The organism is Aquimarina litoralis (genome assembly GCF_019295435.1).
Taxonomy (GTDB): Bacteria; Bacteroidota; Bacteroidia; order Flavobacteriales; family Flavobacteriaceae; genus Aquimarina; species Aquimarina litoralis_A.
The window spans coordinates 1-57,671 of record NZ_WEKL01000025.1 but is presented as its reverse complement, the minus strand read 5'-3'; the positions used below and the strand labels follow the sequence as shown (position 1 = coordinate 57,671).

The window sequence follows — 57,671 nt, the reverse complement described above, 5'->3', positions numbered from 1 at the left end:
TTATGTTTGGGTAAAAAAATTCAGATGTAATACAAAATCCAAAAGAAACCAGGTAAAAAAACAAAGAGGAAAAGCAATTAGTTCTATTAAGAAATACATCAAAAGAAAAAAAGGATGTAGCTGTACTGGTCAATCTAAAAGATGGGGAGTTTAATTTGAAACTTAATCTCAAATAATTTATCTAAATATCGACTCTTTAATCTATAGTAATAAAGGTTCTCTCGATCGAGAGAACCTTTTGATTGTTAAAACAATATATCACAACTTAGATTTAACTCTTAAACATTGTACACATACTGCAAAAAACCATAGACAAATTAAAGGCGCCAAAAAGTAAGGAATTCCTATTTCTTGTGGAGTCAATGGAAATGCATAACACTTTATAATTATTAGTACTACCCCAATCAATATGCCAGTTATTCCATAAACCTTTCCAAAATATTTATGATTAAACATTGCTATTGAAAATAAAATCATAGCAATCCCAGTAAAAAAATCATTTGAAATTTGTAATCCTAAGTGGACTGGATCCACAGTTTTACGAATCCAATCTAATAGAATTTGATCTTGTTCATTATTTGTGTTATTTATAAAACTATTTAAGTATCCTCTAAAGGTTTGTTGTATCATCAACATAAGATTAAAAATTATTCCAGCTATTAGGATAAAAATTGCTCCTAACTGGGTAATTATAGTCTCCTTTTCGTATTTCATTGTATGATGAATAGCTATTCCTATTAAAGAAAATAATATCCCAAATATACCTGCCAGAAATATTTCTATATATGTCGGAAATGGTATGAACAATAGTATTGGAAATATGAGAATCGACATTATTCCTGAAACCGCTCCAAAGAGTATCCATTGCTTTGATAATTTTAGTTTTGCTTCCATAGTGTTTCCTTTTTTAAATTATTCTTAGGCTCCTTTTCCAAACATAATCAATATGACTTCTACGGCTTCATCTTTTTCATTCCACCATTTATGGTTCACATTAGCAGGAATAAATACCGTATTGCCTTCAGATACTGTAATTCTTTTACCATCAACTTCACCTTCAATAGTTCCTTTAATAGTGACTCCAAGCATTGGAAAAGGAGCTGCCTGTTCTCTGGCGTCATCACGAACACGCTCGCCAGGTAAAATTCTATACCAAGCTGTTCTTAAGCCTTTTTCATAATAGAAAATCGTAAAGTTTGAACCATGTGCTTTTCTCGTAGTACTTTCTTTAAAAGGAATAATCTCGGGAAAACCTTTTGTCCAGAAATGAAATGAAAATGCATTCAGATTACTATCATCAATTTCTGATGGAGTAAATCCGTCCATTTCTCTTACACTCATTGGTGTGTAATCACCTGCAAATGCTTTTCCTTGAGCTGTTAATGCATTGATAGTTCCTTCATAAATAGCTTTTAAAGTTTCAAATTCTATGGTGTATACGTACGTTGGAAGTTTAGGTAATCCTTTTTGCAGTATAACTTCCCACTTTTCTGCATTCTTTTTTCCAGTAATCTCTACATTCCAAGAACCGTAATTAGGTACTTCAATTCCAACAATTCTTGAATCTGAAGCATATCGATCTTTCGTATAATCATCCACAAAAGAGCGAAGCATCAATTCAGCTTCGTTATATGAAGTATTTGAAAATTGTAAAGACGCTACTGTAGAGAAAGATTTTTCTGCAGCTAATAAATAATTGATAATTCCGAAGCATAAAGCTAATGACAAATAGATTTTTAATGTTTTCATTTGATTAATGATTTTAAAATTTCACATAACAAATGAAAACAAAAACCACTCTGAATAAGAGTGTTTATAGGGGATTGTGGAGAAACTACAATATTTAGGGGTTAATCTGCAATAGATTTACAATAATCGTATAATACTTTTCTGAAACTGGAATTTCATCTTCAAAATCTTTAAGCTTAATGATCGTATTTCTGCGTTTATCATTTTTTATAGTAAAGGAATTTATATTCACTAAATACCTTCGATGACATCGATACATAGGTGATATAGGATTTACTATTTGATCTTCTATATTTTTCAGACTAGACCTAAATACCACTTTTTTACGCTTCCCATTTTCTACTTTATGAATATCCACATAATTATCATCACTTACGATATATAAAATCTCATTAAGGTTTATATCCAAAGGTTTTGAATTAGCAGAAGTAATGCGATATAATTCTTTTGACGATATAGAAGCAATACTTTGTCTATTGAAATAACTAAAAATCCCTACCACAAAAAAAGAAACAATAACACCAATACCCAAAACTCTTCCTATCACCATAATGTACTCATTAAATGTAAAATCTCTAAAACCTCCTAAGAAACTTTTATACAAAAACATGGCTGCTCCTACAAAAAGTATCACTAGGGAATACCATAATAAAGCCTTCCCTATATTCCATTTTTTGAAAAATTTTCTAAATAGTTTCGGTATCAAAAATTCCATAAAAAAAATAGAAAATGAAAACACAACTCCCATACTCATTGCGATCAAATTAAAGTACCAAACACCAGTCTGGTTTGTTATATTAAAAGGCTTAAAAAGGATTACAAAAACACTTCCTAAAAAACCAGTTAAAAACACCCATATCACATTTTTTATAGTCATTTTGGGTTTTGGAAAAGGAGTATATAATAGTTTGAACATTAGCAATACTTTGTCTTATTTAGTTTTTACAAAACCGATAGCTTATTTTCTTGTTAAAGATGGAAGATAAGTAAGAAAATAACAATCTTCAAATTATGTTTCTTCGAAAGAAAATCAATAATTATAATTCATCATACACTAGGACTTAGTATAATGTACTTCATGACAGGATATAATATCATAAAAAAAACCTGTAGAAAATTCTACAGGTCTTTTTTCACTATTTTCAATCTAAAACTTAATTGATCGTCGAAAATTGAATGGTTTCCGTATTTTCTGAAGTATCACCTTTTAATACTAAAATATAATTAGTCATTGGTTGAATATTAGCCTGCGAAGCCATATCTACTGTTAAGGTATTACAACCAGGATCTAAACTTTCAGTAACCATTGGCGCTACTGGATTACCCTCCATAGTAAAGATTTCACAAGAAACAGATTGTGCTCTATTCACTTTGATATCTATATTCATTTGTCCTGATCTACTTACTGGTATTGGGAAAGCAGTTGCCTCAAAAGCACTACTTAAACATGGATCTGTTTCCACAGAAACGATTACAGTATCTTCTGCCACACAACCATTTTTGGTAACAACAACACTGTAAGTAGTTGTAATACTTGGTGAAACAAGTATAGAAGCTGTTGTTGCTCCTGTTGACCATAAGATAGAATCCACATCTGCTGAAGTTGTAGCTGTTAAAGAAGCTCCTAAACTTCCTGGAACTATTGTAACATCAGGTCCAGCATCCACAGATACATTGGTAACAAATACTGCTATTTCATCTGATGCTTCACATCCGTTTTGATTTACAGTTACTGAGTACACAGTATCTGCAGAAGGTGCCACTGTAATAAACTGAGTAGTTTCTCCAGTAGACCATAGATATGAATCTGCATTTCCAGCATCAAGTTGTACGGACTCTTCTGTACAGATATACTGATCAGCTCCTAAATCTACATTTGCCTCATTAACAAATACAGTTACCTCATCAGTATTTACACAATCAGCACAGTTTGACACTGTAACTGTATAGGTAGTATCTTCCATTGGCGAAACTGAGATACTTGGAGTAGTTTCTCCAGTAGACCATAAATATTCTACGCCATTCGTTTGGATATCTACACATTCTCCAATATTGATGTTAAAATCTCCAAAAGAAGTTGGATCTCCTTCGATATTAAACCATCCAGAACCTCCATAAACTGCTGGAGTATATTCAAATACATTCGCTCCATTTCCTAATTGGAATGCTTCTCCTCTTCTGGAAATATCGTAACTTAATGATCCATTAATCTGAGTTACCGTACCGCTTAATTCTGTATAATATACCCAACCTGTTGGATCTTCTGTCTGACAAGAACTAGCTTTTGGACTACCAACTGGCGGTACTGTTGTATATCCTGTAAACGTAGCATCTACCATAAAGGAAGTATTTGTAGAATTATATTCAAACACTTCTCCTTTTAAGGTTGCTGTGCCATCGGTATTCTCGCTCCATACTAGGTCTACATTTCTAAACCATAATCTGGTTCCTTGATCATTTATAAATACTACAAACTGGTGATGTCTTCCTCTACAATAATCTGTATCCTTAATATCATATCCTACGCATTCTTCACATTCTCCTTCTCCTGTTACTTCTGCAGTTAAAGTAATCTCATCTCCTTTGCAAATAAACTCATCAGGTCCTACTTCTACAAGTAATACTTCAACTTCTTCAATTGTAAAAGTACCAAGATCCACAGGACAATCTTCATTACCCCAACGAACCCATAGGTTATAGTCTCCTACTTCTAAATCATTAAAGCTAAAAGAACCTGAATCATCTGGAACCTCTGTATATGTTACACCTCCATCAATTGAAAATTCAATATGCGTGCGATCTTCAGTATCTTCAAATACTAATTGGATATCTCCTGTTGGATTTGTACAATCTGCGTTTGTAAGAATTACTTCTGCAACAGGCGCTTGTCTTACATGTAAATCTATACTATTAGAATATACATACTCTCCACACTCCTCGCTTTTTGCAGCTCTTCTATACCATAATGATCCTGACTCGATTCTTGGAGGCAAATAATTTATTCCATTCGCTCCGTCAATATCTTCCCAAGCTTGTCCTTGCGCTCTCTTCACCTGCCATTGATATACAACAGTTAAACCTGTTTCTTCTGCTAAATCAGTACCTGTTAATTTTTCCGGATCAAAAGCTTCACAATTGATTTGTGTTGCTTCAATTTCTCCGCCATCTTCAAGTTCGGTCTTATATGTTACTTCTACAACGTCTGTTGCTTCACAGTCATTACAATTTTTAACTGTAACAGAATATTCTCCAGCTTCGGTAACGGTTATGCTTGGCGTTGTTTCTCCAGTGGACCATAAGTATGTCAAATCATTAGCATCTGTAGCTATACAATCACCAAAGTTTATATTAAAATCTCCTCTATCATATGTTTGATCTGTAGTATCAAACCATCCACAAGCACCAAATTTACCATTTTCGGCTTCTGTTTGATTTGCCCCATTACCCATTTGGAACGCAGGTCCTCTTCTTGATAAATTAACAGACCATGTACCATCCGTGCTTTTTACCGTACCTACTAATCCAGTATAGTAAATCCAGTCTGAACTATCTTCATCGTTACAGATATGATCTTTTGGACTATCGGCAGGTGTATTAACAACTTTACCTGTAAATAATGCATCTACTTCGTACGTTTTTTGTTCTAAAGTATGGTCAAATACTGTCCCTGAAAGTCTTGCGGTACCATCTGCAAATTCCTCCCATTGAAGATCTACGTTAGAAAACCATCTTGGATTAGAACCATCTGATAACCACATCACATAATTTTCATTTCTATTACAGTGATCTGTATTTAAAATTGTATACCCAACACAATCACTACAGTTTTGATTTCCTTCTACAGTGGCTGTTAGCGTTACTTCTTCTCCTTCACAAATTTCTACATCTTCACCTGCATCCACAGTAATAGTTTCATCCTCAATAGTTACTACTCCTAAGTCTACAGGACATTGATTATTACCCCAACGTACCCAAAGATCGTATGTTCCTGCACCTAAATCATTGAAAGTAAAAATTGCAGAATCGTCAGGCACTGTTGTATAAGTTGCACCTCCATCTTTGGAAAATTCGATATGAGTTCTTCCATTGGTATCTCCAAAAGTAAATGTAATTGCTCCATCATTCTTTTCACAATTCGCATTTTTTACACTCACATCTACATTAGGTATTTCTTTTACATGAATATCTACAACATTAGAATACTTATAATTATTACATCCTTCTATTTTTACAGCTCTTCTATACCAAACTGAACCAGATGCTCTGAAAGGAGGCTGATAATTTTTAGAATTCGCTCCTTGAATATTTTGCCATTGTCCTCCTCTGTTTTCTTTTATTTGCCATTGGTATTTTACATCTCTATGATCTCCACTGTTTACTGTAGTTCCAATAAATTCTTGAGGCGTAAAACCACCACAATTCCATTGTGTCTTTTCAATTTTACCAGCATTTAGTTCACAATTATTATAGTGAAGAACTTTTACTTTAAACTTTTCCCAAGAACCAATTCGTGATCTGTTACAGATCATTGCTTTTTTACCATTCTCTGAAGAAACATACTTTCCATTACTCCCTTTCAAGGCAATTCTACCATTTCCAAGACTAACTACTTTGAATTTTTGCCAAGCTCCTAAATGCTGTACATTACAGTACATTCTCTTTTTTCCATTTTCTGAAGAAAGATACTTTCCATTGTTTCCTTTTAAAGCGATTCTACCATTTCCGGCATTTACTACTTTAAACTTTTCCCAAGAACCAATTCTCGTTCTGTTAGCATTGATAGGTTTCTTTCCATTTTCTGAAGAAACATATTTACCATTATTGGCAATCAACACTATCGTAGCTCCAACAGGAACTTCAGTGTAGCTTTCAAAATCCTCAAAGGACTTTTCTTCATTTTTTGCTTGCGTCGTTAGTGACACAAAGCATAATAAAGCAATCAATATACTTGTGATATTRCGCTTTTTTGGTTTGTACTTTTCTAAAGTAATTTTCATCATACAGTTGGTTTTGTTGTTAATGATTTATGTTAGTTTGTATGTAAATAAATGACACTCCGCTCTTCAAAAAGAAAAAAGCAAAAAATCAAAAATGAAAACTGGAAATAAAAATGAAAATCTAAAAAACTATGAACTAGTCAGATGTACGTTAAAACATTAACGTATTGATAATTTACCCCTATTCCCCGCACAAATATTATAAATTATGACTGCCTAAAGAAGAAAAAAAAACGAAAAACGTTGAAGAACATATTCTACCTACGAAATGTTAAAATCTCTTAATATATGTTAAAATGTAGTACAAAACTTACTTTTCCTAAAAAAAGTACATTTCATCGAAAAATACAATTCAAACGTCTAATTGAATGCTTGTTACCATAAAAACTGTAAGAAAATTACTTGTGAAAGTAGGCCAAAAAAACGTAAAAAAAGGAAAAAGGTGATTTGGAAAAACCAAATCACCTTTTCATGTAATAATGATCAACTATTATTTTTTTAATAACTTAAAACTACGTGTTTCAATACCACTAGATAATTTTAGGAAATAAATTCCTGTTTCGTTTTTACTCATATCAACTTCCACTTTGGAATCCATAGCATCAATTATTTTGTCCTTGACTACCTTTCCTGAAATATCTATTAATTCATATTTCCAATATTTGTGTCCTTTATCTAATAACACTTGAACATGATCTAATATAGGATTAGGATATATGATGACATCTTCTAAGGTATCCTGAATTTCAGAAACCCTATTTTGTTCGCAAGCTCCTACAATAAAATCATGTCTGTTAGAGGCGGTATTATTTTCTCCTCCTGTAGGTAAACTATATGTATAATAAAAAAAGATCTCTTCACCAGTACTTGCATTGATCTCAAATGGCACGTTAGGAGTCACCAAATATCCAGGATATGGTCCAGTTGTATTTACACTATAATATAGGATACATACGTTATCGCCAACACCAGTAACCTCTGGAATAAATGTAATTGTAGAGTTTGCAGTGTCTGATGAAATTTCATAACTATATTGATTATTAGCAGCTAATCCAGAGCAATTATCAATAGTATCTACTTCTGACTCTTTAAATTCTAGGTAATTAATATTCAAACCATTAGCATCAAAAACTATTCTCAGCTCATGATTTCCCTCGGTAATTGAAATATTGTTTACAGAAATGGTTTCATACTGTTGCCAACTTCCGGTATTAGGTACAGATATTACATCGGTTATGGTAACTCCATCAAGTTCTAAATGAAATTTACCATTTCCATTTGGAGAAGCTACACGAAAGTCTATATCGTAATTAGATGAGGAAGCCAAAGCATTAATGTCATATGCTAACCACTCGCTAGCGCGTATCCAACCCACATTGTAAAACCCTCCTAAAACATCTCCGGTATTTTCTATATCTACATCTTCTTGTCGATATGCACCTCCTGTATTCCCAGCTGTCAGATCATGATATCCTACGCCTTCTCCTCCTTCTTTATAATCTTCAGCTTCTATTATTCCAGGAATTGTATAAAATGAAGTTGTATTTTCTTTTACAGTAATACTTGAAGTACCAGAAACAGCTCCACTAGACGCTGAAATCGTATAGGTACCAATATCTGAACCGGTATATAAACCATTAGCATTTATAGATCCTCCAGTTACCATCCAATCAAAATTAGTCTGGAAAGATGCTCCGTTTTGATCGAATCCTTGTGCTTGAAACTGTACAGTCTCTCCTTGATTAATTTCTGTAATATCAGAAGAAACTATTATAGAAGACAAAACAGGAAGTTGTACCGTATCTTCTTTTTGTAAAGATCTTAAATTGTCTATATAAAAGGTATGATTACTCTGATTATTCGGATCAAAAAGTAAAACTACATTATCAATTTGTGCATCATTTATCACTAAATCAGGGGTTGCAGTAAGTATAAATTCTAATGTATGCCAAGCATTTTGTTCTTTAACAGTAGCCTGATAAACACTATGCCTTCCTATTGGATAATTTGAAGATGTAGCAGCACTACTAGCTTCCAATTGCCAACTAATTACAGTTCCAACGGGTGCATCTGTGTAGAGATCCATAGCAAATCGCTTATCTTCTGACGCATATAGACTTGCATCATTGATAAAATTCGTTTCAAAAAATAACACATCATACAACTCAGCGTCATTTCTAACATATCTTCCTACTTGCGTCGAGGAATTAATCTCATTTTCTTGCGGATTACCTGCTGGCGCCTGATAAACTCCCGTAGATCTGGCATCAAAAGCTAAATGATCATTACCATTATAATCCTGAATCATTTCTGAAAATACGTATGATACAGGTAAAGAAGTAATCCCATATTTAAAATTATCAAAATAATAAGTATCAGATGCGTTAGAATTTGGATCAAATAGTATAGAAATCTCGTCTATTGATAAGTTAGATGTCCCGCTATCAGGAGAAGAGGCATGTGTAAATGCAATAGTATGCCAAGTATTTTGTTGTGAAACTACTCCAATGTATTGACTATTTCGCCCTAATGGAAAATCATTTTCGGATGCTATTTGATTTTCTAAGCTGATAGTTATCTCGGTTCCAACTGCTGCAGCAGTATATACATCCATAAAGAAAATTTGATCTCCTTCTTTAAAAGGATTACTATCTGTTATGACCGATGTAGAAAAACTTACCACATCGTATTGGGAAGAAGCATCTCTTATATACCTACCCACGCTCGAACTACTATTAACATCATTTACAGCAGGATTCGATACGTTAGCGGTATATACTCCATTTTGAAAAATAGGTGTTAGTTGATTAATTCCGTCATAATCTGTAATAATAACTTCATCTATAACAGCAACTTCTGCTGCGATCATACTTCTTACATTATCGAAATAAGCTATATGATTTGTATTGCTATTAGCATCGATGAGTAATGCAAATTGATTTACTTCTAAAGCTCCAACATTAGTATCTGGTCTATCTAGTAATTCAAATTCCAGAGTTTCCCATTGATTTTGAGTTGTTGTTTTTGCTACATATCTACTATGCCTTCCCATTGGCCAATCTCCTGAAGACAAGTTTCCATTTTCCAATTGTAGAATGAATTCGGTACCAATTGGAGCATCTGTATAAACATCTATCCATACAGATTTCTTTCCTGATACAAAGTCTAAAGCATTTCCAATATTAGAAGATTCCATAAATAAAACATCATATTGGGATCCAGCATCTCTTTGATATCTTCCGACTAATGATGAATTATTCGTATTATTTATTGCTGGATTATTAATTGCTTCCGTTAATACTCCTGAAGTAGTGTTGCCATATACCAGGTTTCTATTTGTTTCAAAATCTTCAAAAAGAAAATCTAAAGTTCTTGGTGGTTCAACAGTTACTGTCATTTTATAATCACTAATTCCGCAATCCGGAACATTTACAGAAACAGCAACATCTCCTCCACTAGTTCCCCAGTTTACCTCTATCGAATTTGTACCTTGTCCTGATATGATTGTAGCGCTAGTAGGAACAGACCAAACATAAGATGCCCCATCGATAGGAGATATGGAATATATTTTATTTTCGTCTCCTACGTAAACCGTATTATCTCCTATGAGTTGCGTATTAAACGTTCCGCTATACACTCTAACATAATCTACTTCCATTTGTGTAGGATAATCTGACGGTGTTGGTGGAATAAAACCCGTATATGGAGTTCCAGGTCCTCCAACGGCTACGTTGAGAATCAAATACCAATCTCCTTGATCAAACGGCCAAGGATCTACCGTATTAGATGGCGTTACCGTATGATAGAGTTGATTATCAACATACCATCTTATTTCTGTTGGCTCCCACTCTACAGCATATTCATGAAACCCTTCAGAAAGATCTAAACCAGCATCATATTCTCTTCCGTTAAACTGATGTCCTCCATTATTATAATGAACTGTCCCACCAATTGATTCTGGATTGCTATGTTGCGCTTCCATAATATCAATTTCACCAGTAAAAGGCCAATTGTTACTTTCTGGTAGCATCCAGAAAGCTGGCCATATTCCACCTGCGGATGGTAATTTAATTCTTGCTTCGTACCTACCATATCTAGCATTGAATTTACCGGAAGTAATAAGTTTGGAAGAAGTATATTGTTTTCCTCCAAAAGATTCATTTCTTGTGGTAATTATCAAGTTTCCATTTTGTACAGTGGTATTTTCTGGTCTATACCATTGTTCTTCGACATTACCCCAACCACATAAAGTTGGGCATCCATCGCCGTTATCAAAACTCCATTTAGTGAGATCTACAGAGGAACCGTTAAACTCGTCATTAAATATTAATTCAGAGCATTGTGCGTACGTAATTTCCTGAAAAAAAATAATGGCAATACAGGTAGTTACAAAGGTTTTTAAGAATAGGTTTGTTTTCATTGTAAGTATGATTTGTGTGATTAAGTTATTAAAGTCGAGTACGTTTTTCTAAACTCCATACTTTATCAATTAAGCATAGACTACACTTGATTTGTTTTATAAGATTCAGATTACTTTACCGAGAAGTAAATTTTGAAGTAAATGAATATAAGAAGTCAGTTAATGATGAGGTATAGGTTTTAAGTTTCTGGTTATTTTTTTGGTTATTCGTCTAAATTACTCAATGTTCTTTGGTCAATAGTTAATTGACACCACAACAAAAAACATACAACATTTAGATATTCTCAATAATTTCACATAAAAACCTTTAAAAACCCTATAAAAAGTATTTGTTTTAGAGATTTTAAAAACAAAAAAAGAAAAACTCTCTCGTTCTACAAAGACAAAGAAAATAAGCTTTTGTATAGGTAATGTTGAGGTAGTTATTTGATTTAATGATTAAATTTTCATCAAAACCTGAAATATTTTTTGAATAAAAGAATGAAATGATGGTACTTGATAATGAATCTGCTGTCTTCCTTTTGAAAGAGTAGCAATCCATGTATAATTTTCTATTCCGGATATCCTTTTACTGCAAAGAGAAATATTGTTTTTCTTACACTTATATTAGAATTCTACTCTTTTCTAACTTCGTTTTTTACTTTTTATAAATACGTAAAATGGTTTTCACTAAATAAAACAAAATCCGCTGAGCTTTATAAAACTCAACGGATACAATAATAAATATTCACAAAGTGAAATACTCAATTAAATCTTTGTAAAAATTAATGTTTTGGATCTATTCTATCTGAAATAAATGTAAGTGGATATCACAATTAAACAAATAATTGCACCGACAATCTTAGTATACTTCCAAGGTGTTATATCTACTTCTTTAGTATATTCTTGCTCATAAGGTATTTCTCTAGGATATAACTTACCAATAATCAACATAATAATAATATTTACGACAAATAATATTGCCATCACATGTAAGAAATGAGGATAGGCCGCTGATTCTATCTTATCTAATTGAGCAATATCTGTAATACCATTGGCTTTTGCTGCTTCTACTGCATTATTTTGAAGCATTGGTTTAATAATAAACTGACTAATTATATACAATATAGATCCCGATATAATACCGATTTTACCAGCTATAGCAGGTACCTTCTTAGTCAAATACCCAACTACAATAATGGTTAGAATTGGAATACTATAAATTCCATTTACCTCTTGTAAATAATCAAAAAGGCTTCCTGCATTCGCAATAAATGGAGCTACAATCATTGCTAATATTGCTAATAAAACACCGAAACTCTTTCCTGCTTTTACTACTTGTTTTTCATTAGCTTCCTTATTGATATATTCTTTATAAATATCCAATCCAAATAAAGTTACCGAGCTATTAAGAGCACTATTAAAAGAACTAAGAATAGCTCCAAATAATACTGCTGCAAAGAAACCAACTAAAGAAACCGGAAGCACCTTACTTACTAATGTTGGATAAGCTTCATCGGCAACGTCCAATTCGCCATTAAAAAGATGAAAAGCAATGATTCCAGGCAACACCACTATAATAGGTCCTAAAATTTTTAAAAACGATCCTAATAACAATCCTTTTTGTCCTTCTTTAAGGTTTTTAGCTCCAAGTGCTCTCTGAATAATTGCTTGGTTAGTTCCCCAATAAAATAATTGAACTAACATCATTCCTGTAAATATAGTAGCAAAAGGTATAGAGGAATCATTGTCCCCGATTACTTTAAATTTTTCAGGGTTTGAATTCATCAAAGTACTAATACCATTAGTAATGCTTCCATCTCCAATTTCCAAAAGTCCAAAAACAGGAATCATTATTCCTCCTATTAATAAACCAACTGCATTAATCGTATCTGAAACAGCAACCGCTTTTAGCCCACCAAAAATTGCATAGATAGAACCTATAACTCCAATTCCGATAACGCAGATCCATATAGAAGCATTTTTTGACACTCCCAATAATTCAGGAACATCAAACATAGTACTTATTGCCAATGATCCTGAATACAGAACTATAGGTAAAAAAACCACTACATATCCCGTTAAGAATAGCCCTGAAGTAATCGCCTTTGTAGTAGTATCATATCGTTTTTCTAAAAATTGAGGTACTGTCGTAATTCCTCCCTTTAGATATCTTGGTAGTAAGAAAATTGCTGTAATCACCATAGCTATGGCTGCTAAAGTTTCCCATGCCATTACTAAAATACCTTCTGAATATGAAGATCCATTTAATCCAACAATTTGCTCTGTAGATAAATTGGTAAGTAATAAAGAACCTGCAATGACTACCGCAGTAAGACTACGACCACCTAGAAAATAACCATCTGAAGAAGTTTCATCTGTTTTTCTAGTGGCTAGATAAGATATGATTGCTACTAATAGTGTAAATCCTACAAAAGAAATGATCCCCATTTTATAATTTTAATGATTTGTTAAAACCATAAAAATATTAGTTATCATTCAATACTGTTAAGGATTATCTTAAAAAAATATCAATGTATAGTTTATGTATAGATATTGTTAGCAATAACACAATGAAGCACAATTCTTTAGAATTATCTTTTCTTATAATGTACAGAATACCTCCAATAAGAAAAAGCACCCAATACTGCCCAAACAAAGAAGCTATAATACACAAAAGAAGGTGTTACCACTTGGTCTCCACTTGCATAAGAATGTAATCCTTTTAGATAAAAATTAACACCAAAATAGGTCATCAAAATAGAGCCTACTGCTAGAATCGAAATTAGGTTAAAAAACCATCTACCACGCAGACCAGGAACTAATCTCATATGTATTACAAAAGCATAAACCATAATACTAACTAGTGCCCAAGTTTCTTTTGGATCCCATCCCCAATAGCGTCCCCAGCTTTCATTTGCCCACATTCCTCCTAAGAAATTCCCAATGGTTAGCATTACTAAACCAATGGTTAATGCCATTTCATTAATGATGGTAATTTCTTTAATATTTAGATCCATTCTCTTTTTATTTGATTTTGTAGTCAAAACCATTAATAGTAGCGAAAGTATTCCTAAGATGGCTCCAACAAAGAAAGGTCCATAACTTGCCACTATTATAGAAACATGAATTAACACCCAATACGAATCTAGTACCGGTTGTAAGTTAGCTATCGCTGGATCGGTCCAGTTCTGGTGTGCAAAAAACAGAATAATTGCCGCAACAAAAGCAGTAGCAGCTACGGTAAGGTTACTTTTCTTACCAAATGCTAGTCCTAATGCCATTGTGGCCCAAGCAACATAAATCATAGATTCATAAGCGTCACTCCATGGGGCATGACCAGAAACATACCATCGTATAATTAATCCAGAAGTATGAACCATAAAAATAAGAACCGTAATTCCTGTAAAAATCTGGATTAATGCTTTGACAAACTTATTTTTATGATAAAATATTCCAAAAATAATGATGAAAATAAATAGGACACTAGTCAGTCCATAATACCTATATAACGTCCTGAATATATCATATTTATTCAATGCTATTTCCGCTTGTATTTTTTCATCAGTAGGCATTACTTCACTTCCAAATTTGGTCTGGAACGACTTAATGCTTTCAATATATTGTTCTGGTTTACTGTAATCCCCAGTTTTTCTAGCTTCCTGCAGTGATTGCAAATAAATAGGTATAATTTGGCGGGTATAAACAGAATCCATACCCGTAAATTTATATTCGTTTAGTTGTGGTACAGAAACCCATTTATTTCCTTCATCATTAGGTACAGGGAAAATTCTAAGAATTCCTCCTCCTAACGCTTGGTTCAATAAATAAAACTTTTCATGAGTTTTTAAGAAATCTTTTTCAAAACTACTTGGAGTACTAGTACTACTCGCTTCTTCTAAATAAGGATCTAATTTATAGGAACCATCTTGCTCTACAAGATCTATTAAGGAAACTCTCCTTTCAGATTTGGAAACGCCTAAAATCTTCCTGATACTATCATTTTCACGTTGTATTTCTATAATAGGTATACTATACCATATATATGGATTCTCAACCATAGAGACAAATACTTGATCTGCTGTTAATCCTTCATAAGTATCTTTTTTACTAAGTTTTCGTAGTAACTCAGATGAAAAAGTATTCACCGGCTTCATTCTCCCTCGCTCATCCTGAATCACTATATTTCCAAACTTAGCCGCGTGCTCCTTAGATACTGCATTTGCTTTTATAATAGAATCTAATTTGGACTTGCTAGGTAATGTTTGCAAATGATTTACATGATCTGTTTGTTGTTGAGCAAAAGAAAAGCTAGCCGTAAATAGAGCCAATAGTATGGTAAGATTTTTCTTTTTAGACTTTATTTTGTTCAGCATTTGTTCTAAATCTTTAAATCTCGATCCTCTTGTGAATAGAATAAGCATCAAACCTAGGTATAATAACATGTAACCCGCATATGTTACTTTAGTTCCCCAATAATCATGATTTACAGATAACACTGTTCCTTTTTCATCTGGATCAAAAGAAGCCTGAAAAAAACGATATCCTTTGTGATCTAATACATGATTCATATATATGTCATAAGGCTCTGGAACTGCATTATCTTCTACGATATCGACTTTACTCATAAATGATTTATACACTTTTTGCGTACCTGGCTGTTTCTCTGCAATAAAATCATTTAATTTTAGAGCGAAAGGAAGTTCCAATCGTTTTGAACCATAACTAAAATACATATCCAAGCCTCCAAGAGAAACTTTTTGCATATCATTTGCATACCCTTTTCCGCCTAGCAGTTTTACTTCTTTAGTTTCCCCTTTTGTAGTTACGTTGAAAATAAGCGCATCTTGTTGACCTTTATCTTTTACTTCTATAGGTATAATATCATAAATTCCAGTAATAACAGGATCTGGAATTACAAACTGCATTCCAGCAGTTTGATATAATGATCGTAACATTAGAGGTTGCACACTATCTTTTACAACTTGACCTTGTTTTTGATCCGCCATTCTTAAAAAAGAACCGTCAAAAGGAGATTCTATATAATACTCGTCATCCTCATAAGTGATATTAATTGCTCCTTTTGTAGGGATATTAAATGCAATTAAAATATTATGAATATTGGATACTTCTCCTTCTTTTAAATAGTGCTCATGTCTGGTGCCATCTCCTGCTTCTACAATTTTCAAATAATTATCACCTTCTTCCGTTTCCACCAAGCCCATTTCTGCACCCGTGATATAATCCTTATATGTTATGGTAACTGGCTGCTTATTGTAATCAGTTTCTATAACAAAGTTATTGTTTGTAGCTTCTGTAAGCTCCAACTCTTTTGAAATTGGTCTTCTACGAGGTTCACCATTAATTTCTCCATCAAGAAAAGCTGTTAAATAAGTACGTTCTGATAAAAATTCTGAAGTAGTTTCACCTTCTCTAATAGGCATAACTCCTTCATAACTTATATATCTGGTAATAAAAGCTCCTAAAAGAATCAAAATAAAAGAAAGGTGTAATATCAAGGTAGCCCATTTTTCTTTTTTATACAACTGATATCGTACGATATTTCCACAAAAGTTGATCATAAAAAAGGCCATAATAGCCTCAAACCACCATGTGTTATATATCCAAATTCTTGCTGCTGTTGTACCATAGCCATCTTCCAAAAATGTACCAACTGCCATGGCAATTGCGAAAATTATGAATAGAATTGCCATTAATCTTGTAGAAAATAATATACTTGCTAACCTCTTTTGCATTGTAACTTTTTTAGCTCGGCAAATTTAATGTTTTTGAAAGGATAATTGTACATGATCACATTCCAATTTTAATGCTTTTAACAGAACTATAAAACTTGTCTAATTTTTAAAGTATCTTCCTTATTTTAGCCAAATGATAACAATAGTTCTTCTTGGTGCCGGAAATGTTGCTAAGCATCTTTATGAAGCTTTTTTGCCCTTAAATTTAGTAAAAGTGATACAATGCTATAACCGAAAAGGGGTACAAATTCACGAAAACCAAGAAGGAGTTTTCGTAACCAACAATTTGAATGATTTAAAAGAAGCAGATGTTTATATCTTAGCGATAAGTGACGATGCTGTAGTAGAGGTATCTAATAAACTTCCTTTCCAAAATAGATTGGTGGTTCATACCTCAGGAAGTGTTCCTATGAAATCTATGAATTCTAAAAATACAAGAGGTGTTTTTTATCCTTTACAAACATTCAGTGCTACTAAAAAGGTAGATTTTACTACAATTCCATTTTGTATTGAAGCCGAGCAGGAAAAACATAGTGCCCTTTTAGAAACATTAGCTTCTCAACTAACAAAAAAGATTTACGCTATTAGTTCTGACCAGCGAAATACGTTACATGTAGCCGCAGTTTTTATCAATAATTTCACGAATCATTTATTTTCTATTGGTAGTGATATTTGCAAAGAACATAACATTCCCTTTGAAATTTTACATCCATTGATTTTAGAAACAGCTAAAAAGGCAATAGAGATGAATCCTGATAATGCACAAACCGGTCCAGCTATACGTAATGATGTGCAAACAATTAATAGACATTTAAAAATTTTAAAAGACGACTCACAAAAACAATTATACAACCTGCTTTCTCAAGCGATACAAACTAAATATGGAAAAAAGTTATAAAGAATATTTGCAACACATTACCACTTTTATTTTTGATGTTGACGGTGTTCTTACCGATGGAAATGTGATCATAAATACAGAAGGAGAATTACTAAGAACCATGAATGTTAAAGATGGATATGCTTTAAAAGCTGCGGTAAGACAAGGATTTAACCTATGTATTATTTCTGGCGGAAAAAATGAAGGAGTAAGAAAAAGATTGGAAGGTCTAGAAATTAAAGATATCTATTTGGGCGCTCATCACAAAATAGAACAGCTTCAGGAATATATGAATAAGAACAATATCAAGCTGGAAAATGTTCTATATATGGGTGATGACATCCCCGATTTACCGGTTATGGAAATGGTGGGATTACCTACTTGCCCTCAAGATGCAGTAGCAGAGGTAAAAGAAATTGCTAAATACGTTTCCTTTAAAAAAGGTGGAAAAGGATGCGTAAGGGATGTGATCGAACAAGTCCTAAAAGTACAAGGGAAATGGGTTCAAAATTATAATGCCAAAGCGTAACTATATGAAGTTAGTATTTGCGACCAATAATCTTAATAAGCTAAAAGAAGTACAAGCTTTATTACCGGATCATATTCAATTATTAGGGCTTTCAGAAATTGGATGTACCGAAGATATTCCCGAAACATCGGATACCATAGAAGGAAATGCTATTCAAAAAGCGGAATACGTTAAAAAACATTACGGGTATGATTGTTTTGCGGATGATACCGGTTTAGAAGTGAAGATCTTAAACGGTGATCCAGGTGTCTACTCGGCTAGATATGCCGGAGAAACTAAAGATGCTCAAGCTAACATGGATAAATTACTTGAGAACCTAAAAGATAAAAATAATAGAGAAGCACAGTTCAAAACAGTAATATCACTAAAAATAGGTGAAAAATTAGATACTTTCACTGGTATTTGTTCCGGAACAATTACTTCGGAGAAAAAAGGAAAGCAAGGTTTTGGATATGATCCTATTTTTTTACCTGATGGATATGAGAAAACATTTGCCGAACTTGCTTTAAGTGAAAAAAACCTCATCAGCCATAGAGCCAGAGCTATAAAAAAACTTATTGAATTTTTAAGTAGTTAATCCGCTCCTGGAAACGCTAACATATCTCCCATTCCTACAGTAAAAAGCCAATTTCCGTAGATAGCATGCTCAATTGATGCTAAAGTAGTTGACTTTGTTCTTTGATAGGTAAATGCAAATAGCAACCCACCAACAAATGTCAATAATTGAACAAGAAAGCTTCTTAAGAAAATATGGGCTAACGAAAAGAGAATAGCATTTATAAAAATAAATAACCATTTATTTTGAATTAGTTTTTCATATCTATCATAAAAAAAAGTGCGATAAATAATTTCCTGTGGCCATACAGATAAAAAGGTGTAAACAAATAAGATCACTAACCACAACATGGGTTTCTTTAATATTACTGAAAAGAGCTTATCAGGTGCTACCCAAAAAACATATAAACTCGTAACAACGATAATAATTGCTAGTTTAATAATAGTTTCTTTCCAAAAAGGTTTCCAATAAACCACATCTGGTTTTCTCAACTTTAAAAGACCTGATTTCCTAAGATGAAATAATATATAAACAAAACCTATTATTGTTATTCCAACTTTTATCAGAATGTGATAATTAAATAAAAAACTGATTGGTAGTAATACAAATAGGAAAAGTAGTTCTAATCCGCGATTTAAGGTAGATGACATTAGTTCAATTTTGTACTAATTTCTGCATAAAATTTGAAACTACTTATTTTTTAACAAATAAAAAGCCCCCGAGCAAGGGGCTTTTCATTTAAACAAATCAAATTCGGGGATGTATATGATTACAATATCTTAGTAATCAATTTAGTATTTCAATAATACCGTAACAACTAAATTTAATTTATATCAATCTTAAACAACACTCCAAATATACGAGATAACTCCATAAAACCCAGAAAATATTAGATGAAAAACAATAAAAATATCGACAAAATGCATTTTTAGCCGGTTAAACGGATATTTTTTACGTTAAACACGTAATTTTTCAACTACAATACGCTATTTCGAATTCATTTTTATCCAAAATGCGCATAAAAAAAGCCTCTTGGGGTCAGAGGCTTATTAGCTAACGGGGCGAAATAAATTTGGGGTAATCAAAAAAAGTTCGATAAGTTTTGGGCAATTATCTCTTATGGGGTAACATTAAAACTAACTAATCAAATAATTCTTTCTTTTCACACTTCAAAATTAATCCTTATTCAAGTTTTCTTCATTTTTTTAGTATTCATAAATCACAAAAATATCGACAAAATACATTTTTTATCGATTAAAAACACATTTATATATTCCATGGAAAACTATAAATCCTAAGAATGATATTTCTTCATAATAAGAAATGAAAAAAGCCTCATCTCTGAGGCTCATAATTTTCAAACTTAACGTTAGGGGGATTAAATTTGCGGGGGCAAAAAAACGTAAATAATCAATTCCAATTTTTCTCTTTCGGTATATTGTAGGTATTTCAACTTTCTCTTTTGATAGTTCAAAGGTATTTTAAAAGCTAAACTTTAGTAAAAAACCGTGTCAAATATACAATAAATTATCGATTAAAAACAAAATAAATCGACAAAATGCATTTTTTATTAAAAACATTAATCCTGAAAGTAATTTTTATTCTGAATAAAAAAGAATACGTTGCATAAAGTCTATTAATATCGTAACATTACATTCTTAAATTTTGAATACAATTTATGGAAAGTCAGCATAACAATCCTACCACTCCCAAAATGAAGAAATTATTGAAAACAAAGAATTGTCTATCTGGGAAGCATTGATCCCTATTTTAGCTTTGGTAGGAATGCTATTCTACAATGTATATTTTGCTTTTGGTGATGACGCTTTGAGTGGCAGTAATCAATTTATTTTACTTTTAGGAGCTGCTGTAGCCGCGATTGTAGGTTTCTTTAACAAAGTTTCCTATAAGCAAATGATGGAAGAAATTGCTAAAAACGTAAAATCTACGACTGGTGCCTTACTAATTTTATTAATGGTTGGATCTTTAGCAGGAACCTGGCTCATAAGTGGAATTATACCAACCATGATTTATTATGGCCTACAGATACTAAATCCCACCATCTTTTTGGCAGCTTGTGTTATCATTTGTGCTATTATTTCTATAGCTACTGGTAGTTCATGGACTACCTCTGCTACGGTAGGTATCGCCTTAATTGGTATTGGAGATACTTTAGGAATTTCTTTGGGAATGACCGCAGGTGCAGTGATCTCCGGAGCTTATTTTGGTGATAAAATGTCTCCTTTATCTGATACTACAAATTTAGCACCAGCAATGGCTGGTGGAGAATTATTTTCTCATATAAAGTATATGACATATACTACAGTTCCTACAGTTATTGTTACTTTAATCGTTTTTATAATTATAGGATTAACCATAGATACTTCTGGAACTCCTGAAATTGATCAGCAATTACAGGCTATAAACAGTGCTTTTACCATTTCGCCATGGTTATTCATTGTACCTATAATAGTGATCGGATTAATCATTAAAAAAACACCTCCTTTAATAGCCTTATTAGCAGGAACATTACTTGGAGGAATCGCAGCTATTATAGCACAACCAGAAATTGTTACAGCCATAGCAGGTAGTGATTCCTTAAATTTTAATTCTGCATATGTAGGTGTTATGAAAGCAATGACAGTTGATACTGCCGTAGAGACCTCTAGTAAAGAATTAAATGATTTATTCACTGCTGGTGGTATGTCTGGTATGTTAGGTACCATTTGGCTAATCGTATGTGCTATGGTATTTGGAGGTGTAATGGATGCAATTGGAGCATTAGCCAGAATAAGTAAAGCCTTGCTCAGTCTATTTGATTCGGTATTTGGATTATTCGCAAGTACGGTTGCTAGTTGTCTTGCATTAAACCTTACAGCATCCGATCAATACCTAGCTATCGTAGTACCTGGTAGAATGTATGCTAAAGCTTTTAAAGACAAAGGACTTGCTCCTGAAAACCTAAGTAGAACATTGGAAGACTCAGGAACCGTAACTTCTGTACTAGTACCTTGGAATACATGTGGAGCTTATCAAAGTGGTGTTTTAGGAGTGCCGGTTGTTGATTATTTCTTTTTTGCAATATTTAACTGGCTTAGTCCTTTTACAACCTTACTTTTTGCAGCTTTTAAAATTAAAATCAAACAATTAAAAGACTCTTAAAAAAACGATATATACACTTTATAATAGAATCGCATTGATTTAAAACCAATGCGATTCTTTTTTTGGTCTAATTTTTATCTATAATAGGAATTGGCTTTTTATCATTATCAATAGCAACAAACTTGAATAATCCCGATACCGCTATTTCTCTATCATAGCTATACATTTCCTCCTTATAAATATCAACTTTTACAGTACAACTCGTTCTTCCTACTTCTTCAATTTTAGCTACTAATTCGATAATAGTTCCTTCAGGAATTGGTTTTTCAAAATCTATTTTACCAGTAGAAATGGTAACTACTTTCTTTCTACTAAAACGAGTAGCACAAATAAAAGAAACTTCATCCATCAGCTGAAGTGCAGTACCTCCAAACAAAGTTTCATAATGATTGGTAGTATTAGGAAAAACAGCTTTAAAAATTCTGGTTTCAGATTTCTTGATCAATTCTTCAATAGTATTCATATAATAGTGATATAGTTTTTTCTTATTAATTTAATCTATAAAGATACTTCTTATAGGTGTATCTTTGTCCCATACTTTAAAAATCTAGGATGGAAATTATAGAAAGTCTACAATGGCGATATGCGACAAAAAAATTTGATAACACTCGAATATTACCGCAGGAAAAAATTGACGTACTCACGAAAGCATTTAATCTTACTGCTACCTCTTATGGTTTGCAACCTTTAAAGCTTGTTGTACTTAAGAATAAAGAATTACAAAAAGAACTAACTGAACATTCTTGGAACCAACAACAAGTTGCTGATGCCTCTCATTTGTTAGTTATTTGTACAGAAAAGATCGTTGGAGAAGAATATATTACTAAATATTTTGATAACGTAAAAGCTATTAGAAACACGCCAGACAATATATTAAAACCTTTTAGAGAACAATTGATAGATTCTTTTAAACATAAAGAAGCTGATGAAATTTCAACTTGGGCAGCTAAACAAGCATATTTGGCAATGGGAAATTTATTAACGGTATGTGCAACGGAAAAAATAGATGCATGTCCAATGGAGGGATTTATCCCAGCCAAATATGATGAAATTTTAAAGCTATCCGAACGAGGACTTACATCTGTATTGGTATTACCTGTAGGATATCGTGCAGAAGATGATATGTTTGCTGGTTTTAAAAAAGTAAGACGTACCATCGATGAAACTATTATTGTTTTATAATCAAATACATGGCAGGATATTTGGTATGTTCAAAATGATATTTTTTGTTAGTCTAAATTTGAAAAAATGAAAAAGATATTATTATTTTTATTTTTAGCATATGCTTCATCAATATTTAGTCAGGATGACTCGTTACATTGGTTAACAGATTTTGAAGATGCTAAACAAGTATCTATAGATGAGAAAAAGCCAATTTTAATGTATTTTACAGGTAGCGATTGGTGTGCTCCTTGTATCATGTTAGATGAAGACTTCTTTTCTACTGAAAAATTTAAAAACCAATCTGAAAATGTAGTTTTATTAAAAGTCGATATTCCTAGAAGAAGTGATATTCTATCAAAAGAACAACTAATTGCCAACAAAAAATTGCTAAGCAAATACAATAAAGATCGTGGTTTTCCACATATTATAGCAATGAATCATAAGGGTAAAGTAATTGATACAGAAGGATCTTATAGTGCTTCTTTAAGAGATCCCAGTCGATACTTCAGCTTTGTTTCGAAGATAATCGATAATTACTAGTCAAAAAAGATAAGACATCCTTTATATTTTCAAAACTCTTTTCGGTATTTTTGCCGAAAAGAGTTTTTTAATTTAAAGCGGTACTTATGCCAGGATTTGAGCTATTTGGAACGGAAGAACAAAAGGAAGTTCAGGATGTATTAGATAATGGAGTTTTAATGCGTTATGGTTTTGATGGAAATAGAAATGGACATCATAAAGCATTAGAGCTAGAAAAGGATCTAGCAGAAAGAATGCAAACCAAATATGCTCAGGTAGTATCTAGTGGAACTGCTGCTTTAACCGTAGCACTAGCTGCTGCTGGTGTTGGGTCTGGAGATGAAGTAATCATGCCAACCTTTACGTTTGTAGCGAGTTTTGAGGCTATATTATCTGTTGGAGCGACTCCAATACTATGTGATATCGATGATACACTAACTTTAGATCCTGAAGCTGTAAAAGCAGCAATCACAGACAAAACAAAAGTGGTAATGCCCGTACACATGTGTGGTTCAATGGCAGATCTAAAACCACTTAAAGACATTTGTGATGAGCATAACCTAATCCTATTGGAAGATGCATGTCAAGCAATTGGTGGCACCTATGATAATAAGCCTTTAGGAAGTTATGGAGATTTAGGCTGTTTTTCCTTTGATTACGTAAAAACGGTTACTTGTGGAGAAGGTGGTGGTCTAATTACCAACTCCAAAGTATATGCAGATAATGCAGATAAGTATCAAGATCATGGACATGATCATATCGGAAATGATCGTGGAGCAGAAACGCATCCTTTTTTAGGGTATAACTATCGATTATCAGAACTTCATGCTGCAGTGGGTATTGCTCAATTAAGAAAATTAGATAGTACGTTAGCTACTCAGGAAAAAAATTATACAATTCTTCGGAATGCTTTATCCGGTATCCCTCAAGTTACTTTTAGAAGAGTTCCAGAAAGCGGTGTTGAAAGCTATGCTTTTCTAAATTTCTTTTTACCTTCCGAAGATTTAGCTAGAAAAGCACATAAAGCACTTAATGAACATGGGGTTGATGCCTGTTTTTATTGGTATGATAATAATTGGCATTATTATAGAAAATGGGAGCATTTATTAGAGCCAAAATCACTAAATAGACTTTCGACCGCTCAGCTAGACGGATTGGAGAAAAACAAAAAWTCTTTTGATTCAAGTGATTCTTGGATGGGCAGAACTATTTCATGCTTAATTAAGGTAGGTTGGACCGAACAAGAGGTAAAAGAAAGAGCTTCAAAAATGGTTGAAGCTCTAAATAGTATTTTGTAATTTATTGGGATTAATAATTTACATATTCTAAAATTTCCAATCCATATCCTATCATTCCTACTCGTTTTTGTTGGATGCTATTAGATATCAATCGAAGTTTATGAATATTTAAATCATGTAAGATCTGAGCTCCAATACCAAAGTCCTTGGAATCCATAGCGATCTTTGGAGCTTTTACAATTTGCTCTCCATTTTGCGCTTCATTTAATGCTTTCAATCTATTCAACAAATTAAAAGACTGACTCTCTTGATTTATAAAAACAATTGCTCCTTTTCCTTCTTTATTAATCGTAGTAAACATTGCATCTAGACGTTCATCTGCATTATTGGTTAACGTTCCTAGTATATCATTGTTAAATAAAGTAGAGTTTATTCTTGTTAATACAGGTTCATTATCCGCCCAACTTCCTTTTGTTAATGCAATATGAATTTGGTTATTTGTAGTTTGTTTATAGGCTCTCAATCTATATTTCCCAAAACGTGTTACAATATCAAAATCTTCTTTCTTTTCTATTAGTGAATCATGTTGCATGCGATATGCTACCAAATCCTCTATAGAAACTAACTTAAGGTCATATTTTTTTGCAACTTCTACCAATTGAGGAAGACGAGCCATAGTACCATCTTCATTCATTATCTCAACAATAACACCAGCTGGTTTTAATCCTGCTAGCCTAGCAAAATCTATTGCAGCTTCGGTATGACCAGTTCTTCTTAACACCCCACCTTCTTTAGCTTTTAATGGAAAAATATGTCCAGGACGTGCTAGTTCGTAAGATTTTGTATTTGGATCTATTAATGCGACAACTGTTTTTGCACGATCACTGGCAGAAATACCAGTAGTCACCCCATTTCCTTTAAGGTCTACAGATATTGTAAACGCTGTTTCCATAGGATCTGTGTTGTTATCAACCATCATGTTCAACTTCAAATCCTTACATCGCTGTTCTGTAATTGGTGCACAAATTAATCCACGTCCATGGGTAGCCATAAAATTGATCATTTCAGGAGTAACTTTTTCTGCTGCAGCAAGAAAATCTCCTTCATTTTCTCTATCCTCATCATCCACTACGATAATCACTTTTCCTTGGCGAATATCCTCTATAGCTTCTTGTATCGTATTTAGCTTTATTTTGTTTTTAGTGTCAGTAATTTGAGACATAATGATCCTATTCTTTATTTAAAAGCAAAGGTACTTTATATAATTCTTAAATGGAAAGTATCAATGAATTATCTGATTCTATTCAAATCTTTATCCGTCTTCTTTTTATAGATGAAATACAAAACTGGAAACAAAAATATCCCAAGTAATGCAAATACTAGTAAAGATGGCTTTTTTATAAACACCTTAAGACCATCATAAAAACTCTTAAGATTTAAATATGTCTTAATATGGAATATAAGAAAAGTGATTACACCAATTCCATTAAAAATAAGCAACATAATTTTACTATCACCATCTCCTTTTGAGATTAAGGCGATAATAACGTTTACAAGAACTAGAAACAAAAACAGAGTAATTGCAAGTGAAGAATTTTCTTTGAATTGTTGTTGTGATTCTTCCGCCTGATTACGAATATTTTCATCAACCACAATCTCTAATTGTTCTTCTTCTAATACATCCTTTGTATTTTTTCCTTCTTTAGACTTACCTCCTATTTTAGCAAAGAAATCACGGATGGGTTGCATTACAATATCGAAACTTACAAAACCTCGATCTCTAGTTGCTCTGTAGGTTAGGAAAATACTAAGAGGAAAAATAATAAATGTTGACAACCAAGATCCTAGAAATGGAGGAATTCCTCCTTCTTCTGCCCCATTCTTAGCAAAAATCCCTATAAAATGATACGTAAGAAATAACACTACTCCGATAACAATAGGAAGCCCTAAACCACCTTTTCTGATAATGGCACCTAAGGGAGCTCCCACAAAAAATAACAATACACAAGAAATCCCTAAAGCATATTTATCATGCAACGACATTTCATACTTATTAAGAGCTCTCTTTTTAACCTCTATTGTTCGCTTAGCGGTTTGAATTCTTCGAATGACTCCATCAACATTGGAAAACGCGAGATTATATATCTGGGACTTTTGCTTTATGCTAAATCGATCTTCAATTAAATCCAAGGTATCTTTTGTTGCTTTTTTCAACGTATCGATCTTCAGGTTTCTGTTTAAATCTCTATACCCGTTCCGCCTATTAACATCATCACGAGTAGATTTAAATTCAGTATTCACTTGCAGTGACAAGGTGTCGATCTCATTCTTAAGACCATTTACATTAAGCATATTATAACCCTTACTATACTGCTGCGCATCCATATCAACGTTATCCAAAGACGATAAATCGATATTCAACACATATTGCTTAAAATGTGTTTTTGCAAATGGTAATTTCTTTTTTTGTTTCGGTGACTTTTGCTGAATCTCATCATAATAATTACCATCATTCAGGACTAATGTAATTAAATCAGAATCTATACTTCCCTTTAGTTCCCCATCAGTAGCTTTGATTACTGTAAAATTCCCAACTCTAACAGCCTTTTTATGGATAATTACGTCTTTCAAAAATTGATCGTTATCACCATACTTTTCGGAGACTCGAATATTGATATCTCCCAGATCATTAAATTGATTGGGAGTAATTACCATTGCCGGTTTGACCTTTACAATATTCTTCCGGAGATTTACAAATTTCCGTTCTGAACTGGGGATTACTGTGTTTGAAAATAAAAATGCACCAATTCCCACAAAAAATATAAAAACGGATAGTGTTCTCATGGCTCTTTGCAGTGAAATCCCAGATGATTTCATAGCTGCAAACTCATAGTTCTCTGCAAAATTACCAAAGATCATGATGGAAGTTAACAGGATGGTCAATGGTAAAACCATGGGTATTAACCTAGGTGTTGCATAGGTTAAAAACTTAATAATTACTGAAAAATCAAGATCTTTTCCCGCTAACTCTGATATAAACAACCAGATAGTTTGCAACAAAAGAATGAACATAATAATGATAAAGAGCGGAAAAAAAGTCTTTAAAAATGTTGTAAGAATATATCTATCTAATATTTTCACCTATTCGTCTATATAAAATATCATCCCGAAAATTTCGGGATGTGTATGATTTATTATTAATGCCTAAATATAAAACTAATCTAATCGATTGATATAATAATTAGCATACTTTGATTCATCAAAAACAAATAATGTACTAGACAAAGGTTGATTTGTCTTAAAACTATTTACAGTAATCGTAATATTAGTTCCATTATTTTGCATCAAAATTAACTTATAAATATGTTTTGTCTGCTTATCAACTCCTAATAAAATTTCTTTAAGATCACTGTTTGTATCGATTGGAATTAATTTAACAAATTGAATTTTTCTTCCTTGCACATTTTGAACAATATCTAATTTAGACGTATACCCATCTTCATAAAAGGTCAACATTTTAGAAGGTGTAACACTGGCTTCATCTTCTGGACTTTGCGAAGAAATATTAATTTCCTCATCCTCAGGAATGATGATATGAAGTTTCTTTCCATCATACATCTGTTCTGTACCCATAAGATTTAATAGATACTTCTCTCCTAACAAAGTAACATCTCCTCTTGTCTCTTGAGAAACGTTTTCTGCTGGATTGTTCAAAGCATATTTAAATCCAATCACAATATTATCATAGCTTTTTACTTTGGTAGAAACCTCATCCAAAAGTTTCTTAGCATCTTGCGCCTGTGCTGATGTTATAAAAAGTGTTGCTATTGTTAAAAAAAATAATCTTCGTATCATTTTTGTATGTTTCTGTATTATAAATTAAATCTTATTCTGAGTATATTACTCAGCATCTAATAGTTGTTTTAGTGCTACCAAATCGGTTACCAAAACCTGCCTTGCTTTACTACCTTCAAAAGGCCCAACAATTCCCGCAGCTTCTAACTGATCAATCAATCTTCCAGCTCTATTGTAGCCTAATTTCAGTTTTCTTTGTAATAAAGACGCCGATCCTTGTTGCGCTGTGACAATAACTTCTGCTGCTTCATTAAAAAGTTTATCACGATCTTTTACATCTATATCAAGACTTGTGCCACTTTCTTCTCCCGAATACTCTGGTAATATATGCGCTTCAGGATATGCTTTTTGACTTCCAATATATTCTGTAATCCTTTCTACTTCGGGCGTATCAACGAAAGCACATTGTATCCTTACAAGGTCATTTCCTTGTGTATATAACATATCTCCACGACCAATTAACTGATCCGCTCCTCCTGTATCTAGAATTGTACGAGAATCTATTTTAGAAGTTACTCTAAACGCAATTCTTGCAGGGAAATTAGCCTTAATCATACCCGTAATAACATTTACTGAAGGTCTTTGAGTAGCAATGATTAGATGAATCCCAATAGCCCTTGCCAACTGTGCTAATCTAGCAATTGGAGTTTCCACTTCTTTACCTGCTGTCATAATAAGATCCGCAAACTCATCAACTACTAATACTATATAAGGTAAAAACTTATGACCATTTTCTGGATTTAGTTTTCTAGCTTTAAATTTTGCATTATACTCCTTGATATTTCGAACCATTGCATTTTTCAACAAATCGTAACGAGCATCCATCTCAATACACAAAGAATTAAGAGTATTAATTACCTTATTATTGTCTGTGATAATTGCTTCTTCGGCATCTGGCAGTTTAGCTAGATAATGCCTTTCAATTTTATTGAATAAAGTAAGTTCTACCTTTTTAGGATCAACTAATACAAATTTCACCTCTGCAGGATGCTTTTTATACAGCAAAGAAGTTAAAATAGCATTCAATCCTACAGATTTACCTTGTCCTGTTGCTCCTGCCATCAATAAGTGAGGCATTTTAGCTAAATCCACTACAAAAGTTTCGTTAGAAATTGTTTTTCCTAAAGATAAAGGCAATTCCATTTCGGCTCCTTGAAATTTTGATGAAGCAATGGCAGATCTCATAGAAACAATAGTAGACTTTTTATTAGGAACTTCGATCCCAATAGTTCCTTTTCCTGGTATAGGAGCAATAATTCGTATTCCTAAAGCTGCTAACGAAAGTGCAATATCATCTTCGAGGTTTTTAATTTTAGAAATACGGATACCAGCTTCTGGTACAATCTCATAAAGTGTTACCGTCGGACCAACAGTCGCCTTAATCTGCGCGATCTCTATTTTGTAGTTCTTTAGAGTTTCAACGATCCTATTTTTATTTTCTTCTAATTCTCCCTGATCAATGGTAATTCCACCGTTTTGAACAGAATAATCTTTAAGCAATTCTATTGTAGGAAATTTGTAATTTCCTAATTCCAACTTAGGATCAAATTCACCAAAATCTTTTACTAATTTGGCACTTATATTTTCAACTTCCTCCTCTTCCACAACGGTTTCTACTTCCATCGCAATGTCTTCCGGATTATCCTCAGACTTTATGATTAGCTTTTCCGGAATTTCATTAGATTGATTTTCTGGATTACCATAGAATTCGTTAACCGTAGTTCTAGTATTAGTAGCACCAGTTTTATTGGTATGCTGAGATGTATCACTATTGATATTAGTTGCGATAGGTTTTTCCAAAGATAAATCCGTAGTTTCTCCTACAGATATAACTTCTTTCTTTTCCTCCTCAACTACTTCTTTCTTTTCTTCTTTAACTCTTTTAGTGCCATTAATTTTTTTGGCAGCTTGGTAATCTTTGGTAATCTCTTTTTGTGTTTTCTTTAAAGAATCTGATATCTTTTCAGGTGTATATCGTAAACGAACTACTATATAGACAATAGCAAAGAAGGCCAATACTAAGACTGTTCCAATAAACCCGATATAGTCTTGCATAAAGTCATTTACTTCATACCCAATAACCCCAGCGAACAAACCACTTTCTTTTTGAACGAATCCAAAAACTACAGAAATCCAAAGCATTACTAGTGTTCCCCAAAACCAAAAACCTGCTAGTTTTTTTCGATTTAGATCAAAAAATAAATATACTCCGGTTAAAGAAATAAGCACTGGCAGAATTAGTGCGGAAATACCAAAACCTCTAAAAATAAAAAAATCACTAACCTTAGCTCCAGAAATGCTAAGCCAGTTTTTTGCAGATGCTGTTCTATTTGGAAATTGAGAAATTTCGCTTTGATCTACCTTCCAATTAAAGAAAAACGAAATAAAAGCAAAGAATAATGCAATACCTAAAAAGAACAAAAAACTACCTAAAATAACTTTTTGTTGTCTAGACAACTTAAGTTTTTCTCTTAAAGGTGTTTTAGCTTTTTTAGTGGTTTTCCTTTTTGTAGTTACCTTTTTTTTTGCCATTTTTTGGATGTGTTATCGCAAAAATACGAATATCTATATTGGAACGTAAAAATGGAAAAAAAATTTTCTATAATAAGTAAGGTATATAGATTATACTTCCAATAACAACTGCCGTAATTGCAGCAATAAATACAGCTCCAGCAGCAATATCTTTTATAAAACCAATTTTATTATGAAAATCAGGATGAATAAAATCAGCGATTGCTTCTACAGAAGTATTCAATCCTTCTATACTCATAACCAATCCTATTGCAAAGGTTTGCAATATCCATTCGGTAGATGTAATATTTACATAAAAACCTAAGGCTGTCATAATGATAGCAATGACAGCCTGTACTTGTATGCTTGGTTCGGTTTTAATTAATATGAAAGCACCTTTTAGCGCATATCCACATCCTTGTATCCGACCAACAATAAATTTTGAGAATTTACTCATATATGAATTAAGCCAATGTTTTTAAAGCTTTAGCATAGTTAGGTTCTTGTGCTATTTCCGGAACTTGTTCTGTATACAGCACTGTACCTTTTTCATCAAGCACTACAACTGCTCTGGAATGTAAGCCTTGTAATGGCCCATCAACGATTTCTAATCCGTAATCTTTACCAAATTTACCTGCTCTAAAATCAGATTGATTGATCACTCCTTCTAAACCTTCTGCTCCACAAAATCTTTTTTGCGCAAATGGCAAATCTTTGGAGATACAAAGCACCTTTGTATTTGATAACTGACTCGCTTGCTGATTGAATTGTCTTACTGATGTAGCACAAACATCTGTATCTATTGATGGAAAAATATTAAGCACCACTTTAGATCCTTCATAATCTGATAACTTAGCAACTGATAAATCAGAATTTACCAATTCGAAATCAGGAGCTTTCTCTCCTACTTTTGGTAGTTCTCCACTGGTATGTATTTCATTTCCTCCTAATGTGATTGTAGCCATATTGATGTTTTTTTAACTTTAGTTTTAAGCCGATTTATTTCTAGTTCAAGTTTACACATAACCGAAGAAATAAAAAAATTATGTTCACACAAAAAGAAGGAATAAACAAATTTTTATGATAGTTATAAAGGATATCATAAAATCATAAAACCCAGAAACTTTATTATAGTTTCTGGGTTTTATGATAGTTACAAAGTAGAAAAGGATCGGTTAAGTATCTATAGATCCCATCACTCTTTGCATAAAACCGTTTAAAGCTTCTTTCTTAGATGCGCCTTCTTTCACCATCTTATTCACTTCTATGGCTCCATACATATTAGAAATGAGCTCTCCAATCACATCCAATTCTTCATCTTTTAAAGATGGAACTTCCGTCAGTGACTCTAAAGTTTCAATCGCTTCAACAACAAAATCCTCATCGTTTTCTTCTATAAAAGAAGTTAAATGCTTAATTATTGGTAACTTCATCTACTAATTCTTTAAGGACTTCAAACTTGTTCGTTTGTACCTGATTCACGAAATCTCCATTTTTAAAAGTAGCAAATGTCGGAAGATTATCTACCGTAGCCATCTTTCTAGATTCAGGATTTTTTTCAGCATCGACAATAATAAAAGTAGCATCAGTATTTTCAGAAGCAAGTTTTTTAAACTTCGGCTTCATTATACGACAATTTCCACACCATGTTGCAGAATACTGAACAATCACTTTGTTATTATCCTTTATTACTTCAGAAAGATTATCTGTTGTAAGTTCTTGAATCATAATCTATTTTTTTTATCTAGAATAGAAACTTCTCTAGTAGCATACAAGCATTCAAAGAGAAGTTTCTACAATAATTATTAATCTTAGTGAGAAGCTAAATAAGAAGCTACTCCATCTCTATTAGCAGACATAGCATCTTTTCCTTCTTCCCAATTTGCTGGGCATACTTCTCCATTTTTCTGTACGTGAGCGTAAGCATCGATTAATCTTAAAAATTCTGCCACGTTTCTTCCTACAGGCATGTGGTTAACACCTTCATGAAAAACAGTTCCTTCTTCATCTATCAAATAAGTAGCTCTATATGTTACATTATCACCTTCTACAGTTACAATTCCAGTTTCTTCATTGTAAGTTTCATTAGTAATGTCCAAAATTCCTAAAGTACTAGATAGGTTACGATTAGAATCTGCTAATATTGGATATGTTACACCTTCAATACCACCATTTTCTTTAGAAGTATTTAACCATGCAAAATGAACTTCTGGCGTATCACAAGATGCTCCAATAACAATCGTATTTCTTTTCTCAAATTCAGCTAAAGCTTCCTGGAAAGCATGTAACTCTGTTGGACAAACAAAAGTAAAATCTTTTGGATACCAGAATAAAAGTACTTTTTTGTTATTATTTTTAGCTTCTTCCAATACGTTAAGCTTGAAAGTATCTCCCATTTCATTCATTGCGTCAACGTTAAGATCAGGGAATTTTTTACCTACAAATGCCATTTTTTGTTAATTTAAAATGTAATTAATTAATTTTTGAAGTGGCAAATATACATTGCATATACTTATATAAATAATAGGTCTATTATAATTTTCTATATTTAAATAGTTTTTTCTAATACATAATAATTATTCCTATCTACTTCACAAATTCCTACAAAAAAATGAAATACCTTACATAAATTACGGATAAATTGTCCTTTTTACACGATGATTTGCACTTTGTTAGATCTATTTTTGTATTTTCGCTTTGGACAATTAGCCTATAAACCAAAAAGTTGAAGAGCTCCATAAAACATATAGTACTTGTATTTTTAGTATTTATATCATTAAATACTTCTGCCCAATCATCATCCTTAAATACGGATAGTATTCAACTGTATATCGAACAAGCAGAAATATTTCTAGAAGAGTATAAATACCAACAAGCATTAGAAAAGGTATATGCTGCTTCTAAAGCTGCAAAATTCAATGATGATGATAAGAGTAAAGCAAAAATTCATAATTTACTTGGTCAGATTCATGAGTTGAACCAGCAAGAAAGTGAAGCTTTAACTAATTATCGAACTGCACTTACCAACAGCTTAGGTAGACTAAAAATAAAGACTGACTCTACTAGATATAATGGGATCAAGAATTTAGAAGATAGCCATGACATCGCAAAAGGTATCAAAGATACCACCAAAATGATCATACCCTTACTGAATCTCGCTGAACATTATATAGATCAAAATGATTATCAAACTAGCGATAAATACCTTACTAAAGCGCGAGCATTGCTAAGTTCGAATTATGACCTAGAGCAAAGCCAAAATATTAAATTAAGTAACTTATTAGGAAAGTATTTTTTACGTGTTCGAAGATATGAAAGAGCTGAAGAACATATCAATAATGCGATAGCAGCCTCTAAGAGTGAGATAGATAATATTGAAAATAACACCCGATTAATATCTACGTATCATATAGAATTAGCAACTGCTTATTATACCAAACACAAAGTATATAGAGCTAAAAAAGATTTCGAAAATGCAATTCCATATTTAGAAAAGCATCGTGAGAACATCTTTAAAGCTGAAGAGCTTACTCGAAAAGTTGAATTGATCCGAGCAAAAATTGAGTTTGAAGTAGATCAAATGAGAGATCAGGTCAATCAAGCTAATGAAAAAGATGCAAAAAACTATTCTAAAGAAATTAAATGGCAGATTATTACTATTCTTGGTGTAGTATTGATATTAATCTCTCTAGCATTCTTAATTAGTTCGTATAAAAACAATTTACAGAAAAAGAAACTGAATAACGATCTTATCGAAAAGAATAAAGAACTTGTGAATGCAAAAGAAACCGCAGAACAAGTTTCTACACTAAAATCTCAGTTTATATCTACAGTGAGTCATGAATTAAGAACACCTCTTTATGGTGTTATTGGTTTAACTTCACTGTTAATGGAACATCCTGAAGAAAAGAAGAAAAATGAATATTTAGAATCTCTAAAATTCTCAGGAGATTACTTACTTGCTTTAATCAATGATGTTTTACAATTAAGTAAAATAGAAACAAATGAAGTAAAGTTAGAAAAAGTATCATTTGACCTTAGATCACTTATTGAGGGTATTGTAAATTCTCTGCATTCAAAACAAAAAAACAACAATAACACGGTACATATAGATATTGATAAAAATATCAAAACTACCTTACTTGGAGATTCCGTTAGACTTTCTCAAATCTTGATCAATCTTATAGGTAATGCTCTTAAGTTTACTCATAATGGGAATATTTGGATAAAGGTTAAAAGTCGAGAATCTGAAGGAGATTCCTATAAACTACGTTTCATTATAAAAGATGACGGTATTGGAATTCCGAAAAGTAAGCAGGCAACTATTTTTGAGAATTTTGCGCAAGTAAAAAATGAAAATCAAGAATACGAAGGTACTGGTTTAGGACTTGCAATTGTTAAAAAATTAATCCATCTTCATAAGAGTGAAATTTATATTGATAGTGAAGAAGGTGTAGGTTCTGAGTTTACTTTTGATTTGGTTTATGAAAAAGCGGTAAAAGAGAAAGACATTTCTTATCAAACGGGAGAAAGCATCAGTATTGGTACTACCAATTTTAATATTCTGATTGTAGACGATAACAAAATCAACCAAATTGTTACTCAGAATATTCTTAAGAAAAAAGGATATACCTGTGATCTAGCAAGTAATGGTATGAAAGCCATAGAAATGGTTAAAACGAATAGTTTTGATCTTGTACTTATGGATATTAATATGCCTGAAATGAATGGATTGGATGCCACAACGGTTATAAGAACCTTTAACTCTCATATTCCTATTATCGCATTAACTGCAGTAGAAGAAGGAGAAATAAGAGATCAAGCATTATCCGTAGGTATGAATGATGTCATTATAAAACCATATGACACGCAGCAATTCTTCCAAACTATTATGAAGAATATTTCTAAGGTGAAGTATATTAACTAGTCGCTTCTTTTCCTACTTTATGTATTAATTCTGTTAAAGCGTATTCTCTTTAATCTTTAATATATTATTTTAGAGCGCAAATTCAAGCTTAGTACACAACATGAACTCAAAAAACACAGGATTTAATACCATTTGCACCCATGTAGGTGAAATTGAAGACAAACAGTTTAAGGGCGCTATATCCCCTATTTATTTATCAACTTCGTATGCTTTTGAAGATGTAGATATTAAAAGATATCCTCGCTATTTTAATACTCCAAACCAAGAAGCACTTTGTAAAAAGATAGCAAAATTAGAAAAAGGAGAAGCTTCTTTAATTTTTGGAAGCGGTATGGCAGCGATTAGTACAGCGCTTCTTGCTTTTTTAGCAAAAGACGATCATATTGTTTTGCAAAGAACGCTCTATGGTGGTACAGCAAATCTGATCAATGAAGAGTTTAGCAAATACGGTATAGAGTATTCATTTGTTGATACTCAAGACGTAAAAGGTTTTGAAGAAAAAATAAAAGAGAATACTAAAATTATCTATATAGAAACTCCTTCTAACCCGTTATTAACGATAACAGATATTAAGGCTATCGCAGAATTAGCAAAAGCGAAAGGAATTATCACAATGATAGATAACACTTTTGCTTCTCCAGTAAATCAAAATCCAATAGAATTGGGTATTGATGTTGTCATACATTCTGCTACCAAATATTTAGGAGGACATAGTGATATTTTAGCAGGTGCTGTTATTTCTTCAGAAAGTAATATCGAACGTATATTTCAATTAGCTAAAAACCTTGGAGGAAGCTTGAGTGACTTCACAGTTTGGATGTTAGAACGAAGTATTAAAACGTTAGGGCTTCGTGTAAAACAACAGAATAAGAATGCCAAAAAAATGGCAAAATGGCTACAAAAGCATGATGATATTCAAGCGGTTTATTATCCTGGTTTAAAATCACATCCAGATTATGAAATAGCAAAAAAACAGATGAAAGGCTTTGGTGGAATGTTATCTTTTGAGCTTAAAGAAGGTTTAGATGCTAGTAAATTTCAAAAAGAATTAAAACTCATAAAAAGCTCTATGAGCTTAGCTGGAGTAGAAAGTACTATATTATCACCTACACTAACCTCTCATGCGCTGTTAACACCAGAAGAAAGAGCACAACAAGGAATTAATGATGGATTATTGCGATTTAGCGTTGGAATTGAAGAATCAGAAGATCTTATGAGTGATATCGAACAAGCGTTAGAAAAAATTAAGATTTTAGAACTTGAGCACTAATATGAAATTAGACATTCTTGCTATTGGAGCGCATCCTGATGATGTAGAACTAAGTTGTTCAGGAACACTCGCTAAGGAAATTGATCGTGGCAAAAAAGTTGGAATAATAGACCTAACTAGAGGAGAATTAGGTACCAGAGGCACTCCAGAGACGAGAGATCAAGAAGCAAAGGATGCCGCAACAATTCTTGGAGTTGCTGTTAGAGAAAATTTAGCTTTTAGAGATGGTTTTTTTAAAAATGATGAAGCGCATCAACTTGCAATCATTCAGATGATCCGTAAATATCAACCAGAGATTGTACTTTGTAATGCTGTAAGAGATCGTCATATAGACCATGGAAAGGGAAGCCAACTCGTTAGCGATGCTTGTTTTTTGTCTGGTTTACGAAAAATAGAGACATCTATAGATGGTAACATACAAGATCCATGGAGACCCAAAAAAGTGTACCACTATATACAATGGGAAATATTAGAACCCGATTTTGTAGTGGATATTACAGGGTATATGGATAAAAAAATGGAAAGTGTAAAGGCATATAAAACTCAGTTTTATGATGCTGATAGCAAAGCTCCTTCTACTCCTATTTCTAGTAAGAACTTTATGGAAAGTATCCGTTACAGAGCTGCGGATTTAGGTAGAATTATAGGAGTTGCATATGCAGAAGGATATACTGTAGAGCGCTATGCAGCAGTAGATTCCATTTTTGATCTCATATAATTTCATTTTTTCCTTTGCAGAAATAAAGAAATGTCTTATTTTTGCAGCCGAAATTAAATGGTGGTTGTAGCTCAGTTGGTTAGAGCGCCTGATTGTGGTTCAGGAGGTCGTCGGTTCGAGACCGATCTTCCACCCTTTTAAAGAAAAAGACTTCGCAAATGCGAAGTCTTTTTTATTTTAAGCTATATTGTTTTCTTACCGAAAAAATAATTATTCTTTTCCTATACCATCCACTACTAACCTTTCTTCTTTATTTGCAACTTTCCAAGCGGTATAAAAGACTAATTTAGTACGCTTAGTAAAAAGATCATACTCTATTTTATCTGCAGTATCACTCGGTTCGTGATAATCCTCATGAACACCATTAAAATAGAAAATGATCGGGATATTATTCTTTGCAAAATTATAATGATCACTTCGATAGTAAAATCTATTTCGATCATCTTTTGCATTGTAGGTATAATCCAAATCTAGTTTGGTATATTCATTATTCGCTTCTTCACTAATGTTATGTAACTCTGTACTCAATCGATCGCTTCCAATTAAATAGATGTATTGATTTTTATCTTTTTCTTTATGTTTTTCATCAATACGCCCTATCATATCGATATTCAAATTAGTAACTGTTTTTTCTAGTGGAAACACAGGATTCTCTGTATAATAACTAGAGCCATATAACCCTTTTTCTTCTCCTGTTACATGCAAAAACAAAATGGATCTTTTTGGACCATATCCATCTTTAGCTGCAGCGGCAAAAGCTTCTGCTATTTCCAAAATACTAACAGTACCTGATCCATCATCATCTGCTCCATTATAAATATTCCCATTCGCATCTACACCTATATGATCATAATGAGCAGAAATCACTACAATTTCATCCGGTTTTTCAGTTCCTTTTATATACGCCAAAACATTCTCTGAGGACTTAATTCCACCTCTAAAATAACTTTCATCTATTTCCTGAAAGTAATCGTCTCCTCCTAAAGGAGAAGGAATATTCATTCGTTGATATTGCGCTTTTAAGTACTCAGCTGCTTTTTTCTGTCCAGGTTCTCCTGTATCCCTTCCCTCAAACTCATCTCCTGAAAACTTGTACAAATACTTCTTTAATTCTTGGGAGGTTATCGTCTCTGCATAAGACGCGATGTCTACTTCATTTTCATTATTAGAAGTATTTGAATCACTTTTATTTGAGGAGTTATGCGAACTACCGCAAGAAAATAAAAATAACAAGCTACTAATAGCTACTAAAACCTTTTTCATGTATTCTTTTTTATAACACTACGCAATATACAGATTTAGGTGGAGATCATTTTATCAATGTTTTCATCTGTTTATATTTTTATTGTTTTTTTAATAGTCAGATGTAATCGCCATCTAATCATATTGGTAGATATCAACTTATTTGTTATGGCTTATTTCATAAAAAATCCTTTAAAATTTATTTAAAAAAACTTTTATAGATTTAAAAAAGGTTGTTATATTTGCACCCGCATTCAGGAAATACCTGATGAGGCTAAACACTGGAGAAATGGCAGAGTGGTCGAATGCGGCAGTCTTGAAAACTGTTGAGGGTCACACCTCCGGGGGTTCGAATCCCTCTTTCTCCGCAAGCAAAACGCTTCAACTTATGGTTGAAGCGTTTTTTGTTTTGTAGAAAAACTCAAAGGAACTTTGAAAGTTTTGGAACATTACAAAAAAGAAGCTTCTTGTCAAAGAAGCATTTTGCTTGTATTGGATTTCCTTTTAGGGATCAGGAAACAACCCTTCTTTCTCCGCGTAATACGCTTAAAACCCCAGTAAACACTGGGGTTTGTTTTTTCAGGGGAATAAATAAGGGAATGTAAAGATAGATTCAACATAACAAATCAAGGTAGCTCTTATATTTTTGATCACATAATTGGTTGTTTAGGGTAATACAAATTTTCTAAAAGCTGAAAATCTATTTAAGGATTTTGATTTTTCCTTTCTACCAGAGTTATCTACTAGATATATATAATTTGGATTTACTATTCGAAGTACAACTCTTAACTTTCCTATTCTATGTAAATAATTAGTTCCGACTTCCTCACTAAATTTCTCAAACGCAAACTCTCCTCTATTTAAATCATCTCTAATTTCCTTTATTGTATTATATCCAGCTAATTTTAACTCTTCAATTATTCCGTTATGGATAATAGAAATTGAAAAACCTTTAAAAACCTTATCATTAGTTAACAAATATTCTAAACTTTCTTTAGTCAAATCAGAATTATCATCAACTTTTAAAGTATCATTATTTACTAATGAATCAATATCAACTTTTAATATATCCTTCAATGTTCTTTCAGCATCAAGTATATATATTAAGCCACCAGTATTAGCATATATATTCTGGAAATAATGAGTGTACGGTTCTTTAGACAAACTCATCCAATCACCTTTTGAATTATCAAATGTTAGAAATATTGTGTCAACTTTATTAATCAACATGTATTTCATAATCTCATGATATAAAACATAATCACCATATGGATCCTTAGCTTTTTCTTTGATATCACCGAATCCCGGAAAAACTAAATTTTGCTTATTTAACACCTTTTCCACAGTATCATTTTCGATTTCTTTTTTAAGTCGATCAAAATGTATTTTAATCAATTTCTCTTCTTCTTTATCGAGCTCATTATATGCCTCACAAGAATTTAGTAAATCAAGAAATTCATCCTTAAACATTAAATCTTTATTTTCTTTTCTCTTTTTATTTGAATCTTGATTTAACTTTTCCAATAAATCTTCTAACTTTTTCTTGTGCTCTTCTAACTGTTTTTCAACGTAAGGATAGTCTTTAAGTACAACTTTATGATTATCTAAAAAACTTTTAGTTTTATTAACCAAATCAGTATCAAAATCTTTTGGAATTTGGTTGGTTACTTCTTTGAAAAACCTATTAATTACACCTTGTCGATTATTAATAAATTCATGTTGTACCTTCTTGGTAATTATTATTCTTTTTTTATGTTTTTTAATGAAATTGAATAAAGATTTTCTTGCTGCAAATGAGATAGTATAATATCTTAATAAAACATTAGTATCTAAAAAAATGGGGGTTTTTGTTTCTAAAGAAAGTTCTTTTTCAAAATTATCAGAATACTTTTTCAAACATTTTGAATACTGCTCCAGAGAACTATTATTTCTTTTAGCTATAAAACTAACTTCGTCTGTAATTTTTGTCATACGCGCTTTAGAATTCAAGAGTTATAAGTTTAACCATTCTAAGTCTTAATATTATCTATTAATTATTTAGTGATTTCTTTAAAACCTATTTTTTTCAATATACAATTTAGATTGAAATTTCCCTATTTTTTGAAATTTAGATTTTGTATATTAAAGAAGTACAATCTGGCTCTATTTTACATAAGATTAGTTATCATGCAACAACAACAGGTGGTAATTGGCTTAAAGTTCATAACCATAATAGAAATTGGGAAACGAAATAAATGGAAACGATGTACAAAATACAACCAGTTTGAATAAAAAAGGAGCTGAAGAAACTAGACCAAAAAATGTTTCAGTTTACTATTATATTAAGATAAATTAATACACCTTCAAAATTAAAAAAACGATACAGACAGAACAGAACTTCTTGAGAAACGTGTGGTATAGATTAATTCTAAATTCTATTTGTTTTTGATAACATTTTATAACAAACAAATATCAAAAATAATTATTCCTTAAAGTATATAGACTTTTTATTGATTATGTAGAATTTTATCATTAACTTATAGCTATAATCAACAAACCAATTGTATTATCTAAAGTTAGGTGATACCATCATGAAAAAATATAATTTGTTCTATAATATAATATAGAACCAGCTTGTTATATATTTTTTCATAATAGGTATGGCAGCCGAAAAAATTTATATACATAAATAAATTTGATAGATTATTAATAAAAAAAGGCTGTCATCATAAAATCATGAGTATTGAGAACATTTTTTCATTAGCTGGAATAATTCTAGCTATAATTGGCTTGATTATTAATTGGAAAAGCTACAAAAAGAATGAGTAATTGAATTAAAACCAACCTGAAGGTTGGTTTTTCTATTTTTCACCCAAAAATGATATTTCTTCCACAATTTATTAACCTCTGAAGACACCTATAATTTCAAGTATTTAACAATTAAATTAAAAAAAATATGTTCAAAACCTATTGATTGACTTTTGTTACCAAATTTTATTCATCCATTCCTTTGCAGATCTCTGAGAAGTTTTCCTATATCTATTCAAAGTTTTAAGGTTTTTAATCCCGGTTATCTTCACAATAATCTTATTATATATCATACGCAAAAACCTATCAACTCTTTTCCATATTTTATTTAACTTTCCATTTTTAAATTCTAGAACTTTTATTAATGGATCAACAACTCCTCTTTTTCTTTAGTGCTTTAGGAGCGTTTAATGGAATTATTGTTGGTTTTTATTTTCTTTTTTTCTCCAAACCTAAACATCTTTCTAATATATTTTTAGGTTGTCTATTCCTTGCGCTGAGTGTAAGAGTGGGGAAATCTGTGTTCTTTTACTTCTATGACACCATTGCGGATGCATATATACAATTTGGATTGTTTGCCTGTTGGTTGATCGGTCCGTTTTTATTCTTTTATATAAAAAGTACTATCCAAGTTTCTTCTACTTTAAAAAAACAAGCGGTTAGTACTCTCGTATCTTTAGGTATAGTTTCGTTTATCATAAACTTCCTTTTTCCATGGTCTGATCATCCTAAACTTTGGAGTTATTTTGTTAGAGGAATTTATTTGCAATGGTTGTTTTTTGTAATCCTTTCTGGGTATGTCATTTTTAAAAATCATCAATTGATTTTTAAACAATCCAAAAACAAACCTTTTAAAATTTGGTTATCCAGTATCTTCCTTGGTAATTTTATAATCTGCTTGGCTTTTAACACTGGAAATTATACATCTTATATCGTAGGTGCTTTAAGTTTTTCCTTTGTGTTTTATGCGTTGATTCTATTGCTGCTTTTTTATAAACGAAGAGATGAACTCTTATTTTTACAAATAAAAAAATATCAAAGTAATCAAATCAATTCGGAGGAAGTTGAAAAACTAAGCCAACATTTAGAACAACTACTCTTAGAAGACAGCCTATTTTTAGACGCTAACCTAACGCTACAGAAAGTAGCTACACTACTAAAAGTATCTTCTGTAAAAATCTCTCAAATTCTTAATCAACACCTCAATACTAACTTCAATGACTATATCAATTCTTTTAGAATACAGGCTGCAAAAGAAAAGATTGTAAATGGAAGTGATCTTACTTTAGAAGCGATTGGATTGGATTGTGGTTTCAATTCTAAATCTACTTTTTATAATGCTTTTAAAAAGCAAACCGGTACAACTCCATCCAAATTTAGAGAAGAAAACAAGAAGGTTTGAAGTATCAAATAATTATTCCGAACTCCTGAATAATTAGATTAACTGCCTTTTTTAAGCACATTCCCTAGGTTCGCTTAAAAAACAAATGAGACTTTTCTTTCTTATATTACTAATCATTTCTTTTTCATGCTCCGACAAGCTTACTAAACCAAACAAAATACTTTTTGTAACAAGTAATGCAACACATTATGGTAATTCTGATATTGAAACCACAAACAACTTTCCCGAAATTGTATATGCCTATCATGAATTTGATAAAGCAACTATCGAAGTAGATTTTGTAAGTCCAAATGGTGGACAAATTCCTATAGGATATATACATAGTTCTGATACAATTATACAAGACTATCTTTTTGATACCACACTTTTAAACAAACTAAAAAATACACTACATCCATCTGAAGTTGTTAAAGAAGACTATTATGCCATCTATTATGTAGGTGGTGGGAGTGCTATGTTTGGAGTTGCAGAAAACAAACCTATTCAGAAAATAGCCTTCTATATTTCTGAAGAAAACGATGGTCTGCTCACAGGAATCTGCCATGGAATTGCAGGAATGGTAAACATCAAAAATAGCGATGGGCAATTTGTGATGCAGAATAAAAAAATTACAGGATTTCCAGATGCTTTTGAAAACATAGAAGCCGACTACTATAAACAATTTCCATTTTCCATCGATCAGGCAGTTACTGATCGTGGCGCCTATTTTGAATATTCTAAAAAAGGATGGGACGGCTTCTACATTGTTGATAACAAAATAATTACTGGTCAGGATCCCACAAGTGCTCATCTAATTGCAAAAGAAATTATCAGAAAATTTACCTCATCTAAGTAAACATCAAAATGAATCTATCAAAAAACATTTTATTCTTTGCTTTATTAATTAGTCTTTATGTACAATCGCAAAGCCTTACAACCCAACAAAACAAATACATCGACAGTCTTACGGCGCATTGGAATCAACCCATTCATCCAGGAGGCGCTATTGCTTTTATTCAAAATGGAAAAACCATATTACAAAAGGTTGCTGGAACAGCAAATATTGATAAGCAACAACCGATTACTGAGGAAACTTCTTTTCAACTAGCGCAATTATCAGATAGTTTTATTGCTTTCGCCCTTATACAATTACATCAAGAGAAAAAACTTTCATTAGATAACAAGCTTTCGCTATACTTTCCCGATTTTAAAAAATTTAAACAAAAACTTACTATAAAAAACTTATTGCAACAATCTTCAGGAATTCATGATTTTGAAATTCTAAAAAATATAGCTGGTTGGAGAGATACCGATCACTTTTCGAAAGAAGATGCATTACACCTTATAAGGAATCAACAATCTTTAAGTTTTATTCCGGGAACTGAGTTTTCATATTCTCGCTCAAATATGTTATTAGCCTCAATGCTAATTGAAAAAGCATCGAAAATGCCTTTTGAGAAATATATGGAAGAACAGGTTTTTACTCCTTTAGGAATGAAAAATACATTTGTTATAAACGCTGCCAATCAGAATACTAAAAACCTTGCCCAATCATATAGGATACAAGATAATGACATCACTCTTATCCCATCACTTAAGGAAACCTATGCAGGAATCAATATTGCTTCTTCTCTATCCGATATGATCCTTTGGGAAAAAAACTTAGCATCTCCCAACTCGAAAACCCAAGAAATCGTTACTTTATTTTCCTCTTTTGTACAATTAAACAATGGTTTGGAATATAAAGCTCCGAGAGGTACTTTAATGTATGGGCAACGATATGTTCATAAAGAAAGAGGATTAGAAACTATAATGTCTACAGGTGGAATTGATGGTTATGCTTCGACAATTTTTAATTTCCCAACAGAAAAATTTACCGCGATTGTATTAAGCAATAATGGAGAGCCCTATAATGGATATATTGGGATGCTATCTGCTCATTCTATACTTGGCAATAAGTTTACAGAGCCTTTTTCGATTGATTTCAGTACTATCCGTTCCATTCCAATTGACCAAAACTATCATCGACAGTTCGAAGGGTTTTATTGGGATGCTATTGGCGAAATTTCAAGAGAAATTAGAATTGAAAATGATACACTCCGATATATTCGTCCTAACCAAAGTACTGCACTCATTCCTATATCCAAAAATAAGTTTCAAATGAAAACAGATTTTGATGACAAGATATTTCTTACGTTCTCAAAAGACGCTAAAAATAAAGTTAGTATGTCCTTTGCCTTTGGAGATGCTACTCCTTTCGAATTTATAAAATATACTCCAAAAACTCTCACCCAGAAAGACTTGCAATCTAAATATAGTGGCGAGTATTATTGTAAAGAAATAGGAATTGGTTATCATTTTGAAGCTAAAGACAACAAACTGATTTCTTCAAATGTAAAATCTGATACTATGACTTTTAGTCCTATCAAACAAGAAATTTTTTCTGGAGATCAATGGTATATGCAGAGTATAGAATTTAGAGTAAACTCTGAAGGCATAGTAGAAGGTTTTTACGTAAGAAATGATGCGATACGAAACCTGTGGTTTGAAAAAATCAAAAATCACAAATAATCAACACCTTATTTAATTTCATAATGAGATTTATTATAATTACAACATTATTTTATTTAGCCTGTATTCAATCTACTCTTGGCCAATCAACAGCTACAAAAATCACAAATGAACTTCAGCGTCATTTTGAAGAATCCAATTTACCAGGTTTTTGTATTTCAATTGTAAATCATAAAGGAATACTTTATAAAAAAGGATTCGGATATAGTGATGTGACATCCAAAACGGCTTTCACCGAACATACTGTTCAAAATGTTGGATCTGTTTCAAAAGCTATTTTAGGAGTTGTTTTAGCAAAAACAATGGAAAAATATGAACTAACTTATGATGATAAAATAAATGATTACCTGCCTTTTAAAGTAAGTAACCCATATTATAAAAATGAAGAAATACGTATTAAACATATAGCTACCCATACATCAACCATTCTAGATACAAAACATTATGAAAAATCATATATAGCAGAAGAATTTCAACCTCATAAAGAAATCCATAAAGGATATGCTAACTTTCTCAAGTCCCATAAAACTATGAGTTTAGAAAGTTTTTTATTTAAAATTATTAGTCCAGATGGCAACTGGTACAAAAAGAAAAATTTTATTAGGGCCAAACCAGGTAAACAATCAGAATATGCAAATCTTAATGCTTCATTAGCAGCTTTGGTAATTGAAAAAGCAACCAATCATTCCTTAGAAGACCTATCTAAAAAACTTCTTTTCGCCCCTTTAAAATTGAATAGTACAACTTGGAATTTCACTTCTGTTGATAAAAACAAACTTGCAACCCGATATTTTCCATCTGGTAAAATTGTTCCAAATTATTCATTAATCACCTATCCAGATGGAGGTTTATATTCTAATGTTAAAGATTTAAGTGTTTTATTACAGGAGTTAATCAAGGCATTTAATAAGAATAGTATTTTTTTACCACCTAAATACGCAAGTGTATTGCTTCCTGGAGATAAAGACAACCAACGTCTATTCATAGGAATGGGAAAGAAAAGCAAAAACATTGGACATTCAGGAAGCGATCCTGGCATACAAGCTGATGTTCAATTCAATGCTAACAATAAGATAGGACGTGTTATTCTTACCAATGTTAATGCTGCCGATAATGAAAAATTATATCGTGAGTACAGAAAAATTCATGATATAATTGCTAAGTATGAAACACAACTAACAAATTAATACCCTCAAAAGCATATTACAATCGCTCCCACATTTTATCGGCATTTAACCGAAAGGTTCCTAGATGATCAAAGTTACATTCTGTAGGTGCTATGATCGATAAAAACGGTTCTTCATTGCTATTGCGATATAAATGATAGGTTTCACCAACGATCGGCTCAAAAGTAAACTTAGCATTATACACCAAATTGTTATATTCAAACTGTTCCATCAGCACATCATACTGCGCTTTTAGCTCATCATATTTGGCCTTTACCTGTTTATTTACCTTATGCACATTCGTATTTTTCCATGCAACAGCATCAGGAATTGTTATGGTTGGAGCTCCTACATCGGTAGCATAGGGCTTTAAGGCAGCATCATATTTATTCTCTTCTTCGTTAAAAACTACTTGATCTGGTTTTTTATCACTCATTAGTTTCTTTTTGAAATTTTATTATGTGTAATCTGTTTTTGACGGGAACATTTGAACCTTCCTTCTTCAAAAGTACGTTTTTTTGAATGTTTGGTTTTTCGTCCTTGCACTCTTTTACGCCACATTCTGAAGCTAGATGGCTTCATTTCTCTGCGCATTAAATTGATTACTTCTTGTTCTTTCAATCCAAATTGCAGTAAGATAGCATCAAAAGGAGTTCTATCTTCCCACGCCATTTCTATAATTCTATCGATATCTCGTATTGATAATTCTTTTTGTATCATCCGCTATTGCATTTTCCTATTTGGTAATGTATGTTTTTTCAAAATTCTATATCCTTCTTTTTTCACCAATACATCATCACGCATTTTCCAAAGGGTATCACTAGCCCTTTTTCTGGTAGTATTCATATCGACAATGGGAAATGGGTAATCTTTTCCCATTTCAAAATCATGAAACTGTTGTTCCATGGGTGGCATTTTATAGGGCTCATGGATGTAAGCTACTGGTAGATCTTTTAATTCTGGAACCCATTTCTTTATAAAAACACCTTCAGGATCGTGATCCATACTGTTCTTTATAGGATTATATATTCGTAGTGTATTAATTCCTGTTTCTCCGGCTTGCATTTGAAGCTGAGGAAAATGTATTCCTGGCTCAAAATCCAAAAACATACTTGATAAATGCGCACTTGCTTCTTGCCAAGGTTGCCAAAGATTATGGGTAAAAAAAGACACTACCAAAGCTCGCATTCTGAAATTAATATAACCAGTCTCTTGTAAACATCTCATACATGCGTCCACAAGCGGGTATCCTGTTTTCCCTTCTTTCCAAGCTTTTTTATAGTCTTCCGAAATCCGTTTCTTTAACTTCCGATATCCTTTATTAATACTTTCAAATTCCATAATATCTTCCATCTCAAATTTCTGAATAAAATGTACTTGCCATTGTAGTCTGGAAGTAAAAGCATCAATTTGCTTTTTATCATTTGATACCGCTCTTTGTTGGACTGCATATTGCCAAACCTGTCGAATTGATAGATTTCCCCAAGCTAGATATGGAGATAAACGACTGCAACCTTTTCGTGCTAACTCAGGTTTTGAAATATGAAAACTATAATTTTTATACCTTCCTTTAAAAAAAGAAGTCAAATATTGATAGGCTTTGGTTGTTCCTCCTTGTTGAAAATTAATATCTGGAGTAGTCTGCAGATCTTCGGTTTTAAAAACTTTTTCTAACTCTATTATTTTTTCAATTGGAATAAAACTATCAGGCTTAGGGTTAAATTCAAACTGCTGCTGATTCATATAATGCTCGCAGTCTTCTCTCCAACTCTCTCTATTTCTAAGACCTCTATGTATACCATTATTTGTGTTTTCTACCCATTGAATTAAGTTGTTCTTGCAAAATCGTGAGAAGGCCTTATCACGCTCATAGGTTTTTCTTATACCTGTTTCTTTATGCGAGAACACCTGATCTATTTTCCAAAACTGTTGTAAAATCCCCATTGCCTGAATAACTTCGGAAGAAACACTGATAATTTTTGTCTGGTAAATTTCAAGTTGCCTATTAAGATCTTCTATAGATTGTTTAATAAAATTCCAATGACGTTTACTGTAATGTTTATCTTCTTTTAAGGAATTTTCAAAAATGTATAACAATAATGTTGGTGTATTTGTAGCTATAGCATTATAAATCGCCCCATTATCTTGTAGTCTAAGATCTCGTTTAAACCAAACTATATTTATATGTTCTTTTTCAGTACTCATCAGGGTTTGCTATAATATGATTGGCCCTTGTTTTTAATTTGTGTAATTTTTCTTTATCCATTTTGTGTAATAAATTCAGCATCATGGACATACGTTGATTATTTTTAAAGTAGCCTTGTTTTTCATCAAGAAAATTCCAGTATAAAGCATTAAAAGGACAAGCATCTTCTTCATGCTTTTTTGACACTTTATAATGGCAACTTTTACAATAATTACTCATTTTATTGATATAACTACCACTTGATACATAAGGTTTTGTAGCTACCAAACCTCCATCTGCAAACTGACTCATTCCACGAGTGTTCGTTATTTCTACCCATTCGATCGCATCGATGTAAATTCCGAGATACCATTGATCTACCTCATCAGGATCCACCATCGTTAAAAGTGCATAATTACCTGTCACCATTAATCGTTGAATATGATGCGCATAGGCTTCATCTAAACTTTGTTGAATCGAAGAACGCAAACAATTCATTTTGGTATCTCCAGTCCAATAAAAACCAGGAAGCTTATTGTGATTATCTAACTTATTTAAGCTTCTATAATTTGGCATTTGACTCCAATACATTCCTCTCATATATTCCCTCCACCCTAATATCTGCCTAACAAAACCTTCTACTTGAGAAATAGCTATCTCATCTTTATGCGCTCTCCAATATTCAATTACTTTAGAAAGTACTTCCATGGGATGAAGCATTTTGCTATTCATAGCAAAAGAGAGTCTACTATGAAACAAGTATTTCTCATTCAAATGCATTGCATCCTGATAATCGCCAAAACATAGCAAAAGGTTCTCACAGAAATAATCTAACAATGACAAGCATTCTTGTCTAGTAGTAGGCCAATTGAATTGTTGAGTATTTACATTTCCAATTGTCTGAACACCTGAACTGATTAGTAGATCCACAATTTCTGTTACATCCTTTTCAAAGTTCTTTTCTAATGGAATGTCTGGACTACCGTTCCATTTCTTTCTGTTGCTATGATCAAAGTTCCATTTTCCACCTTCAGGATCTTTTTTAGTTAGCATCATGATATCATATTTTTTTCGCATATCTCGATAAAAATATTCCATGATATACTGCTTCTTACCAGCAAAAAAGTCTGCAAAATCTGTTCTTGAGGTTAAAAAATGCTCCGTATCATATGCATTTGACTCTATAGATAATGTACTACAAAACTCTTGTAATTGTACATCCAATCGATATTCATCGGGAAGTTGATACTCAAACTTGGTGATTCCTTTTTCCTGTATCAGCTTTTTTAAATTTACTACTAAATCTTGTGTATTTTTCAACTCATCCAATTGGTAATAAACAACATTATATCCTCTATCATGTAGCCAAGAAGAAAAACTGCGCATAGCCAGAAAAAAGCCTATTACCTTTTGAATATGATGCTTGGTGTAATCCGTCTCTTGTCTCATTTCGGCCATAAAATAGAACACATTCTCTTGTTCGGCTTCTTTATACCAAGAATGCTGATAATTTAATTGATCACCAAGTATTAATCGTAATATCATAAGTTAAAATAATGTAGGCTGAAGCCAAAGATTTTGAAATTTTTGTTGAGGATCATATCGTTCTGATTGAAGCTTGATATTAAATTTTCGATCTCTTGGATCATTCCCAACACCAGCTACATATTGCCAATTTCCATAATTGCTATGGACATCATAATCTATTAACATTGATTCAAAATAAGCTGCACCAATTCTCCAATCTAGCTGTAACTCTTTAGCAAAATAAGATGCTACATTTTGTCTTCCTCGATTACTCATCCAACCTGTTTGAGCAAGCTCTATCATATTTGCATTCACAAAAGGCTCCTTAGTTTCACCTTCTATCCATTGTTGAATAAGCTCTCTATTTTGAGACCATGAATAATATTTATGAAGTATCCCTTGTCTTTTAAAAAGATCATTACCATGTTTGAGCGAGATATATTTAAAAAAGTCTCTCCAAATCAGCTCGAAAACCAGCCAATACGTACTTTGATTTTTTTGAATTTTTTCTTCGTATTCCAGAACTTGATGATAAATAGTACGTGCAGAAATAGTACCATTAGCTAACCATGCCGAGAGTTTAGAGCTATAATCCGTTCCTATTAATCCATTTCTCGTTTTCTTGTAATATGAAAGTTTATGAGTTTCCCAAAAATACGATTGTATTCGTTTTAAAGCACAACGTTCTCCTCCAAGAAAAGGAAATGCAGATCGAGCATCTTGTTCAAAAAATTCAAAACCTAAGTCCTCTATACTGGGAATATGTGTGTCATTTTCAATAAGATTATCTGGCGCCATTGATAGAGTTTCTACCAAATTTCTAACACTTACATACCTCTCACATTGTTTCCTAAAAACAGTAAATACCTTGGGAGTTTCAAGAATATCAAAAGGAATATCTTCTGGATGAAAAAGAAATTGATCATAAGAAGTAATCCACTTCGACCCTAACCCTTTGATTGAACTTTTAACAGCTTCAGAAACTATCGTTTCTTCAGTTGTCCATTCCTCTTGAGTATATATTGCATTTACAGCATATTCATCAACCAGTTTTGGAATTACACTTTCTGGTTTCTTTCCAAACACTAATAAAGGTATATTTCGACTGGCTAAATTTTCCTTTAGATCAATAATACTTTCAATAAGAAACTTAGCTCTGAATTTCTCTGTTTTACGAAAACCAAATTCGTTTTTTTTAAATAATCTAGGATCAAAACAAAAAACGCCAATTACTCGATCATTATCAGTAGTAGCTTTATACAAAGAGGTGTTATCATCAACTCGCAAATCATTTCTAAACCATACTAAACCCGTTTCTTTCATTAACCGCCATCAATTTATTAAGAGTGCTAGTGCGCTTTATTTCTATTATTTCTGCATCGAACACTACAATATTGCACTTCTTCCCAGACTTTCTCCCACTTTTTTCTCCAAGTAAAAGGTCGTTTACAAACCTTGCATACTTTTGATGGTAGATGGGATTTTTTCACTTTAATTTCTGTTTAATAAAATTACGAAATACTTAAACAAAAATATAATTATAGAAGAATTTTAACAGGAAATAAGGAGATGTTAAGCCCTATCCAGAACTACTTAATTATTTGAAAAAGGGTACAAAAAAATACAATTGTCCATAAAAAAGTACGCAGCCAATTGGTTTTAATTAACTTGATTATGAATTTATCATTGATATTGTTATTTGCAATTTGATGATGCATAGGAACAAATTGTAAAAACGTGGACAGCCAAACTAGCGCTACCAAAAGAATGTGTAAGCAATTGAAAAGATTGAAAAATGTTATTGCCTTAAAACTACTAATTATCAATTGACCTACCATTAATGGAATAACGACCATTGAGATCCGTGAGGCATATACAGTGTACCATTTTGTTAGATTGTTACGGTCATAATATTTAAAACTTGGATATATAATGAGTTGCACCATCCATATAAGCACTACCAACCCAAAATCAAATAACAACTGTACTTGAAGAAAGCTCATTTAAGCAAAATCTGGCATTTCTGATACTCTTACATAAGGGAATTCATTTATTTTATGTAAACTGTAATAAGAATTCAACCCCGAAATACCTACTGTATCCATACTACTTAAATCAATATCCTTATGATCTCCGATACTGTATTCGGGAAGTATTAAATGATGAATTTCACCAATCATTAGAATTGTTCCATTAATTGGAATATCAATAGCTTCTACAAACTTCAAACCCATTTTAAGATAACTTTCTTCTACAAAAGGAGCTTTAAACCCATCCACATATTCTTCGGTCAAAGCACATCGAGAAAACTCTGATTCTTCTTTTTGTAACTTTGCAGAAGTATAATGAGCATTTTTCACAAATGATTGATGTACATGATTTATGGTGTAAGACCCATTTTGTAAAATGTTATCATATGTGTGTCTTGGAACATCTCCAACTGGTCTCATAATAAAACCCATCAAAGCAGGATCACTTCCTAAATGTACGACCGAACTGAAAATAGCGAGATTGGTCATTCCATCATTACTAATAGTTCCAATTAAATTTGCTGGTTTGATACCAGAAACAGCATTTATTATTTTCAAACGCTTTACGCGTTCCATTTTTTCTATTTGTTCTTTCGTATAATGCATTTACCTAAATCAGAGAATTAAATCGGAAAATCTATTAATTGTTTAAATAGTTCTGAAGTTCGGCTATTTTTTCCGGACTATTAAAAGCTCCTCCATAATATGTAGTTACGGTAGCAGAGGTATCGTCCTTCACACCTCTAGAAGAAACGCATAAATGCTTCGCATCGATTATGACAGCGATATCATCCGTCTGTAAAATATCCCTAAGTTCCATCGCGATCTGATTGGTTAATCGCTCTTGTACCTGTGGTCTTTTCGCATAATACTGAACAATTCTATTCAATTTTGAAAGACCTATCACTTTACCCGAAGAAATATATGCCACATGTGCTTTACCAATAATTGGCACAAAGTGATGCTCACAATTAGAATAAAACGTGATATTTTTTTCTACGAGCATTTGTTCGTATTTATACTTATTATCGAACAGTGCTACTTTCGGTTTGTTCTTCGGATCTAATCCTGAAAAAATTTCTTCAATATACATTTTAGCAACACGATCAGGAGTACCCTTAAGAGAATCATCGGTAAGATCCAATCCCATTACTTCCATTATCTCTCTAAACAAATAGGATATTTTTTCCTTTTTTTCTTCATCTGAAATATCAAAAGCACCTTCTTTCATTGGGGTTTCCATTCCAGTACTAATATGATCATCACCAATTTCATCGATTGAAAAACCATTTAACTTAATTCCATTAGTTTTAATCAATGTTTCTACTCCTATTTTCATTTAGCTATTAACTTTTAGTGAAAATAAATAAAACTTTTTCCATCTATTTTCGATTCATACAATTCTTTATCTATTCAAATCTACAAAACTGTTTAACTTAATACAATATTCATTAAACAAAAATTAACATATAAACTTATAACTTTTTAGAATTAAGAAAATCTTGTGATTCGTTCTATTGTATCTTATTCAATTTTCGTGCCTATAATTTGCGCAATTAAGAGTTTGTTGTATTTTTGAACTCTGTTTTTGAATAAATTATGTTTGTTCATTGTGCAGAGCCCCAGAAATATTTAAAACTTCCCACCTTAACATTGGTAATAATATATATTATTTTTGCCGCTTTTTAACGCATGAATCTTTTAACCAAAAACTCTTTGAATGAAGTCTTTTAGATTTTTCTTTTTTCTTTTATCTCTTATAACTATTCCTTTTGGGTATTCTCAAGTCAGAAATGAATATCAAATTTCTTTTGAAAACGCAGTACATCACGAAGCTGAAATTAGTGCTAAGTTTACGAATTTAGAAAGTGGGACTATTACTTTAAGAATGAGTAGAACATCTCCTGGTAGATATGCACTTCATGAATTTGCAAAAAATGTATATAATGTCAAAATAACAGACAGTAAAGGAAAAGATGTCACAGTAACGAGACCTAATCCTTATCAATGGGATGTTTCTGGACATGATGGCACTATAAATCTTACCTATACGTTATTCGCTGATCGTGCTGATGGAACTTATTCTCAAATAAATGAAACCCATGCGCATTTAAACATACCAGCTACTTTTATGTATATCCCTACATTAAAAGAAAGACCTGTTCAGGTTACTTATTTGGTAAGAGAAGATCTTAACTGGAAAGTTGCCACGCAGCTTATTCCTCTTGGAGGAAACAAATTCTTAGCTCCTAATTTACAATATTTCATGGATAGCCCTGCAGGAATTAGTAATCATACTGTAAAGCAATTTAAAGTACCTGCTGGAGGAACCGAATACACTATAAAGTTAGCTTTATTACACCAAGGTACAGAAGAAGAAGCAGATCAATATTTTGAACAAATCAAAAAGATTGTAGAGCAAACAAAGGCTGTTTTTGGGGATTACCCAAACTTTGATTATGGAGAATATACGTTTATTGCTAGTTATATGCCAATTGTTTCAGGAGATGGTATGGAACATCGTAATTCAACAATTTTAACAAGTACAAGAAGTCTCGCTGATGGAGGTATGGAAAAGAATATTGGCACAGTTGCACACGAATTTTTTCATGCTTGGAATGTAGAACGCATTCGTCCAGTTTCTTTAGAACCTTTTGATTTTGAAAATGCAAACATGTCAGGTGAGCTTTGGTTTGGAGAAGGTTTTACTAGCTATTATACAAACTTAATTTTATGTAGAGCTGGAATTATCACACAAGATCAATACATTGAAAGTTTAAGCAAAACCTATAATTATGTTTGGAATTCTCCAGCTCTTCAGTATTTTAATCCAATAGAAATGAGCTATCAAGCTCCGTTTGTAGATGCAGCTACATCTGTAGATCCAACAAATAGAGATAACACTTTTATATCTTATTATTCTTATGGAAGTATGTTAGGATTAGCTTTAGATCTTTCGTTAAGAAATGAGGACGATCTTAACTTGGACGATTACTTAAAATTAGTTTGGACTAAATACGGTAAAACTGAAATTCCTTATACCATAGAAAACTTGTTCTTTACTTTACGAGAATATGCAGGAGAATCCTTTGCAGATGATTTCTTCGAGAAATACATTTTTGATAGTCAAATTCCCGATTTCAAGAAATTATTAAATTCTGTAGCGATATATCCTAAAACTAATAGCAAGAAAGCTTATTTAGGAGTAGATGTTACTTTTGATAATGATGACAACGCTGTAGTTGCTAAATATGTTAAAAAAGGAACTCCAGCATATACCGCAGGCTTAGCTAAAGATGATGTTATTGTAGCTATTGACAATAAATCTTTTTCTGATATAGATTCATTTAACGATGTAATCAGCAAATATAAGCCCGGAAAAAAAGCTACTGTTATTTACAGAAGACTTGGAGAGGAGAAAAAAGCGTTAATTCGATTTGGAGTTGATCCTGAAGTGGTAATTACTCAATTTACCAAACCAAGTAAAAAAGCATTACTAAAAAGAGAAAACTGGTTAAAAGCTAAATAACTTTTAACCGAGAGCATACACAATAAAAAAAGTCGACAAGGTTTCTATTGTCGACTTTTTTTTGTTTTGTATTTATAGACTTCTTATCTACAAGAAGCCCTACAGCGATCAAGATCTGTTCTTGCTCTATCTAGTTGTTCTCTTGTTTTTTCTAAAGCAGCTTTGTACTCTTCAAACTCTTGAAATTCCTTTTTCTGTTTTGCAAGTTGCGCTTTTAGTTCTTTAATCTGTCTATAAGAACTTACAATATTAACATACATCTTATACCTATACGTAGTATCATTTGGATCTATAGCTTCTGTGAGATCTCCTATTTCTGATTCAAGAGATCTATTGATATAATACAGATCATCTTCTTTATCTGGTCTCTCTAAAGAATCAATCAATTTTTCGATTTTAAACATTCCTTTAGAAAAGTCTTTTTGAAATTTCGCATCTTTTTCAACTACAGCAACACGGTCTCTAAGAACCTTATTTTCTTTTAAAGGCACTCTATCAAAATCAAAAAAGAAGGCCATAACAATTAATGCGACTGTGAATAGAAAAAGTAAAGCAAATTTTAAAACACTATTTCTTCTTTCTTTATTGTTTTTTGGTTTCATTTTTTTAAAATATTATTTAATACACATTAATCTAATAAGAAGCTCCTTCTATTCTTTACATCAGGTTTGGCAATTACTTCTTCCTTCACAAATATATTAGAATCTGATTTCTTACCAATATAATCAAGTTCGTTTAATTTTTTAAATAGAGAAAGCATCAATTTTGTAAAACTAGATACATTGTACAAAGCTTTATTAATATCTGTATGTTGATAATCTAAATCCATCATTTCGATCAATACATTTTCAAATGCTCCTTGATTTAGATCACACCAATCAGAAAGATAATTCAAAAGCTCCTCTTTACCAGTTCCTGCATAGATATCCATACTATTTTTAATAACTCTAGCTAATGACATTAACTTTGTAATCATAGTCACAGGTGGTAAATGTCGATCATACAATCGAAACTCTGGTAACATTC

The 57,671-nt window shown here is 32.2% G+C and carries 45 protein-coding genes, 2 tRNA genes and 1 pseudogene (1 of these 48 running past the window's edge); 18 read left to right on the top strand and 30 right to left on the bottom strand.

Annotated elements, in window-relative coordinates; translation table 11 throughout:
- Nucleotides 1–154, top strand: the 3' portion of a protein-coding gene (locus GBO31_RS14270; RefSeq protein WP_219009034.1) for a hypothetical protein. The gene continues 236 nt to the left of window position 1, outside the view; the window shows 154 of its 390 coding nt (coding positions 237–390); its start codon lies beyond the left edge, outside the window; the stop codon is at nucleotides 152–154.
- Between the two features lie 104 nt (nucleotides 155–258).
- Here the strand turns inward: GBO31_RS14270 and GBO31_RS14265 are convergent, their stop codons facing one another.
- The 7 genes from GBO31_RS14265 to ccsA form a co-directional block, all read right to left on the bottom strand.
- Complete coding sequence (locus GBO31_RS14265; protein ID WP_219009033.1) at nucleotides 259–894, bottom strand: hypothetical protein; 636 nt, start codon at nucleotides 892–894, stop codon at nucleotides 259–261.
- Nucleotides 895–918: 24 nt separating this feature from the next.
- Complete coding sequence (locus GBO31_RS14260) at nucleotides 919–1,749, bottom strand: cupin domain-containing protein (protein WP_219009032.1); 831 nt, start codon at nucleotides 1,747–1,749, stop codon at nucleotides 919–921.
- A gap of 94 nt (nucleotides 1,750–1,843) precedes the next feature.
- Nucleotides 1,844–2,665, bottom strand: coding sequence for a LytR/AlgR family response regulator transcription factor (locus GBO31_RS14255; protein ID WP_219009031.1), 822 nt, complete (start codon nucleotides 2,663–2,665; stop codon nucleotides 1,844–1,846).
- Nucleotides 2,666–2,903: 238 nt separating this feature from the next.
- Nucleotides 2,904–6,749, bottom strand: coding sequence for a hypothetical protein (locus GBO31_RS14250; protein WP_219009030.1), 3,846 nt, complete (start codon nucleotides 6,747–6,749; stop codon nucleotides 2,904–2,906).
- Between the two features lie 487 nt (nucleotides 6,750–7,236).
- Entirely contained in the window at nucleotides 7,237–11,166 is a 3,930-nt protein-coding gene (locus tag GBO31_RS14245) for a family 16 glycosylhydrolase (RefSeq protein ID WP_219009029.1), read from the bottom strand.
- Between the two features lie 783 nt (nucleotides 11,167–11,949).
- On the bottom strand, nucleotides 11,950–13,596 hold the full coding sequence (locus GBO31_RS14240; RefSeq protein ID WP_219009028.1) for a solute:sodium symporter family transporter: 1,647 nt from the start codon (nucleotides 13,594–13,596) through the stop codon (nucleotides 11,950–11,952).
- 143 nt (nucleotides 13,597–13,739) lie between these two features.
- A complete protein-coding gene (gene ccsA / locus GBO31_RS14235; RefSeq protein WP_219009027.1) occupies nucleotides 13,740–16,901 on the bottom strand; it encodes a cytochrome c biogenesis protein CcsA in 3,162 nt (1,053 codons plus the stop codon).
- 133 nt (nucleotides 16,902–17,034) lie between these two features.
- Here ccsA and GBO31_RS14230 point away from each other — a divergent pair, with 133 nt between their 5' ends.
- From GBO31_RS14230 to GBO31_RS14220, 3 genes are read left to right on the top strand one after another with little or no spacing between them, the layout of a single operon-like run.
- Nucleotides 17,035–17,799, top strand: a complete 765-nt coding sequence (locus tag GBO31_RS14230) for a Rossmann-like and DUF2520 domain-containing protein (protein ID WP_219009026.1) — start codon at nucleotides 17,035–17,037, stop codon at nucleotides 17,797–17,799.
- Entirely contained in the window at nucleotides 17,783–18,307 is a 525-nt protein-coding gene (locus tag GBO31_RS14225; RefSeq protein WP_219009025.1) for a KdsC family phosphatase, read from the top strand. The genes GBO31_RS14230 and GBO31_RS14225 overlap by 17 nt, the downstream gene beginning before the upstream one ends.
- 4 nt (nucleotides 18,308–18,311) lie before the next feature.
- On the top strand, nucleotides 18,312–18,884 hold the full coding sequence (locus GBO31_RS14220; protein WP_219009024.1) for a non-canonical purine NTP diphosphatase: 573 nt from the start codon (nucleotides 18,312–18,314) through the stop codon (nucleotides 18,882–18,884).
- Here GBO31_RS14220 and GBO31_RS14215 read toward each other — a convergent pair.
- Complete coding sequence (locus GBO31_RS14215) at nucleotides 18,881–19,513, bottom strand: CPBP family intramembrane glutamic endopeptidase (protein ID WP_219009023.1); 633 nt, start codon at nucleotides 19,511–19,513, stop codon at nucleotides 18,881–18,883. The two genes, GBO31_RS14220 and GBO31_RS14215, sit on opposite strands and share 4 nt — an antisense overlap.
- Before the next feature lie 1,135 nt (nucleotides 19,514–20,648).
- On the opposite strand from GBO31_RS14215, the gene nhaC reads away from it, so the two are divergent.
- Nucleotides 20,649–22,025: a Na+/H+ antiporter NhaC gene (gene nhaC / locus GBO31_RS14210; protein WP_246615881.1), complete on the top strand. Its 1,377-nt coding sequence runs from the start codon at nucleotides 20,649–20,651 to the stop codon at nucleotides 22,023–22,025.
- A 67-nt stretch (nucleotides 22,026–22,092) separates the two neighbouring features.
- On the opposite strand, the gene GBO31_RS14205 is transcribed toward nhaC, so the two are convergent.
- On the bottom strand, nucleotides 22,093–22,488 hold the full coding sequence (locus tag GBO31_RS14205; protein WP_219009022.1) for an acyl-CoA thioesterase: 396 nt from the start codon (nucleotides 22,486–22,488) through the stop codon (nucleotides 22,093–22,095).
- 89 nt (nucleotides 22,489–22,577) lie between these two features.
- On the opposite strand from GBO31_RS14205, the gene GBO31_RS14200 reads away from it, so the two are divergent.
- The 3 genes from GBO31_RS14200 to GBO31_RS14190 all read left to right on the top strand — a co-directional run bounded on the left by GBO31_RS14200 (nucleotide 22,578) and on the right by GBO31_RS14190 (nucleotide 25,006).
- Entirely contained in the window at nucleotides 22,578–23,207 is a 630-nt protein-coding gene (locus tag GBO31_RS14200) for an NAD(P)H-dependent oxidoreductase (RefSeq protein ID WP_219009021.1), read from the top strand.
- 66 nt (nucleotides 23,208–23,273) lie between these two features.
- Entirely contained in the window at nucleotides 23,274–23,729 is a 456-nt protein-coding gene (locus GBO31_RS14195) for a thioredoxin family protein (RefSeq protein WP_219009020.1), read from the top strand.
- 86 nt (nucleotides 23,730–23,815) lie between these two features.
- Complete coding sequence (locus GBO31_RS14190; protein ID WP_219009019.1) at nucleotides 23,816–25,006, top strand: DegT/DnrJ/EryC1/StrS family aminotransferase; 1,191 nt, start codon at nucleotides 23,816–23,818, stop codon at nucleotides 25,004–25,006.
- Nucleotides 25,007–25,016: 10 nt separating this feature from the next.
- Here the strand turns inward: GBO31_RS14190 and ribB are convergent, their stop codons facing one another.
- The 9 genes from ribB to GBO31_RS14145 all read right to left on the bottom strand — a co-directional run bounded on the left by ribB (nucleotide 25,017) and on the right by GBO31_RS14145 (nucleotide 33,762).
- Nucleotides 25,017–26,168 carry a 3,4-dihydroxy-2-butanone-4-phosphate synthase gene (ribB, locus tag GBO31_RS14185; RefSeq protein WP_219009018.1) on the bottom strand — a complete coding sequence of 384 codons (1,152 nt, stop codon included), beginning with the start codon at nucleotides 26,166–26,168 and terminating at the stop codon, nucleotides 25,017–25,019.
- Nucleotides 26,169–26,236: 68 nt separating this feature from the next.
- A complete protein-coding gene (locus tag GBO31_RS14180; protein WP_219009017.1) occupies nucleotides 26,237–28,087 on the bottom strand; it encodes an LptF/LptG family permease in 1,851 nt (616 codons plus the stop codon).
- A 75-nt stretch (nucleotides 28,088–28,162) separates the two neighbouring features.
- Nucleotides 28,163–28,801 carry a LolA family protein gene (locus GBO31_RS14175; RefSeq protein ID WP_219009016.1) on the bottom strand — a complete coding sequence of 213 codons (639 nt, stop codon included), beginning with the start codon at nucleotides 28,799–28,801 and terminating at the stop codon, nucleotides 28,163–28,165.
- 45 nt (nucleotides 28,802–28,846) lie between these two features.
- A complete protein-coding gene (locus GBO31_RS14170; RefSeq protein ID WP_219009015.1) occupies nucleotides 28,847–31,333 on the bottom strand; it encodes an FtsK/SpoIIIE family DNA translocase in 2,487 nt (828 codons plus the stop codon).
- Nucleotides 31,334–31,400: 67 nt separating this feature from the next.
- On the bottom strand, nucleotides 31,401–31,769 hold the full coding sequence (locus GBO31_RS14165; RefSeq protein WP_219009014.1) for a diacylglycerol kinase: 369 nt from the start codon (nucleotides 31,767–31,769) through the stop codon (nucleotides 31,401–31,403).
- 7 nt (nucleotides 31,770–31,776) lie between these two features.
- Nucleotides 31,777–32,277 carry a thiol peroxidase gene (gene tpx, locus GBO31_RS14160; protein WP_219009013.1) on the bottom strand — a complete coding sequence of 167 codons (501 nt, stop codon included), beginning with the start codon at nucleotides 32,275–32,277 and terminating at the stop codon, nucleotides 31,777–31,779.
- 210 nt (nucleotides 32,278–32,487) lie between these two features.
- Nucleotides 32,488–32,745, bottom strand: coding sequence for a DUF6952 family protein (locus GBO31_RS14155; RefSeq protein WP_219009012.1), 258 nt, complete (start codon nucleotides 32,743–32,745; stop codon nucleotides 32,488–32,490).
- On the bottom strand, nucleotides 32,726–33,040 hold the full coding sequence (locus tag GBO31_RS14150) for a thioredoxin family protein (RefSeq protein ID WP_219009011.1): 315 nt from the start codon (nucleotides 33,038–33,040) through the stop codon (nucleotides 32,726–32,728). Before GBO31_RS14150 ends, GBO31_RS14155 begins: the two co-directional genes overlap by 20 nt.
- Nucleotides 33,041–33,123: 83 nt before the next feature.
- Nucleotides 33,124–33,762, bottom strand: a complete 639-nt coding sequence (locus GBO31_RS14145) for a peroxiredoxin (protein WP_219009010.1) — start codon at nucleotides 33,760–33,762, stop codon at nucleotides 33,124–33,126.
- A gap of 275 nt (nucleotides 33,763–34,037) precedes the next feature.
- Here GBO31_RS14145 and GBO31_RS14140 point away from each other — a divergent pair, with 275 nt between their 5' ends.
- The 4 genes from GBO31_RS14140 to GBO31_RS14125 all read left to right on the top strand — a co-directional run bounded on the left by GBO31_RS14140 (nucleotide 34,038) and on the right by GBO31_RS14125 (nucleotide 38,362).
- Nucleotides 34,038–36,239 (top strand): response regulator, encoded by a 2,202-nt coding sequence (locus GBO31_RS14140; protein WP_219009009.1) that lies wholly within the window; start codon nucleotides 34,038–34,040, stop codon nucleotides 36,237–36,239.
- Nucleotides 36,240–36,339: 100 nt separating this feature from the next.
- Complete coding sequence (locus GBO31_RS14135; RefSeq protein WP_219009008.1) at nucleotides 36,340–37,509, top strand: trans-sulfuration enzyme family protein; 1,170 nt, start codon at nucleotides 36,340–36,342, stop codon at nucleotides 37,507–37,509.
- Nucleotide 37,510: 1 nt separating this feature from the next.
- The gene (bshB1, locus tag GBO31_RS14130) at nucleotides 37,511–38,227 is read left to right on the top strand and encodes a bacillithiol biosynthesis deacetylase BshB1 (protein WP_219009007.1); all 717 of its coding nucleotides are present in this window, start codon (nucleotides 37,511–37,513) and stop codon (nucleotides 38,225–38,227) included.
- A gap of 59 nt (nucleotides 38,228–38,286) precedes the next feature.
- A tRNA-His gene (locus tag GBO31_RS14125) sits at nucleotides 38,287–38,362 on the top strand.
- 75 nt (nucleotides 38,363–38,437) lie between these two features.
- Here the strand turns inward: GBO31_RS14125 and GBO31_RS14120 are convergent.
- Nucleotides 38,438–39,490: a M28 family metallopeptidase gene (locus tag GBO31_RS14120; protein WP_219009006.1), complete on the bottom strand. Its 1,053-nt coding sequence runs from the start codon at nucleotides 39,488–39,490 to the stop codon at nucleotides 38,438–38,440.
- 262 nt (nucleotides 39,491–39,752) lie between these two features.
- Between GBO31_RS14120 and GBO31_RS14115 the strand changes: the two genes are divergently transcribed.
- Nucleotides 39,753–39,837, top strand: a tRNA-Ser gene (locus GBO31_RS14115).
- A 298-nt stretch (nucleotides 39,838–40,135) separates the two neighbouring features.
- Here the strand turns inward: GBO31_RS14115 and GBO31_RS14110 are convergent.
- The gene (locus tag GBO31_RS14110; protein ID WP_219009005.1) at nucleotides 40,136–41,458 is read right to left on the bottom strand and encodes a PIN-like domain-containing protein; all 1,323 of its coding nucleotides are present in this window, start codon (nucleotides 41,456–41,458) and stop codon (nucleotides 40,136–40,138) included.
- A 1,162-nt stretch (nucleotides 41,459–42,620) separates the two neighbouring features.
- Here GBO31_RS14110 and GBO31_RS14105 point away from each other — a divergent pair.
- From GBO31_RS14105 to GBO31_RS14090, 4 genes are all read left to right on the top strand, one after another.
- Complete coding sequence (locus GBO31_RS14105) at nucleotides 42,621–43,658, top strand: helix-turn-helix domain-containing protein (protein ID WP_219009004.1); 1,038 nt, start codon at nucleotides 42,621–42,623, stop codon at nucleotides 43,656–43,658.
- A gap of 85 nt (nucleotides 43,659–43,743) precedes the next feature.
- Complete coding sequence (locus GBO31_RS14100) at nucleotides 43,744–44,493, top strand: type 1 glutamine amidotransferase domain-containing protein (RefSeq protein ID WP_219009003.1); 750 nt, start codon at nucleotides 43,744–43,746, stop codon at nucleotides 44,491–44,493.
- Between the two features lie 8 nt (nucleotides 44,494–44,501).
- A complete protein-coding gene (locus tag GBO31_RS14095; RefSeq protein ID WP_219009002.1) occupies nucleotides 44,502–46,208 on the top strand; it encodes a serine hydrolase domain-containing protein in 1,707 nt (568 codons plus the stop codon).
- A gap of 23 nt (nucleotides 46,209–46,231) precedes the next feature.
- Nucleotides 46,232–47,395, top strand: a complete 1,164-nt coding sequence (locus GBO31_RS14090) for a serine hydrolase domain-containing protein (RefSeq protein ID WP_219009001.1) — start codon at nucleotides 46,232–46,234, stop codon at nucleotides 47,393–47,395.
- Between the two features lie 16 nt (nucleotides 47,396–47,411).
- On the opposite strand, the gene GBO31_RS14085 is transcribed toward GBO31_RS14090, so the two are convergent.
- From GBO31_RS14085 to folE, 8 genes are all read right to left on the bottom strand, one after another.
- Complete coding sequence (locus GBO31_RS14085; protein ID WP_219009000.1) at nucleotides 47,412–47,810, bottom strand: DUF2452 domain-containing protein; 399 nt, start codon at nucleotides 47,808–47,810, stop codon at nucleotides 47,412–47,414.
- Nucleotides 47,810–48,094 (bottom strand): TIGR03643 family protein, encoded by a 285-nt coding sequence (locus GBO31_RS14080; protein ID WP_219008999.1) that lies wholly within the window; start codon nucleotides 48,092–48,094, stop codon nucleotides 47,810–47,812. Before GBO31_RS14080 ends, GBO31_RS14085 begins: the two co-directional genes overlap by 1 nt.
- 3 nt (nucleotides 48,095–48,097) lie before the next feature.
- Nucleotides 48,098–49,579, bottom strand: coding sequence for a cryptochrome/deoxyribodipyrimidine photo-lyase family protein (locus GBO31_RS14075; RefSeq protein WP_219008998.1), 1,482 nt, complete (start codon nucleotides 49,577–49,579; stop codon nucleotides 48,098–48,100).
- A complete protein-coding gene (locus tag GBO31_RS14070; RefSeq protein WP_219008997.1) occupies nucleotides 49,569–51,104 on the bottom strand; it encodes a cryptochrome/photolyase family protein in 1,536 nt (511 codons plus the stop codon). The genes GBO31_RS14075 and GBO31_RS14070 overlap by 11 nt, the downstream gene beginning before the upstream one ends.
- Nucleotides 51,105–51,107: 3 nt before the next feature.
- Nucleotides 51,108–52,409, bottom strand: a complete 1,302-nt coding sequence (locus GBO31_RS14065) for a DASH family cryptochrome (RefSeq protein WP_219008996.1) — start codon at nucleotides 52,407–52,409, stop codon at nucleotides 51,108–51,110.
- A gap of 26 nt (nucleotides 52,410–52,435) precedes the next feature.
- Nucleotides 52,436–52,576 carry a DUF2256 domain-containing protein gene (locus GBO31_RS14060; protein ID WP_219008995.1) on the bottom strand — a complete coding sequence of 47 codons (141 nt, stop codon included), beginning with the start codon at nucleotides 52,574–52,576 and terminating at the stop codon, nucleotides 52,436–52,438.
- A 513-nt stretch (nucleotides 52,577–53,089) separates the two neighbouring features.
- Nucleotides 53,090–53,692: a flavin reductase family protein gene (locus GBO31_RS14055; RefSeq protein WP_246615878.1), complete on the bottom strand. Its 603-nt coding sequence runs from the start codon at nucleotides 53,690–53,692 to the stop codon at nucleotides 53,090–53,092.
- A gap of 64 nt (nucleotides 53,693–53,756) precedes the next feature.
- A complete protein-coding gene (gene folE / locus GBO31_RS14050; RefSeq protein ID WP_219008993.1) occupies nucleotides 53,757–54,455 on the bottom strand; it encodes a GTP cyclohydrolase I FolE in 699 nt (232 codons plus the stop codon).
- A 381-nt stretch (nucleotides 54,456–54,836) separates the two neighbouring features.
- On the opposite strand from folE, the gene GBO31_RS14045 reads away from it, so the two are divergent.
- Nucleotides 54,837–56,645, top strand: coding sequence for a M61 family metallopeptidase (locus tag GBO31_RS14045; protein ID WP_219008992.1), 1,809 nt, complete (start codon nucleotides 54,837–54,839; stop codon nucleotides 56,643–56,645).
- A gap of 83 nt (nucleotides 56,646–56,728) precedes the next feature.
- On the opposite strand, the gene tssO is transcribed toward GBO31_RS14045, so the two are convergent.
- Together tssO and GBO31_RS14035 are read right to left on the bottom strand one after the other, a co-directional pair.
- Complete coding sequence (tssO, locus tag GBO31_RS14040; RefSeq protein ID WP_219008991.1) at nucleotides 56,729–57,247, bottom strand: type VI secretion system TssO; 519 nt, start codon at nucleotides 57,245–57,247, stop codon at nucleotides 56,729–56,731.
- A 26-nt stretch (nucleotides 57,248–57,273) separates the two neighbouring features.
- Nucleotides 57,274–57,671, bottom strand: a pseudogene (locus GBO31_RS14035) (hypothetical protein); the annotation flags it as partial.

Bases quoted from the DNA above. Each gene is read 5' to 3' on its own strand.
- GBO31_RS14085 (WP_219009000.1), bottom strand. From the start codon at position 47,810: ATGAGTGATAAAAAACCAGATCAAGTAGTTTTTAACGAAGAAGAGAAT.
- GBO31_RS14155 (WP_219009012.1), bottom strand. From the start codon at position 32,745: ATGAAGTTACCAATAATTAAGCATTTAACTTCTTTTATAGAAGAAAAC.
- GBO31_RS14100 (WP_219009003.1), top strand. From the start codon at position 43,744: ATGAGACTTTTCTTTCTTATATTACTAATCATTTCTTTTTCATGCTCC.
- GBO31_RS14075 (WP_219008998.1), bottom strand. From the start codon at position 49,579: ATGAGTACTGAAAAAGAACATATAAATATAGTTTGGTTTAAACGAGAT.
- GBO31_RS14225 (WP_219009025.1), top strand. From the start codon at position 17,783: ATGGAAAAAAGTTATAAAGAATATTTGCAACACATTACCACTTTTATT.
- GBO31_RS14045 (WP_219008992.1), top strand. From the start codon at position 54,837: ATGAAGTCTTTTAGATTTTTCTTTTTTCTTTTATCTCTTATAACTATT.
- GBO31_RS14240 (WP_219009028.1), bottom strand. From the start codon at position 13,596: ATGGGGATCATTTCTTTTGTAGGATTTACACTATTAGTAGCAATCATA.
- folE (WP_219008993.1), bottom strand. From the start codon at position 54,455: ATGAAAATAGGAGTAGAAACATTGATTAAAACTAATGGAATTAAGTTA.
- GBO31_RS14230 (WP_219009026.1), top strand. From the start codon at position 17,035: ATGATAACAATAGTTCTTCTTGGTGCCGGAAATGTTGCTAAGCATCTT.
- GBO31_RS14120 (WP_219009006.1), bottom strand. From the start codon at position 39,490: ATGAAAAAGGTTTTAGTAGCTATTAGTAGCTTGTTATTTTTATTTTCT.
- GBO31_RS14255 (WP_219009031.1), bottom strand. From the start codon at position 2,665: ATGTTCAAACTATTATATACTCCTTTTCCAAAACCCAAAATGACTATA.
- ribB (WP_219009018.1), bottom strand. From the start codon at position 26,168: ATGTCTCAAATTACTGACACTAAAAACAAAATAAAGCTAAATACGATA.
- GBO31_RS14205 (WP_219009022.1), bottom strand. From the start codon at position 22,488: ATGAATACTATTGAAGAATTGATCAAGAAATCTGAAACCAGAATTTTT.
- GBO31_RS14080 (WP_219008999.1), bottom strand. From the start codon at position 48,094: ATGATACAAAAAGAATTATCAATACGAGATATCGATAGAATTATAGAA.
- bshB1 (WP_219009007.1), top strand. From the start codon at position 37,511: ATGAAATTAGACATTCTTGCTATTGGAGCGCATCCTGATGATGTAGAA.
- GBO31_RS14055 (WP_246615878.1), bottom strand. From the start codon at position 53,692: ATGGAACGCGTAAAGCGTTTGAAAATAATAAATGCTGTTTCTGGTATC.
- GBO31_RS14175 (WP_219009016.1), bottom strand. From the start codon at position 28,801: ATGATACGAAGATTATTTTTTTTAACAATAGCAACACTTTTTATAACA.
- GBO31_RS14165 (WP_219009014.1), bottom strand. From the start codon at position 31,769: ATGAGTAAATTCTCAAAATTTATTGTTGGTCGGATACAAGGATGTGGA.
- GBO31_RS14265 (WP_219009033.1), bottom strand. From the start codon at position 894: ATGGAAGCAAAACTAAAATTATCAAAGCAATGGATACTCTTTGGAGCG.
- GBO31_RS14145 (WP_219009010.1), bottom strand. From the start codon at position 33,762: ATGGCATTTGTAGGTAAAAAATTCCCTGATCTTAACGTTGACGCAATG.
- tssO (WP_219008991.1), bottom strand. From the start codon at position 57,247: ATGAAACCAAAAAACAATAAAGAAAGAAGAAATAGTGTTTTAAAATTT.
- GBO31_RS14065 (WP_219008996.1), bottom strand. From the start codon at position 52,409: ATGAAAGAAACGGGTTTAGTATGGTTTAGAAATGATTTGCGAGTTGAT.
- GBO31_RS14150 (WP_219009011.1), bottom strand. From the start codon at position 33,040: ATGATTCAAGAACTTACAACAGATAATCTTTCTGAAGTAATAAAGGAT.
- GBO31_RS14105 (WP_219009004.1), top strand. From the start codon at position 42,621: ATGGATCAACAACTCCTCTTTTTCTTTAGTGCTTTAGGAGCGTTTAAT.
- GBO31_RS14220 (WP_219009024.1), top strand. From the start codon at position 18,312: ATGAAGTTAGTATTTGCGACCAATAATCTTAATAAGCTAAAAGAAGTA.
- ccsA (WP_219009027.1), bottom strand. From the start codon at position 16,901: ATGCAAAAGAGGTTAGCAAGTATATTATTTTCTACAAGATTAATGGCA.
- nhaC (WP_246615881.1), top strand. From the start codon at position 20,649: ATGCTATTCTACAATGTATATTTTGCTTTTGGTGATGACGCTTTGAGT.
- GBO31_RS14090 (WP_219009001.1), top strand. From the start codon at position 46,232: ATGAGATTTATTATAATTACAACATTATTTTATTTAGCCTGTATTCAA.
- GBO31_RS14245 (WP_219009029.1), bottom strand. From the start codon at position 11,166: ATGAAAACAAACCTATTCTTAAAAACCTTTGTAACTACCTGTATTGCC.
- GBO31_RS14260 (WP_219009032.1), bottom strand. From the start codon at position 1,749: ATGAAAACATTAAAAATCTATTTGTCATTAGCTTTATGCTTCGGAATT.
- tpx (WP_219009013.1), bottom strand. From the start codon at position 32,277: ATGGCTACAATCACATTAGGAGGAAATGAAATACATACCAGTGGAGAA.
- GBO31_RS14135 (WP_219009008.1), top strand. From the start codon at position 36,340: ATGAACTCAAAAAACACAGGATTTAATACCATTTGCACCCATGTAGGT.
- GBO31_RS14200 (WP_219009021.1), top strand. From the start codon at position 22,578: ATGGAAATTATAGAAAGTCTACAATGGCGATATGCGACAAAAAAATTT.
- GBO31_RS14195 (WP_219009020.1), top strand. From the start codon at position 23,274: ATGAAAAAGATATTATTATTTTTATTTTTAGCATATGCTTCATCAATA.
- GBO31_RS14170 (WP_219009015.1), bottom strand. From the start codon at position 31,333: ATGGCAAAAAAAAAGGTAACTACAAAAAGGAAAACCACTAAAAAAGCT.
- GBO31_RS14095 (WP_219009002.1), top strand. From the start codon at position 44,502: ATGAATCTATCAAAAAACATTTTATTCTTTGCTTTATTAATTAGTCTT.
- GBO31_RS14215 (WP_219009023.1), bottom strand. From the start codon at position 19,513: ATGTCATCTACCTTAAATCGCGGATTAGAACTACTTTTCCTATTTGTA.
- GBO31_RS14070 (WP_219008997.1), bottom strand. From the start codon at position 51,104: ATGATATTACGATTAATACTTGGTGATCAATTAAATTATCAGCATTCT.